This is a genomic window from Achromobacter veterisilvae (assembly GCF_037619525.1).
GTDB classification, from domain to species: domain Bacteria; phylum Pseudomonadota; class Gammaproteobacteria; order Burkholderiales; family Burkholderiaceae_B; genus Achromobacter; species Achromobacter veterisilvae.
The window spans coordinates 3,114,587-3,172,257 of the sequence record NZ_CP148753.1; the positions used below are offsets into that span (position 1 = coordinate 3,114,587).

A 57,671-nucleotide genomic window follows, 5' to 3' on the forward strand; every position below is an offset into this window, starting at 1 on the left:
CGCCCTTCGCGCCGCTGGCCAACCTGACCGGCATGCCCGCCATCTCCATTCCTTTCGGCATGTCGTCCGACGGTCTGCCCATCGGCATCCAGTTGATGGGCCCGCTGGGCAGCGAGGCCCTGCTGCTGGAACTGGCCGCGCAGGTCGAGGCGCTGCGGCCCTGGGCCCTGGTGGCGCCCATGGCCCGCTGAGGCTGGCGGCGCGCCGCCAGCCGGCGGCGCATCGGCGGATGGATTCAGGGAGTTGCCATGTCATCGTTCGCGACGCACACCGTATTCAACCAGGTCCCGCCCCTGGAAGACTATTCCCTGTACGAGACCGATCCGGCGCTGCGCGCCGCGGTCGACCGGGAAGGCGCGCGGGCCTGGGCGGGCGAACTGGCCGCGCACGGCGCCTGGCTGGGCCGCGCGCAGACGCTGGAAGCCGGCGCGCAGGTCAACCGCTGCCCGCCGCGGCTGCTCGGCTACGACCGCGGCGGCCACCGCATCGACCATATCGAATTCCATCCGTCCTGGAATCTGCTCATGGGCGGCATCATGGCGCGCGGCCTGCACAGCCGCGCCTGGGCGCAGCCCGAGCCGGGCGCGCAGGTGGCGCGCGCGGCGGCCTACGTGATGCAGGGCCAGGTCGAAGCCGGCACGCTGTGCCCCACGACCATGACCTTTGCCGCGGTGCCCCTGCTGCAGCGCGAGCCGGCGGGGGCCGTGGATTTCGGCGGGCAGTGGCTGGCGGCGCTGTATTCGCGCGAATTCGACGGCGCCGACGCGCCGCTGTCCGCCAAGCGCGGCGCCCTGATCGGCATGGGCCTGACCGAAAAGCAGGGCGGCTCGGACCTGCGCGCCGTGAGCACGCGGGCCGTGCCGCTGGGGGCGTCCGGCCGGGGCAATCCCTACAGCCTGGTGGGCCACAAATGGTTCCTGTCGGTGCCGCAGGCGGACGCGCACCTGGTGCTGGCGCAGACGGACGAAGGGCTTAGCTGCTTCTTCGTGCCGCGCTGGATACCGGACGGGCCGCGCAACGCCGTCCGCATCCGGCGGCTGAAGGACAAGCTCGGCAATTGCAGCAATGCAAGCGCCGAGGTCGAGTTCGAGGACGCCTGGGGCGTGCTGCTGGGCGAGCCGGGCCGGGGCCTGGCCGTGCTGCTGGAAATGGCCGCCACCACGCGGCTGGATTGCGTGCTGGGCAGCACCGCGCTGATGCGGCAGGCGCTGGTGCAGTCGGCCCATCACGCGCGGCACCGGCAGGCCTTCGGCAAGCCCCTGATCGAACAGCCGCTGATGCGCAATGTGCTGGCCGACCTGGCCCTGGAAAGCGAGGCCGCCATGGCGCTGGCGCTGCGGCTGGCGCGCGCGGTGGACGAGCGCGCCGACGCGCAGGCCCGCGCGCTCGTCCGCGTGGGCACGCCCGCCGCCAAGCTCTGGGTGTGCAAGCGCGCCATCGCCGCGGTGGCGGAGTGCATGGAGGTCTGGGGCGGCAACGGCTATGTGGAAGAGGGCCCGATGCCCAGGCTGTACCGCGAGACGCCGGTCAATTCCATCTGGGAAGGATCGGGCAACGTCATGGCGCTGGACGTGCTGCGCGCCTTGCAGCGCGAGCCCGAGGCCCTGCCCGCGCTGGAGCGCGAATTCGCCCCGGCGCGGGGCCGGAACCGCGACTTCGACGACGCGTTGGCGCGCTGGCGTGCGCTGCTGGCCGATACCGCGCAGGCCGAGTTCCAGGCGCGGCGCATCGCCGCCGGCCTGGCGCGGCTGTGGCAGGCCGCCTTGCTGATCCAGCATGCGCCGGACGCGGTCGGGCAGGCGTTCGCCGCCAGCCGTCTGCGCGCGGACGGCGGCATCCACGGCGAACTGGCCGCGGGGGCGGACACTCAGGCGATCCTGGCGCGCGCCTGGCCCGCCGCCGCATGCTAAATTTCCCGGCTCGACAACCCTTTCCGTTTCTTCCCGCCATGCTCTCCCAGCAAGAACTCAAGCAGCAAGCCGCCGACGCGGCCCTGGAATTCGTTGAACAGGTCGCCGGTCCGGACGTCGTCATCGGCGTGGGCACGGGCTCCACGGCCGATCTGTTCATCGACGGCCTGGCCCGTTTCAAGGGCCGAATCGGCGGCACGGTGGCCAGTTCGGAACGCAGCGCCGCCCGGCTCGCCGGCCACGGCCTGAAGGTGCTGGACCTGAACGACGTGTCCTCGATGCCCATCTATGTGGACGGCGCCGACGAGATCGACGCCAACCTGCACATGATCAAGGGCGGCGGCGGCGCGCTGACGCGCGAGAAGATCGTGGCCTCGGTGGCCGGGCGCTACATCTGCATCGCCGACGAATCCAAGCTGGTCCAGACCATGGGCAAATTCCCGCTGCCGATCGAAGTCATCCCGATGGCCCGCGAATCGGTGGCGCGCGCCATGGTGGCGCTGGGCGGCCAGCCCCGCCTGCGCGAGGGCTTCGTCACCGATAACGGCAACATCATCCTGGACGTTTCCGGCCTGTCCATCACCGACGCCCCGGGCCTCGAAGCCCGCTTGAACAACCTGCCGGGCGTGGTGACCTGCGGCCTGTTCGCGATGCCGGGCGCCGACGTGGCGCTGCTGGCCACGCAGAACGGCATCCGCCGCCTGGACCGCCGGGCCTGACCGTTCCCCGCGCGGCGCATTGCCTCGTGCCGCCCCGCCTTGCGGGCGGCGGGGGCGCGATTCATAATCCTGTCACACTTGGGTCATAACCTTGCGGGTTGTGCAGGCCCGTTTCGTAACACTCTTCAATTTCGGGGCGATGCCATGAGACCAACCACGCAGGGAGCCCGGATGTCGGAGCACACAAACAAACAGTTCGACGCGGATCTGGAAAGCGTCCGTTCGCAGTTCTTGCAGATGGGCGGCTTGGTGGAAGCCATGATCCAGGAGGCCATCGACGCATTGGCCAGCGGCGACCTGTCGCTGGTCGAGAAGGTCCGCGAGCGGGAAAAGGAAGTCAACCGCCACGAAGTCGAGATCGACGAGAGCATCAGCCGGATCCTGGCGCGGCACCAGCCCACCGCCATCGACCTGCGCATGCTGATGGCCGTGTCCAAGATGCTGACCGACATGGAGCGTTCCGGCGACGAGGCCGAGAAGGTCGCCACGGTCGCGCGCCGCATCCACGAAGCCGAATTGCGCCACATCCCGGTGATCGAACTGCGCCACATGGCCGCCAACGTGCGCACCATGCTGCACCAGGCGCTGGACGCCTTCGCCCGCCTCGACCCCATCCAGGCCGCCGCCGTCGTGCGCAGCGACAAGGAAGTGGACAAGGAATGGAAGGGCGCGCTGCGCCACCTCATCACCTACATGATCGAAGACCCGCGCACCATTTCGCGCGCCATCGACATGATCTTCATCGCGCGAGCGCTGGAGCGCATCGGCGACCACGCCAAGAACATGTCCGAACGCGTCATCTACATGGTCAAGGGCGCGGATGTGCGCCACACCGGCGTGAAGAACACCGAACGCCAGGCGCGCGGCGACGAAGACTCGGAAGAGCCGCAGCAGGATCAGTAGCTTCTTCGCGGTGGGTGTCAGACACGGGATCGTCGCCTGTGTCTGACACCCTGGGGAGATAATCTTCACACCGGGCGAGCGCGGCAAAGGGTGTCTGACACCCGGGCAGGCGGGCTTCAGCCTGGCGAGTTTCTCGTAGGGTGTCAGACACAGGATCGTCGCCAGTGTCTGACACCCTGGAGAGACAATCCTCGTTGCCAGTGTCTGACACCCTGGGGAGACAATCTTCACACTGGGCAAGCGCAGCAAAGGGTGTCTGACACCCCCGCAAGCCGCCACCATCAGCCCTCAGGCAACGTCACCCTAATCCCCAGCCTAGGATCCGGCACACCCGGCTTGCTTCCGTCGATGCGTCCGGCAAGCCTCCGTCCGAAGGCCGGCAGTCCCGGGGCGCCGAGTTCCAGGTCGTACCAGCCTTCGCAGCCCGCGTACTCGATGTCCAGCGCGCCGCCGGCCGGCACCTGCGCCGCGGCGCGCCAGCCGTCTCCCATGCGCGACGACAATTCCACGGGCTGCGGCGAAGCGCCGCGATTGAGCAGCCGCAGGCGCAATCCAGCGCCCGCCGGCGCCAGTTGCGCCTCGATCCGCCCGGCATCCCGGCCGTCGCCGCGGAACTGCCGGTGGAAGCCGTCGGGACCCAGCAGCCACAAGTCATAGGCGCCGCCATCGGCCAGGCGCCAGCCGTCGTCCAGGCGGCCGCCCGCGCCCACCGTGTAGCGGCGGGGCGCCCGTTCCAGCGCCAGCCGGTCGTAGACGTGCAGCACCGCGCCCGCCTCGCCTGGATTGCGCAGCGTCAGCCGGTAATGCCCGCCGTCCGCCGCCATCCCGCCTTCGGCCTCCAGCGCGTACGGCAGCGGGCAGGCGCGGCGCCCGCCTGGTTCCGGTTGCGGCCCGCTGTCCCCGGCGAAGTCGAAGGCCGAGGTCAGGTCTCCGGCCACCGCGCGGCGCCATGCGCTGATGTTGGGTTCGGCCACGCCGAAACGGGCCTCCAGGAAGCGGATCACGGAGGTGTGGTCGAACACCTGCGAGTTGACCCAGCCGCCGCGGCTCCAGGGCGAGATCGCCAGCATCGGCACGCGGGGGCCCAGCCCGAATCCGCGGCCGTGCAGGCCGGGCGGATCGTCCGGCGTGGAGGCGCTGGGACCGTGCCGCGCGTCGTGGTATTCGCCGTCCAGCTCGACGGTGGACAGGCCGCCCGACGACCCGTCGGCGGGACGGGCCGGCGGCGCGGGCGGCGGCACGTGGTCGAAGAAGCAGTCGTTTTCGTCGTAGGTGACGAAGAACACGCAGCGGCTCCAGGTCTCGGGGTTGCGCGTCAGGATGTCCAGCACGCGCTCGGTGTAGGCGCCGCCCTGGCGCGGCGACGAGACTTCCGGATGCTCGGAGTCGGCAGTGGGCGCGATGATCCACGACACTTGCGGCAGCGTGCCCCGGGCGACGTCGCGGGCCAGGTCGTCCAGGGTGCGCGTGGACAGGCCGCGATCGCGCAAGGGGGCGTCGGCGGCGCCGTCCGCGTGCTGCCGGCGGTACTGCCTGAAGCCGGCCAGCGGGTTGTCGTGATAGTTGTCCTCCATGTCCTGGTAGATGCGCCAGTCCACGCCCGCGTCCTGCAAGCGTTCGGGATAAGTGGTCCAGGCATAGCCTTCGCCGGCGGGCCCCAGGCGGTCGTGGGTGTTGACCAGAGCCGGGCCGCCCGCAAGCCCCGCCGGATCGTTCGTGCCGGTCCACAGGAACAGCCGGTTCGGATTGGTGCCGGCGTGCATCGAGCAGTGGTAGGCGTCGCACAGCGTGAAGGCGTCGGCCAGCGCGGTCTGGAACGGCACGTCCGCGCCGTCGTAGGCACCCATGCCCAGCCGGCTCTTGGCGGGCAGCCATTGGTCCATGCGGCCGTCGTTCCAGGCGCGCTGGGCGTCGTCCCAGGTATGCGGCGTGATGTAGCCCACCGGCGTGCCGCCGGGATATTCCGCCCGCAAGGCATAGGGACGGACCCGCGCCGCGCCGTCCTCCTGCGTCAGCACGTCGCCCGAGGCGGTGGGCGCAAGCAGCGGGTCGGCAAAGCCGCGCACGCCGGGCAGCGTGCCGAAATAATGGTCGAAGGAACGGTTTTCCTGCATCAGGATCACCACGTGGCGCACGTCCCGCAGCGTGCCGGTCTGGCGGTCGGGGGCGATTTCCAGCGCGCGGGCGATCGCAGGAAAGGCGGCGGGGGACGGTTCTGTTTTCATGGCGGCGCGATACCCATCGATAGGGGGATCTTAAGCCCGCGCGGCAGGGCGGGGCCGGAAGCGCGAAGCCCCTCGCGGGCGAGGGGCTTCGGAAGCGGAGGGCCCGCGGGAGGGCGCGGGCGCGGCCAGGTCAGGCCGAGGGCGGAACGTAGCCCTGGGCTTCGACGCTGCCGTCTTCGAACAGGAAGCGCTCCATCTGTTCTTTCAGGTACTTGCGCGCGCGGGCGTCGGCCAGGTTCAGGCGGTTTTCGTTGACCAGGCGAGTCTGGATGCCCTTCCATTCTTCCCAGGCTTCCTTGGAAATGCTCTGCCAGATCTTGGTGCCGAGTTCGCCGGGGTAGGGCGGAAAATCCAGCCCTTCGGCTTCACGCTTCAGTTTCACACAGTTGACGGTACGGGCCATGGTTCGCTGCCGGAAAAGATAAGTAAGCCCGTATTTTAGCGGGCTTGGCGTCCAGAGGGCGCCAAGCCCCTTCGGGTCCTGCGGTTGGGCGCCGGGGCCGGGACGGTTACAGCTTCTTGATGAAGACCAGGCTGTTGCGCGAACGGTTGTAGTTGTTCTGCTTTTCGCGGGGCAGGTCGGCGATGCCGCCCTGCACGAAGCCGCGCTTCATGAACCAGTGCGAGGTCCGGGTGGTCAGCACGAACAGCCGCTTGGCGCCCGCGGCGCGCGCGCGCGATTCCATGTGGCGCAGCAGGATCTCGCCTTCGCCCGACCCCTGCCATTCCGGATGCACGATCAGGCAGGCCATTTCCGCCATTTGCTCGCCCGGGAAGCTGTGCAGGGTGGCGCAGCCGTAGATCACGCCGTCGTGCTCCAGCACCGTGAAATTCTCCACGTCGCGCTCGACCACGCTGCGGGGGCGGGGCACCAGGGTGCCGTCGGCCTCCAGCGGTTCGATCAGGCTGAGGATCGCGCCCACGTCGTCGATCGTGGCCGGGCGCAGGTCGTCCAGCGTGTCCTCGACCACCATGGTGCCCACGCCGTCGTGGGTGAAGATCTCCAGCAGCACGCTGCCGTCCAGCGTGAAGGGCAGCAGGTGCGCGCGGGCCACGCCGCGCTTGACGGCCAGGGACGCGCAATGCAGGAAGGCGTGGGTGTCCTCGTCCAGCGTGCCGGCGGCCAGCAGGGCGTCGGCATCCACCCGGGCCAGTTCGGTGTCCAGCGTGCCGTCGTCGTTCATCACGCCCGGCGAACCGGACAGGAAGATCAGTTTTTCGGCGCGCAGCGCCACCGCGACGCTGGTGGCCAGGTCTTCCATGGCCAGGTTGAACGCGTCGCCGGTGGGCGAGAAGCCCAGCGGCGACAGCAGCACCACGGACGAGCCTTTTTCGATGGCGAATTTCAGCGCGTCGATATCGATCTTGCGCACCTGGCCGGTGTGCTTGTAGTCCACGCCGTCGATCACGCCGGCGGGGCGGGCGGTGACGAAGTTGCCGGAAATCACGCGGATGTGCGCATGCGACATGGGCGTGTTCGGCAGGCCCTGGCTGAAGGCGGCCTCGATATCCAGGCGGATCTCGCCGGCGGCTTCCTTGGCGCATTCCAGGGCGGCGGCGTCGGTGGGGGACAGGCCGCGGTCGAACTGCTGGGTAAAGCCCTTCAGGCGCAGTTGCTCATTGACCTGCGGGCGGGAGCCGTGCACCAGCACCAGGCGGATGCCCAGCGAGGACAGCAGCGAGAGGTCCTGCACCAGCGCATTCAGCGCGCCGGCCTGCACCAGTTCGCCGCCGAACGCCACCACGAACGTCTTGCCTCGGAAAGCATGCACATGGGGCGCCACGTCCCGAAACCATCGGACGAACTGGGCGGGTGCGAATTCTGGGGCTTCGAGGGCGGAGACGGTGTCTGGTTCCAGGTCGGGCATGATGGGCGGAAGGATTCCTGAGAGTCGGCAAAAACGCGGCGCCATGCCGCGTCAGAGCGCCGTCGCGCGGACGGCGTGGCGAAATTATATGACCGCCGGGGCCGGATTCCCCGGCGCGGCGCGCGCGGAAATTTATAATGTCGGCCTAACCGGACTATCGTACATGCCTGAATCCTCCAGCCCGCGGGCCTCCAAGGCCGCGGACGCGACGGCCCCGGCGGCCGCCGCCGCGCCGAATGCGCGCCGGGCGCCGCGCCCCGAGCGCCCCATTCCCGCGGTGACCTATCCCGAAGACCTGCCCGTCAGCGCAAGGCGCCAGGAGATCGCGCGCGCCATCGCCGGCCACCAGGTGGTGATCGTCAGCGGCGAAACCGGCTCGGGCAAGACCACGCAGTTGCCCAAGATCTGCCTGGAACTGGGCCGCGGCCGCCAGAAGATGATCGGCCACACCCAGCCGCGCCGCCTGGCGGCGACCTCGGTGGCCAAGCGCATCGCCGAGGAACTGGGCACGCCGATGGGCGAGGTGGTGGGCTACCAGGTGCGGTTCAACGACCGCACCGGCCCGAACGCGTCCATCAAACTGATGACCGACGGCATCCTGCTGGCCGAGTCGCAGCGCGACCCGCTCTTGCGCCGCTACGACACCATCATCATCGACGAGGCGCACGAACGCAGCCTGAACATCGATTTCCTGCTGGGCTACCTGAAGCAGCTTCTCCCGCGCCGCCCCGACCTGAAAATCATCATCACCTCGGCCACGATCGATGCCGAGCGCTTCGCCCGGCACTTCGCGGCGTCCGAGGACAAGCCCGCGCCCGTCATCGAGGTGTCCGGCCGCCTGTACCCCGTGGACGTCCGCTACCGGCCCGTGCGCGAGGAACCGGCCGACGGCGAGGCCGCCCCGGCCCCGGGCAAGCCCGGCCGCGATCGCGAGCGGATGTCGGGCGACGAGGAGCGCGACCTGATCGACGCCATCGTGGACGCCGTGGACGAATGCGCGCGGCATGGCCCGGGCGACGTGCTGGTGTTCCTGCCCGGCGAGCGCGAAATCCGCGAATCCGCCGAGGCGCTGCGCAAACGCCATCCGGCGGGCACCGAAGTGCTGCCGCTGTATGCGCGGCTGTCGCAGGCCGAGCAAGAGCAGATTTTCCATCCGCGCACCAACGCGCGGCGCATCGTGCTGGCCACCAACGTGGCGGAGACCTCGCTGACCGTGCCCGGCATCCGCTTCGTGGTCGACAGCGGGCTGGCGCGCATCAAGCGGTATTCCTGGCGCAACAAGGTCGAGCAACTGCGCATCGAGCCGATCAGCCGCGCCTCGGCCAACCAGCGCGCCGGCCGTTGCGGCCGGGTGGGGCCGGGCGTCTGCATCCGGCTCTACGACGAGCAGGATTTCAACAACCGGGCCGCGTTCACCGATCCGGAAGTGCTGCGCTCGTCGCTGGCGTCGGTCATCCTGCGGATGAAGTCGCTGAAGCTGGACGATATCGAGCAGTTCCCCTTCGTCGAGGCGCCGCCCGGGCGCGCCGTGGCCGACGGCTACCACCTGCTGCAGGAGCTGGGTGCGATCGAACTGGAGTCCGCGGCGGGCGACGACGCGGACGGCGCGCGCACCGGCGCCTCGTTCGCGCTGACCCGCACCGGCCATGAACTCGCCAAGCTGCCGGTGGACCCGCGCATCGGCCGGATGATCCTGGCCGCGCGCGAACACCAGTGCCTGGCCGAAATGCTGATCATCGCGTCGGCCCTGTCGGTGCAGGACGCGCGCGACCGTCCCATGCAGGAGCGCGAGGCGGCCGAGGCCGCGCACGCCAAGTTCGCCGACGACAAGTCCGAATTCATCTCTTTCCTGAAGCTGTGGCGGTGGTACGGCGAACAGGTCCAGCACAAGGCCTCGCAGCGCAAGCTGGTGGCCCTGCTGCGCCAGAACTTCCTGTCGCCCATCCGCCTGCGCGAATGGCACGACGTGCACACCCAACTGGCCGCCCTGGTGGGCGAACAGGGCTGGCGCGTGAACCAGGCGGAAGCCACGTACGAACAACTGCACCTGGCGCTGCTGTCGGGGCTGCTGGGCAACATCGGCTTCAAGAGCGACGAGGGCGGCCACTACCAGGGCGCCCGCGAAATCCGCTTCCACATCCATCCGGGTTCGCGGCTGGTGAAGAAGGCGGGGCGCTGGATCGTCGCGGCCGAACTGGTCGAGACCACGCGGCTGTACGCGCGCTGCGTGGCGCGCATCGACCCGGCGTGGCTGGAAAAAGTGGCCGCGCACCTGATCCGCAGGAACTGGTCCGATCCCCGCTGGGAAAAGAAGGCGGGCCAGGTCGTGGCCAATGAACGGGCCACGCTGTACGGGCTGGTCATCTACGCCGGCCGGCGCATCCACTACGGCCGCGTCAATCCGGCGCACGCGCGCGAACTCTTCATCCGCCAGGCCCTGGTGCCGGGCGAGATCGACACGCGCCTGGCCTTCGTGGCGCACAACCGCAAGCTGATCGCCGGCATCGAGAAGCTGGAGCACCAGGCCCGTCGTCCCGACATCCTGGTCGACGACGAACTGATCTACGCTTTCTACGACCGCCAGTTGCCCGCCGACATTTCGCAGACGGCCTCGCTGGAAAAGTGGGTGTCGGGGCTGGACAAGGCTGCGGCCGCCCAGCTCATGCTGACCCGCGACGAACTGATGCGGCATGAAGCCGCCGGCGTCACGACCGACGTGTTCCCCAAGAAGGTGGAATGGCAGGGCGTGTCCATGGCCCTGGACTACCACTTCGAGCCCGGCTCCCCGCGCGACGGCGTGACCCTGTCGGTGCCGCTGTTCGCCCTGAACCAGATCGATCCGGCGCGCTGCGAATGGCTGGTGCCGGGCATGCTCAAGGAAAAGGTGCATCTGCTCCTGAAGTCCCTGCCGCAGAAACTGCGCCGCCATTGCGTGCCGCTGCCGGATTACGCCGCCGGGTTCTACGAGCGCTGGTTCGACCGCCTGGGCGATCCGCAGCAGGGCCTGGTGGACGCCGTCATCGCCGATATGTGGAACCAGGTCCAGGTGCGCCCGGCCGTGGGGGATTTCAAGCTGGAAACCCTGCCGGCGCACTTGTTCATGAACTTCCGGGTGGTGGACGAGCACGGCCGCATGCTGGCCGCCGGCCGCAACCTGGCGCAACTGCGCGCCGAATTCGGCAAGCAGGCGCAGGCCACCTTCCAGCAACTGGCGGCCAGCGACACGCAGGTCGCCCAGGCGCTGGCGCACGAGAACCTGACTTCCTGGTCCTTCGGCCCGCTGCCGGAGATCATGGAGATCAAGCGGCGCGGGCAATCGGTCATCGGCTATCCGGCGCTGGTGGACCGCGGCGCGCATTGCGACCTGGACGTGTTCGACGATCCGGACGAGGCCCGCAAGCACCATCGCGCCGGCCTGCTCAGGCTGTTCCGGCTGGGGCTGCGCGAACAGGTGAAGTTCCTGGAAAAGAACCTGACGGACCTGACCCGGATCAGCATGCTGTACATGACGCTGGGCACGCAGGAAGAACTGCGCGACCAGATCATCGATTGCGCGCTGGGGCAGGCCTGCCTGGCCGATCCCTGGCCGGTGAACGAACAGCAGTTCGACGCCCGGCGCGCCGAGGGCAAGGGCCGGCTCGGCCTGCTGGCCCAGGAAGTGGCACGGCTGGCGGGGGCGGTGCTGACGGAGTACGCGGCGGTGCAGCGCAAGCTGCCCCAGGCCAAGCCGCACGCCACCGCCTACGCGGACCTGCAGGCGCAACTGGGCGCGCTGATGCCCAAGTGGTTCATCCGCGACACGCCCCACGCGCAGTTGGCGCATTTCCCGCGCTACCTGAAGGCGATCCAGGCGCGTATCGACAAGCTGCGCGCCGATCCGGCGCGCGACGCCAAACTGGTGGCCGAGATGGCGCCGCTCCTGACGCAGTACCAGCGGGCGAGATCGGCGCTGAAGGGGGCGCCCGATCCCCGCCTGGACGAATTCCGGTGGCTGCTGGAAGAGTTGCGGGTGGCGCTGTTCGCGCAGGAGCTGCGCACGCCGATGCCGGTTTCGGTGAAGCGGCTGATGAAGAGCTGGGAGTCGTTGAAGCGGTAGGGGGAGGGCGGAGGCTGTGAAGGGGCGGAGGCTGTGTCTGACACCCGTACGAGACGATCCAGGACTTGCGCGGGCGCCGCCCGGGTGTCTGACACCAACGAAAGCACAAACACCTTGGTGTCAGACACCCGGGAAGGTCTGCTTCAGCCGGACGGGCGTCTCGTACGGGTGTCAGACACTGGGCCCGAGGTGGCAGCTCCCGTACGCCCGTACGGGTGTCAGACACCGGGCGCACAATTCCTACAGCGCCAGGAACCCCAAGATGACCAGAACGATCAGCCCGTACTTGGTGGCCTTGTAGACCTTGCGGTTCCAGGCCTTGAAGGCCTTGCGCTTCTGGTCGATGACCCAGTGCGCGTGCGTCAGCTTGTTGATGGCCCCGGTCTGGTCGCCGCCGTCGTTGGGCGAACTTGCCGCCGACATGACGACCCGGCCGAACCAGCGGTTGAAGGCTTCGGCCCAGCGCCACTTCAGGGGGCGCTCCACGTCGCAGAACAGGATGATGCGGTTCTGCTCGGTGCGGTTGTAGGCCTCGTGGACGTAGGTCTCGTCGAACACCACGCTTTCGCCGTCGCGCCAGCTATAGGATTCGCCGTCGACGATGATGTGGCAGCGGTCGTCGTTGGGAGTGACCAGACCCAGGTGGTAGCGCAGGGACCCGGCGAACGGGTCGCGGTGCCGGTTGAGCTGGCCGCCCGGCGGCAGTTCGGCGAACATCGCGGCCTTGACCTTGGGCAGGGTCTTCAGGATGGCGACGGTCTTGGGGCAGAGTTCTTCGGCGGACGGGTGGCGCGCGTCATACCACTTCAGGTAGAAGCGCTTCCAGCCATACTTGAAGAACGAGTTGAAGCCGATGTCGTTGTGGGTGTCGGCGGCCTTGATGCGCCGCAGCTCGGCCATCTGCACGGCCTCTTCGCGGATCGTTTCCCAATGCTCGTCCAGCACCTTGAGTTCGGCGATCTCGCTCGTCGTCAGGTAGGGCGTGGGCGGCACGCGCGAGGCCAGCACCATGAAGGCGTTGACGGGGGCGAGCAGCACGGAGTGGTCCAGCAGTTGCCGGCCCAGCGGCAGCTTGACGCGGCCGCGGAAGTGCGCGAAGAGGATGGCGGCCAGCCAGATCCCGGGGATTAGCCATTTCATACGTAAATCTCGTGCAGCAATGGTGGGTCAGGTCCAGAGGCTATTGTTACACAGGCCGCGCGCGCGGGGCTCCCCGGATCGCCCGGGACCGTGGCTTTGACCGGTACAATTCTCCCTATGTCCGAAGCCGTAACAAACCCGTCCCCATTTGTTCATCTGCGCGTTCACTCCGAGTTCTCGGTCGTGGACGGCATCGTGCGCATTCCCGACCTCATCAAGCGCGTCGCCAAGCTGGGCCAGCCCGCCGTCGCGCTGACCGATCTGTCGAACCTGTTCGGCCTGATCAAGTTCTACAAGGGCGCGCGCGGCGCGGGCGTGAAGCCCATCGCGGGCTGCGACGTCTGGCTGTCCAACGACGAAGATCCCGCCAAGCCTTTCCGGCTGCTGCTGCTGGTGCGCAACCACAAGGGCTATCTCAACCTGTGCGAATTGCTCTCCAGGGCCTTCCTGACGAACCAGGGCAAGGGCCGCGCGGAGATCCGGCGCGAATGGCTGCAGGGGCAGGACGGCCTGATCGTCCTGTCGGGCGGCCGCGGGGGCGACGTGGGCCAGGCGCTGGACGCGGGCAACGCCGTGTCGGCGCTGGCGCTGGCGCGCCAATGGGAGCACCTGTTCCCAGGCAGCTACTACATCGAACTTCAGCGCGTCGGCATGGACGGCGACGAAGCCTATACCCAGGCCGCGATGCGCCTGGCGGGCGAAGCGGGCCTGCCGGTGGTGGCCACGCATCCGGTGCAGTTCCTGGACGAATTCGAATTCCAGGCGCACGAGGCCCGCGTCTGCATCGCCGAAGGCGAGATCCTGGCCAATCCGCGCCGCGTGCGCCGGTTCAGCAAAGAGCAATACCTGCTCAGCTCCGAGGAAATGGCCCGGCGCTTCGCCGACGTGCCTTCGGCACTGGCCAACACGGTGGAAATCGCCAAGCGCTGCAACCTGAGCCTGGTGCTGGGCAAGCCGCGCCTGCCCAACTTCCCCACGCCCGAGGGCGTGACGCTCGACGACTACCTCGTGCAGTTGTCGGAAGAGGGCCTGGAAAAGCGCATGCGCTTCCTGTTCCCCGACGAGGCCGAACGCGAGTCCAAGCGCGAGCAGTACTACGAACGCCTGCGCTGGGAATGCAAGACCATCATCCAGATGGGCTTCCCCGGCTACTTCCTGATCGTGCAGGACTTCATCAACTGGGGCAAGAACAACGGCGTGCCGGTGGGGCCGGGCCGGGGCTCGGGCGCGGGTTCGCTCGTGGCCTACGCGCTGGGCATCACCGACCTGGATCCGATCCGCTACGACTTGCTGTTCGAGCGCTTCCTGAATCCCGAGCGGGTCTCCATGCCCGACTTCGATATCGACTTCTGCCAGGACAACCGCGAACGGGTCATCGACTACGTCAAGGAAAAGTACGGCCGCGCCGCCGTGAGCCAGATCGCCACCTTCGGCACGCTCGGCGCCAAGGCCGTGGTGCGCGACGCGGGCCGCGTGCTGGACATGCCCTATATGTTCTGCGACGGCCTGTCCAAGCTGATCCCGTTCAACCCGATGGATCCCTGGACGCTGGAACGCACCCTGAAGGACGAACCCGCCTTCAAGGACCGCTACGAGCAGGAAGAAGAAGTGCGCGGGCTGGTCGACCTGGCGAAACCGCTGGAAGGCCTGACCCGCAACATCGGCATGCACGCCGGCGGCGTGCTGATCGCGCCCGGCAAGCTTACCGACTTCTGCCCGCTGTATTGCCAGCCGGGGCAGGAGAACAGCGCCGTCTCGCAGTTCGACAAGGACGACGTCGAGGCCGCCGGCCTGGTGAAGTTCGACTTCCTGGGCCTGCGCAACCTGACCATCCTGGATTGGGCCGTGCGCTACGTGCGCCAGTTCAACGAAGACAAGCGCGACTTCGACGTCATGGCGCTGGCGCTGGACGATCCGGCCGCCTACAAGATCCTGTGCGACGCCAACACGACCGCGGTGTTCCAGTTGGAATCGCGCGGCATGAAGGAACTGCTGAAAAAGCTGCGGCCCAACACCTTCGAAGACATCATCGCCATGCTGGCCCTGTACCGTCCGGGGCCGCTGGAATCCGGCATGGTGGACGACTTCGTCAACCGCAAGCACGGCCGCGCCGCGGTGGACTACTTCCACAACGACCTGGAAAGCACGCTCAAGAGCACCTACGGGGTCATCGTCTACCAGGAACAGGTGATGCTGATCTCGCAGATCATCGGAGGCTATTCGCTGGGCGGCGCCGACCTGCTGCGCCGCGCCATGGGCAAGAAAAAGCCCGAGGAAATGGCCAAGCACCGGGAACTGTTCGAACAGGGCGCCAAGGAAAAGGGCCACGATCCCGACCTGGCGGTCAAGCTGTTCGACCTGATGGAGAAGTTCGCGGGCTACGGCTTCAACAAGTCGCACTCGGCCGCGTACGCGCTGATCTCGTACCAGACGGCCTGGCTCAAGGCCTACCATCCGACGGAATTCCTTGCCGCGACCATGTCGTCGGACATGGACGATACGGACAAGGTCCAGATTTTCTGCCGCGACGCCCAGGACAACGGCGTCGAGGTGCTGCCGCCGGACGTCAACTTCTCGGCCTACCGGTTTGAACCGGTGGCCGACAAGCACACCGAAAAGGGCAGGCCGCCGCGCACCATGCGCTACGGCCTGGGGGCGGTCAAGGGCACGGGGCAGGGCGCGGTCGAAGACATCCTGCGCGCGCGCAAGGAAGGCGGCCCCTTCCTGAACCTGTTCGACTTCTGCCGCCGCGTCAGCAAGCAGGCGGTCAACCGCCGCACCATCGAGGCCCTGATCAAGGCCGGCGCGTTCGACACCATCGAACCCAACCGGGCGGCCATGCTGGCCTCGGTGCCCACCGCCATGGAGGCCGCCGAGCAGGCGGCCCGCAGCGCCAACCAGGCCTCGCTGTTCGGCGACGACAGCGGCGACGTGGTGGCCGGCGAACTGGCCAAGGTCGCGCCCTGGGACCTGCACAAGAAGCTGACCGAAGAAAAGTCCGCGCTGGGCTATTACTACAGCGGCCACCTGTTCGACGCCTGGCGCGACGAAGTGCGCCGCATCGTGCCGATGCAGCTCGCCCGCGTGGAGCCGCAGCGCGACCTGCAATGGATGTGCGGCGTGCTGGCCAGCGTGCGCGTCATGATGACGCGGCGGGGCAAGATGGTCTTCGCCGTGCTGGACGACGGCACCGCGCAGGTGGAAATCTCGGTCTTCAACGAACTCTACGAAAAGCACCGCAACCGCTTGCGCGAAGACCAGCTCGTCATCGTGCAGGGCAAGGTCAGCAATGACGATTATTCCGGCGGCATGCGCATCGTGGCCGAGCAGCTCTACGACTTGCAACTGGCCCGCGAGGCCCGCGCCAAGTCCCTGCGCGTCAAGCTCAACGGCAGCGCCGACGCGGCCCGCCTGCGGCAGATGCTGAATCCGTTCCGGGCCGAACCCGAGAACGGCATTCCCGGCGTGCCGGTCGATATCGTCTATACCAAGAATAATTTCCTGTGCACGGTCCGGCTGGGCGAGGAGTGGCGCGTCCGCATGGCCGATACGCTGCTGGCGAACCTGAACGAATGGACCAAGCCCGACGGGGTGGAGGTGACTTATTGATGCGTAGCCTGCGTATCGTTCACTCGGAAGCCGCCACCAGCTTCGGCGGCCAGGAAGGGCGGATCTTCAAGGAAATGACCGCCATGCGCGCGCGCGGCCATCACATGGAGGCCATCTGCCAGCCCAAGGCGCTGCTGGCGGAACGCCTGTCGGACGCCGGCTTCACCGTGCACACGCTGGAAATGGACGGCGTGGCGAACTACCTGAAAGGCGTCGCCACCATTCGCGGCATCCTGCGGGAAGGCCGTTTCGACGTCCTCAATACGCACAGCCGCCGCGACACGGTCATCGCGGCCGCCGCGGCCCGGCTGGCCGGGACGCCGCTGATCGTGCGCACCCGCCACCTGTCCAACAAGGTGGGCTCGCTGTGGTCCTACACCCGCCTGCCGCACCGCGTCACGACGGTGAGCGACCACGTGCGCCAGCACCTGATCGAACGCGGCGTGCCCGCCGCAAGCGTGGCGACGGTCTATTCGCCCATCGTGCTGCCCCCGCCGGTCGAGCGTTCCACCCTGCGCGAGGAACTCGGCCTGGCCGATGACGATATCGTCGTCGGCTGCGTGGCCGTCATGCGCGCCACCAAGGGGCACAAGGACCTGATCGACGCGATCGCGCCCTTGATGGCCAGCCGCCCCAAACTGCACCTGGTGTTCGTCGGGGGCGGTTCGCCGGTGTTCGAGCAGACGCAGGCCTATGTCGCCGAACTCGGGCTGCAGGACCGCATCCACCTGATGGGCATGCGGCGCGACGTGCCCAACCTGCTGGCGGGCTTCGACCTCTTCGCCCTGGCGACGCAGCAGGAGGCCTCCGGCACCGTCTACGTCGAGGCGCAGGCCAGCGGCCTGCCCGTCATCGGCACGGACGTCGGCGGCGTGTCCGAGATGTTCCGCGACGGCGAAACCGGCATCCTGGTGCCGCCCAAGGACGCCCGCGCCCTGGCCGGCGCCCTGGAGCGCCTGATCGACGACGCCGGCCTGCGCCGCCGCATGGGCGAGGCGGGCCGCAAGATGGTCTGGGAAGAGGGTGTGTTCTCGCCCGCCCGGCTGGCCGAGACCACCGAGGCCGTCTATGCCAAGTGGCTGGCGGAGCGCGCGGGATGAACGCGCCCAACGTCCCGGTGCTGATGTACCACCACGTCACGCCGGCCGGCGGCATGATCGCGGCGACGCCCGACGTCTTCGAATCGCAGATCGCGCGCCTGGCGCGCGCCGGCTACCAGTCGCTGTCGACCGCGCAATTCGCGGCGTACCTGGCGGGCGGCGCCGCGCCCGAACGGTCCGTGCTGATCACCTTCGACGACGGTTACCTGAACAACTGGGTGCATGCGCATCCGGTGCTGGCGCGCTACGGCATGCGCGCCGTCCTCTTCACCATCACGGGCTGGATCGGCGACGGGCCGGTCCGGCCGCATGCGGGCCAGGGCGGGCCCTTGCCCGCCACGCCGGACCACGACGCCTGCAAGCGGCTGGTGGCCGAGGGCAGGGCCGACGAGGCCATGCTGCGCTGGAGCGAGATCGAGGCCATGCGGGCCGCGGGCACCTTCGAATTCCATTCCCACACGCACACCCACACCCGCTGGGACAAGGTCTGCGGCGCGGACACGGACGCCAAGCGCGCGCATATCGCGCAGGAACTGCGAGACTCCCGGGACACGCTGGAACGCCGGCTGGGACAGGCGAGCGACCACCTCTGCTGGCCGCAGGGCTATTTCGACGCGGACTACGTGGCCGCGGCCCGCGAGGCCGGCTTCCGCCACCTGTACACTACCGACCCTTTCGGCCAGAACGCCCCCGGCGCGGATCCCGGGCACATCTACCGTTTCGCGGTGCGCAACCAGGCAGGCTCCTGGCTGAACCGGCGCATCTGGCTGTCGCGCGACCCCTTCTGGGGCCCGCGCTTCCATGCCTGGAAGGCCTGGAAAAAGCGTCTTAGGAATCGCGGATGAAGTTATCTGTCATCATCATCACCAAGAACGAGGCGGCCAATATCGCCGCGTGCCTCAAGTCGGTGGCGTTCGCCGACGAGTTCATCGTCGTCGATTCGGGCAGCACCGACGGCACCGTGGAACTGGCGCAAGCCCTGGGCGCGCGGGTGGAAGTCACGCCGGACTGGCCCGGCTTCGGGCCCCAGAAGAACCGCGCGCTGGACCTGGCGACGGGCGATTGGGTGCTGTCCATCGACGCCGACGAGCGCGTCACGCCGGAACTGGCCCAGGAAATCCAGGAGGCGCTGCGCGCCCCGCGGGCCGACGCCTACGAGATCGCGCGCCTGTCGAATTTCTGCGGCCGCGACATCCGCCACAGCGGCTGGTGGCCCGACTACGTGCTGCGCCTGTTCAAGCGGGGCACGGCGCGCTTCACGGACGCCGCCGTGCATGAGCGCGTGGTGCCGGCCAGCGGCCAGCCCCTGCGGATGCGCGGCTATTTCCTGCACTATCCGTACGACAACCTGGACGCCCTGATCAACAAGGTCAACCGCTACTCGTCGGACGCCGCCGCCATGATGTACGCCAAGGGCCGGCGCGCCTCGGTCTTCGGCGCGCTGGGCCACGGCTTCTGGACCTTCGTGCGGATCTACCTGATCCGGCGCGGCTTCCTCGACGGCAGGCACGGCCTGGTGCTGGCCGTCACCGCGGCGGCCGGCAGCTTCTTCCGCTATTCGAAGCTGATGTTCCTGGCCGACAAGAAAAAGTGAAGATCCTCTACACCAACTTCCATGGCCGCAACGGCGGCGGCCATGTGACCTATATCATCAACCTGGCCAAGGCGCTGGCGGGCAGCCACCAGATCACCGTCGCCACGCCCGAGGCCAGCCGGCTCTACCGCTACGCCAAGGCCATCCCCGGCGTGACGGCGGTTCCGATGCAGTATTCGTCCCGTCCCGCCGCGCTGCTGGGCGAGCGCGCGCAACTGCGGCGGCTGATCCGCCAGGGCGGCTACGATGTCATCCACTGCAACGGCTCGGCCGATCACAAGCAGGTCATGTTCGCCACGCTGGCCCTGCCGCGGCGTCCGCGTATCGTCTTCACCAAACACAACGACCACCCGGTGACCAGCCTGGGCAATTGGCTGCGCGCCCGCCTGGCCACCGACCACAGCATCGCGGTCAGCGATTACGTGCGCCGCCTGATGGAAAACTCGCCCTACCGGCGCCGTCCCATCACGACCATCCGCCACGGTATCGACACCAACTTCTTCGCGCCGCCGCCGCCCGAAAGCCTGGACAAGCTGCGCGACATCTTCTTCGGGCCGGATTGGCGCGGCAAGCTGCTGCTGGGCAGTTCCGGCGGCACCGACTACGACAAGGGCTGGCTGGACCTGGTCGCCGCCGTCGCGGCGCTGCCCGCCGCGGACAAGGCCCGCGTGCGGCTGCTGGTGGCCGGCGACCCGCCCTCCGAGGCCAAGCTGGCGCGCGTGCGCGAACTCGGCATGATCGACCAGGTGGTGTTTCCCGGCCTGCTCGACGACGTGCGGGCCGCCCTGGCCGCCTGCCACGCGGGCTTCGTGCTGTCGTACCGCGAGGCCCTGTCGTTCGCCTGCCGCGAGATCATGGGCCTGGGGCTGCCCGCCCTGGTCAGCGACGCGGGCGGCCTGCCCGAGAACGTCGCCGACGGCGTGGACGGCTGGATCGTGCCCGCGCGCGACGTGCCGGCCATGACCGCCAGGCTGCGCTTCATGCTCGACCACCCCGAAGCCGTGCGCGCCATGGGCGTCAAGGCCCGGGAAACCGCCGTGCGCGACTTCAACCTGGAACGTTTCGCCGCCGCGACACTGGACGTCTATCAGCTTACATTGCGCTGAGACCGGGCTCTATAATCCGTAGTTATGTCTATCCCCATACTCATGTACCACCAGATCGGCGAGCCCAATCCCAAGGGCACGCCGTATCGCGGACTGACGGTACACCCCGCCAGCTTCGCCCGGCAGATGCGCTGGATGCGCAGGCTGGGCTATCGCGGCCTGTCCATGCGGGACGTCATGCCCTACGTGCGCGGCGAACGGCAGGGCAAGGTGTTCGGCATCACGTTCGACGACGGCTACCGCAACGTGCATCGCAACGCGATGCCGGTGCTCAGCGAATTGGGCTTTACCGCCACCAACTATTTCGTGGCGCGCCAGTTCGACGGCGGCAATGTGTGGGACTTGCAGAAAGGCATCCCGTTCTCGGCGCTGATGACCGTGGACGAAATGCGGGAATGGGCGCAGGCCGGCAACGAGGTCGGCTCGCACACCCTGGACCACGTCCACCTGCCCGAAATGACGCCCGAGGAAGCGCGGCGCCAGATCGTCGAATCCAAGGACGAACTGGAACAGGCGCTGGGCGGGCCCGTCACCGCGTTCTGTTATCCCTATGGCGACCACGGCCCGGAACACCGGGCCATGGTGCGCGAGGCCGGTTACGACAACGCCACGCTGACCCAGCGCGGTCTGGCGGCGGCGTCCGACGACCCCTACGGGCTGCCCCGCGTGACGGTGGCGCGCTCCACCAACATCATCCGCTTCCTGCAGAAATGCCTGACCCGGTATGAAGACTCCCGCCGGCGCCGTTGAGCGGCGGCTCCGCATCGCGCTGCTGGTCGACCGCTTCGGCAATCGCTTCGGAGGCGCGGAAGCCTATGGCGTGGAGCTGATGCGCGTACTCGGCCAGCGCCATGACGTCTCCGTCGTGGCGCGCGACTTCGACAGCGACCTGCCGTTTCCCTTCCTGCCGGTGCGCTTCCCGGCCTGGCTGCCAAGCTGGATGCGGGTGCTGTATTTCGCCTGGCGCGCCGACCGGCTCACCCGCGGGCGCTACGACATCGTGCATTCGCACATGAACGGCTGGGCCGGCGAAATCCAGGTCATGCACGTCACGCCCGTGCGCTACAACCGTGTGACCCGCGCCAAGCCGATGCAGCGCCTGGCCGCCTGGCTCAGCCCGCGCCTGGCCACGTACCTGATCCTGGAAAAACTGCGCGTGCGCAACGCGCCCGCGCGCCGGGTGGTCGCCGTTTCCGGACTGATCATGGATCAGCTCCACCGCAGCTACGGTCCGCGGCTGCCGGTGGACATCATCGCGCCGGGGGTCAAGCTGCCCACGGCCGCGCAACGGGACGGACGCGACGAGACCCGCGCGCGGCTGGGATGGGACGCCGGCACCGTCGGCTGTCTGCTGGTCGCGCGCAATCCCCTGCGCAAGGGCCTGCCGGCCCTGCTCGACGCCCTGGGCAAGCTGCCGCCGCAATACAAGCTGCTGGTCGTGGGCGCGGACGAGCCCACCCGGGAACGCGTGCGCGCGGCCGGCGCCATCGCCAGCCGCGTCACCCTGATCGACCCCACGCCCGACGTCGCCCGCTATTTCAGCGCGGCCGACATCTACGCGCATCCCACGCTGAACGACAGCTACGGCATGGCGCCGCTGGAAGCCATGTCGCACGGGCTGCCGGTGGTGGTCAGCTCGCCCGTCTACTGCGGCTTCGCGCAGTACCTGTCGGCGGGCAAGGACGCGCTGATCCTGCAAGATCCGCGCGACGGCGCCCAACTGGCGCAAGCGCTGGAACGGCTGGGCTCCGAACCCGGACTGCGCGCGGCGCTGGCCGAGCGCGGCCTGGCGATCGCCCGCGATCAAAGCTGGGAGACCGTGGCCGCACGCTACGAAGCGCTATACGAAAAAGTGCTGCTGGAGCGCCGCTGACCAAGGCGGAGCCAAGAGCCCGACGCACGTGTCCGACACAGGGAGAAAGGCCCGCCGCACGTGTCTGACACCCGTACGAACAGCCCGTCAAGCTGCGCCGCACGTGTCTGACACCCGTACGACCTGCCCGTCAAGCTGAAGCCACTCTTCCCGGGTGTCTGACACAGGAAGCGTTTCTTGCCGTCGACGCAAGTGTCTGACACCCCTACGACCTGCCCGTCAAGCTGAAGCCATTCTTCCCGGGTGTCTGACACAGGAAGCGTTTCTCACCGTGAGAAACGACTCAGCCAGCAAGAAATTCACCCCCCCGGCGCCGTCGCCCGCTCCAGCGCCGCCAGCCACCGGATCGCGTATTCCCGGTCCTCTCCGCACATTTCCGCCTGCGCCTGCAAGCCGCCGCAGAAATCCGGGCGCGAAGGCTGGCCGAATACCGCGCAGCGCATGTCCGGCAGCAACTGGACGCAGGGCACGCCGGCCGGCTTGCCCGCGGGCATGCCGGGGATCGGCCGGGAGATCGACGGCGCGATGCAACAGGCGCCGCAGCCGGCTCGACAGGCCAGCGCCGCGGAACTCATACCCATCCGCGCAGCCAGTAGACGAAGAGGCCGGCGTACTCCTTGATGATGGAGCGGCTGGCGTCGAAGGTGCGCTGGTCGGGCAGCCACAGTTGCAGCGAACCGTCGGTGGGCGGCACGATCTGCGGCGGAGCGGGGGCGGCGATGGCCTGCACGCCCTGCTTGGAAAACGCCGCCATCGCGCGCGGCATGTGCAGGGCGGACGTCACCAGCAGGACCTTGCCGATGCCGCGGGACTTGAGCTGGTCCTCGGTCAGGGCGGCGTTTTCGTAGGTGGTGCGGCTGGCGTTCTCCAGGATGAGCGCCGTTTCGGGCACGCCTTGCTGGCGGATGGCGTGCGCCATTCCGCGGGCTTCGCTGATGTCGCCTTCCAGCGCGCCGCCGGACAGCACCACCTTGGGCGCGCGTCCGGCCAGATAAAGCTGGGCCGCCGTGTCCACGCGCACCACCGCGGTGTCCTTGTCGTAGGGCTGGAACCAGTTGGCGCGGCCGTTGGCGGTGTTGCCGCCCAGCACCACGATGGCGTCGGCCGTCGGGGATTCCGAGGGCGGCAGGTGCGGATAGCGGGATTCCAGCGCCCCGCCCAGCCAGAGCGACGTGGCCGGCAGCGACCAGGCCAGCGCCCACAGCAAGCCGGCCGCGATGAGGGCGCCGCCGGTCTTGCGGAGCCGGAACAGGCCCAGCACCAGTCCGACGACGACCAGGGTCAGGCACAGGTTGTAGGGGATGATCAGATTCGCGAGATAGGTGGAAAAGGGCATTTCAAATCCTGATTACTGCGTCTCGTCCAGCAGGATCCTGGCCTGCTGCGCGACGTCCTCGACCGACGGCCAGGCATTCTCGGCGCCGATGCACACTGCCCGAGGCGACCACGGCCCGGTCCGTTCGGGGCGGGTGACGCCGAACAGGGTGAGTTCCCTGGCGGCGGCCGCGGCGGCGACGTGCGACACGCCGGAATCGTTACAAACCACCAGCGCCGCCCTGGCCGTGAGCGCCGCGAAGGCGCCCAGCGACAGAGGCGGCAGCAGGAGCGCCGTCGGCGCGTTGCGCCGGGCCTCGTCGGTCTCGGCCGGAGGGGGGCACATTACCACGGTATGGCCGTCGGCCTGGAGGGCGCGGGTAAGTGTATCGAATCCTGGCCAGACCTTGATCCTGCCCTTGTGCAGGCCGGTGGCCGTCGGAGCGATCAGGACGAAGCGCCGGCCGGCCAGCCCGGCCGCTTCCAGCGCGTGGGCGGCCGCGTCGCGGTGGGCCGCGGTCAGGGGCAGGTCCAGGGTCGGGCCCGGTTCGGCGGGGCCGCTGGGCAGGCCCCAGCGCTTCAGGGCCTCGCGGGTCAGGTAATGCCAGGACTGGACCGCGTGCAGGGAGTCGCCGGGCTTGGAGACCGGCCAGCGCAGCAGGAAGCTGCGGCCGTCGTCGCGATAGCCGGCCGAGGGCAGGCCCGCCAGCCGGAATACCAGCGCGCTGGACAGGGAGTCCGGCAGCAGCAGGCCCCGCGCCCCGCGGCCCTGGGGCCCCAGGCCGCGCCGGTGGGCGCTGACGGCGGCCCGGTCGGGGCCGACCTTGCCCCGCATCGGAATGAAATCCTGCTTGGCCACGCCGTCGAGCAGGTCGCGGGCCCAGGGGCGGGCGCAGATCACCAGGGGCAGCCCGCTGGCGTGCAGGGCACGCAGGCTGGGCAGGCTCATGCAGACATCGCCCACCCAATTGGGCAACCGGACGTACAGACAACTGATATCGGACATGGATGGGCGCTGGGCGCGTTAGGGCTAAGGTCGGTCCGGGCGGCGCGTCGGCGCGCAGCCGGTACAATTCTCGCCACAATTGTATAAAAGCGAGTGATCCCTTTGAATTCTGCCGCACGCCATGCGCCCGCGGGTTCCCAACCCGTCAAAGCCGAACTCTGGAGGCGGATCTACAGCCGCGTGGGCTCTTACTGGAAGGGTTTGCTGCTGGCCATCCTGCTGATGGCGGGGGCGGCGGCCACGCAACCCGTCCTGGCCGTCATTATGAAGCCTTTGCTGGACGGCGGCTTCTCGGGCGCCAAACCCTACTATGTGTGGGCGCTGCCGCTGGCGGTGGTGGGCCTGATCCTGCTGCGCGGAATCTGCAACTTCTTCAGCGATTACCTGCTGGCCTGGGTCGCCAACAATGTGCTGCTGGGCATGCGCCGCGACATGTTCGAGCGCCTGCTGGGCCTGCCGGACGCCGATTTCAAGCAGGGCGACACCGGCCGCCTGCTCAACCGCTTCACCATCGACGCGGGCAACGTCACCGGCTACGCCACCGACGTCATTACGGTGCTGGTGCGCGAAACCCTGGTCGTCATCGCCCTGATCTGCGTGCTGCTGTACATGTCCTGGGTGCTGACGCTGATCATCCTGATCATGCTGCCGGTCTCGGTGCTGATCTCCCGCTTCTTCATCAAGCGCCTGCGCCGCATCAACCGCGAAACCGTCAACATGAACGCCGAGCTGACCCGCGTGGTCGGCGAGGGCATCGACGGCCAGCGCGTGATCAAGCTGTTCGACGGCTATGAGGTCGAGCGCGGCCGCTTCGATTTCGTCAGCCGGCGCCTGCGCCGGTTCGCCATGCGCACCGCCACGGCCGACGCCGCCCTGACGCCGCTGACCCAGGTGTGCATCTCGGTCTCGGTCGGCGCCGTCATCGCGGTGGCGCTCAGCCAGGCCAACAGCGGCGCGCTCACCGTGGGCAGCTTCGCCTCGTTCATGGCCGCGCTGGCCCAGATCTTCGACCCCATCAAGCGCCTGACCAACGTCGCCGCGCGCATGCAGAAGATGCTGGTGTCGGCGGAAAGCGTGTTCACCCTGATCGACCAGGTTCCCGAGTGCGATACCGGCACCAGGGAACTGCCCGAACCCGTGCGCGGCAAGGTCGAGTTCCGCAATGTGTCGCATCGCTTCCCGGACGCCGACCGCGACACCGTCAACGACGTGTCGTTCGTCGTCGAGCCCGGCCAGACCGTGGCCCTGGTGGGGCGGTCCGGCAGCGGCAAGACCACCCTGGTCAATATGCTGCCGCGCTTCGTGCTGGCCGACAGCGGGCAGATCCTGGTGGACAACGTGCCCGTCGAGGACCTGACGCTGCGCAGCCTGCGTTCGCACCTGTCGCTGGTCAGCCAGGACGTGGTGCTGTTCGACGACACCATCGCCGCCAACGTCGGCTATGGCGCCCTGGGCAAGTCCAGCGAACAGAAGGTGCGCGACGCCCTGGCGGCCGCCAACCTGCTGGAGTTCGTCGACGGATTGCCGCAGGGCATGAACACGCCGGTGGGCGAGAACGCCGCGCGCCTGTCGGGCGGCCAGCGCCAGCGCCTGGCGATCGCCCGCGCGCTCATCAAGAACGCGCCCATCCTGATCCTGGACGAAGCCACCTCCGCGCTGGACAACGAATCCGAGCGCCAGGTCCAGGCCTCGCTGGAACGCCTGATGAAGGGCCGCACCACGCTGGTCATCGCCCATCGCCTGTCCACGGTGCAGAACGCCGACCGCATCATCGTGCTGGACGCCGGCAGGATCGTCGAACAGGGCGCCCACGCCGAGCTGCTGGCCGCCAACGGCCTGTACGCCTCGCTCTACAAGATGCAGTTCCGCGAGGACTGACCGGGTTCCCCCCGCGCGTCCGGCGGCGGCCGGACGCGTTTTCCTCCTGTCGCATTTCCGGATTGCCAATCCGGCGGATTGCCGGAAAATGGATCCCGGCCGGTCCGCAGGCATCGGGGCGGGCCTTGCACCCTGGAGCGCCCCATGTCCCTGCCTTCCGATGGCACCCAGCTAGTCAACGTCGTCGTCCTGCTGGGAGCCGCCGTCGTCGCGGTCCCGCTCTTCAAGCGCCTCGGCCTGGGGTCCGTCCTGGGCTACCTGGCCGCCGGGCTGGCCATCGGGCCGTTCGGCATGGGATTTTTTTCCGATCCGAAGTCCATCCTGCACGTCGCCGAACTGGGCGTGGTGATGTTTCTTTTCATCATCGGCCTGGAAATGCAGCCGTCCCGGCTGTGGAAACTGCGCGGCGAGATCTTCGGCCTGGGCGTGGCCCAGGTGGCCGCCTGCGGCGCGCTTCTCACGGGAGTCGGCCTGCTGGCCGGGCTGTCCGGGCCGGCCGCCTTCATGGCGGCGATGGGGTTCGTGCTGTCGTCCACCGCGATCGTCATGCAGATATTGACCGAACGGGGCGAGACCGCCAGCGCGCAAGGGCAGCGCATCGTGTCCATCCTCCTGCTGGAAGACCTGGCCATCGTGCCGCTGCTTGCCCTGGCCAGCCTGCTGGCGCCGACGGGCGGCGCCGAGCACGGGGATCCGTGGCTGCAGGCGGCCATCGCGCTGGGGTGCATCCTGGCCCTGCTGGCCGCGGGCCGCTGGCTGCTCAATCCTCTGTTCCGCCTGCTGGCCGCCGCGCATGCCCGCGAGGTCATGACGGCGGCCGCGCTGCTGGTGGTGCTGGGCGCGGCGCTGCTGATGGAACTGGGCGGCCTGTCCATGGCCATGGGCGCGTTCCTGGCGGGCGTCCTGCTGTCCGAATCCACTTTCCGCCATCAGCTCGAGGCCGAAGTCGAACCCTTCCGCGGCATTCTCCTCGGCCTGTTCTTCCTGGGCGTGGGCATGTCCCTGGACCTGTCGGCGGTCGCCCGCGAATGGCCGCTGATCCTGGCGGCCGTCGTCGTCTTCATGCTGGTGAAGTCGGTGGGCGTCTATGCGGTGGCGCGGGCCTTGCGCGCCACGCACGCCGAGGCCACCACCCGGGCCGCGCTGCTGGCGCAGGGCGGCGAGTTCGCCTTCGTGCTGTACGGGGCGGCGGCCGCGGCCGGCATTTTCGACGCGCATACCGGCGCCGTGCTGACCGCGGTCGTGATCATTTCGATGGCGTTCACGCCCCTGTGCGTGCTGGCGCTGCGCTGGCTGCTGCCCAGGCCGGCGCCTTCCATGGACGGCGTGGACGTGGCCAGGGACCTGGACGGCTGTGTGTTGATCGTGGGATTCGGCCGCTTCGGCCAGATCGTGACCCAGGCGATGCTGGCCCGGGACCTGAAAGTCTCCATCCTGGACGTCGACACCGACGCGATCCGGGCGGCGGCCAAATGGGGCGTCAAGGTCTATTACGGCGACGGCACCCGTGTCGACATGCTGCGCACCGCCGGCGCGGAGAATGCCTGCGTCATCCTGATCTGCATCGACAATCCGCAGGCGGTCAACCACATCGTCAAGCTGGTGAAGGCCGAATTTCCCCTAGTCCGGGTGGCGGTGCGCGCCTATGACCGCATTCATTCGCTGGCGCTGGCCAAAGAGGGGGTGGACTACCAGGTCCGCGAAACCCTGGAATCGGCGCTGGCGTTCGGCGAAGCCGCGCTGCGCGTGATAGGCGTGCCGGCGGACGAGGCCGCCGAGGTGGCGCAGGACGTGCGCAAGCGCGATACCGACCGTTTCGACCTGGAGGTGGCGGGCGGATTGTTCGCCGGCCGCTCGCTGCTGTACGGCAACATGAGCGGCCCCGCGGACGGCAAAAACGACAAACCCGACCGCGAGGCCGGCGAAACGGCGCCCAGCCCGTCGGCATGAACCAATATTTCCATTTGTTCGCATTACGTTACGCATCATTTCACGCGCAAGCGCCAGTGACTGAGGTAGATTAGTTCGCACAGACTCTTCGTCCATGAAGAGCTTTTGCCAGGGGGCTGCCATGCTGCAATCGGATCGGATTTCCACGACGCCTCATGCTGTTGGTGTAGAACTGGCCCGGCGGCAGGCCTTGGTCCTGCGCTGCGGGTTTTCGGCGGGCTCCATGCGCCAGTTGCTCTCGCAGACCGGCGGGGCGGGGCCGGCATGGTCGATCCGCGCGCACCGCGAGACCGACCGCGCCCGCGGCGCCAAGGCCTTTCCCTTCCGCATCGCCGCGGCCGCGGCGTCCTGAACGGCGGCCCGGACGCGGGCGCGTCCGCCGGCCGGGCCTCGGCCGCCTAGCGGCCGACCATGACCGCCTGCATGCGGGTTTGCGCCTGCTGCACGTTTTTCGCTTGCGCGTTCAGGTCCTGCAGCAGTCCGTTCAGTTCGGCTTGCACGGCCGGGTCCTGCACCTTGACGATCGGACCGGACAGATCGATCTGGGCGGCGTGCGCGGCAACGTAGTCGGCAATCTTCAGGCTGGCGTCGAACGTCGCGTTCAGTTGCGGCAGCGTGTCGCGGAACGTGTCGGCCGGCAGGCTGACGGTTTTTTCATAGGCCTTGTCGTACACGGCCTTCAGGTCTTCAGGCTGCTTGAGCTGCGCGCGGGCGGCGTCGGCCTTGGCTTGCTGCGCCTGCAGCGCCGCGCCCATCTCGTTCAGCGATGCCTGCACCGCCTTGAAATCGTCGCGACGCGCCACGACGTCGTTCAGCGAGCGCACCGCGCCCTTCTGCATGATGCCCGACAGCGGCTTCACGGAAGCGTCCATGCCGGCGTTGAAGTCGGTGATCACCGCATAGTGCGCCGTGTAGTCGCCGAAGGACTGCTTTTCCTCGTCCGTCAGCTTCGGCACGCGCACGCCGGGCTTGTCCACGATGCGGGTCTGCAGGAACTGCGTGAACGCGGCACGCTGTTCGGGCTCCTTGTCGCCGCACGCGGCCAACATGAACGGCAGCGCCGCGGCCAGCACCAGGAACGGACGGAATAGGGACTTCATTGCATTGACCTCCGAAAGCAAAAGAAAGGGCGCCATGCGGGGCATGGCCCGCAAAGCGCCCGCAGCTTATCGGCTCGTCCTTCCCGTCGCCATCGGTTTCAAACTTCATTGCAAACGAATCGTTAAGACACACAATTCATACACAATGAGGTGAAATTCCGCCGGCTACCTGCTATGGCCGGCGTCCGTCCGCACTGAAGAAGCCTAGACCAGGATGATGTCGTACTGCTCCTGCGAATAGCGGCTTTCCACTTCCAGGGACACGCGCTTGCCCACGAAATCGCCCAGCATCGCCAGGTGCTGGCTTTCTTCTTCGAGGAACAGGTCGACCACTTCCTGCGAGGCCAGGATGCGGAATTCCTTGGGGTTGAATTGCCGGGCTTCGCGCAGGATCTCGCGCAGGATCTCGTAGCAGACGGTGCGCGGCGTGCGCACGTTGCCGCGCGCCTCGCACATCGGGCAGGGTTCGCAAAGCTGGTGCGCCAGGGAATCGCGCGTGCGCTTGCGGGTCATCTCCACCAGTCCCAGTTGCGTAAAGCCATTGACCGTCATGCGGGTGCGGTCGCGCGATAGCGCCTTCTTCAGTTCGGCCAGCACGGTTTCGCGGTGTTCCTGATCCTCCATGTCGATGAAGTCCAGGATGACGATGCCGCCCAGGTTGCGCAGGCGCAACTGGCGGGCGATCGCCTGCGCCGCTTCCAGGTTGGTCTTGAAGATGGTGTCGTCGAAGTTGCGCCCGCCCACGAAACCGCCGGTGTTGACGTCGACGGTGGTCAGCGCCTCGGTCTGGTCGATGATGAGGTAGCCGCCCGACTTCAGGTCCACCCGGCGGGACAGGGCGCGCGAAATCTCGTCGTCCACGTTGGCCGTGTCGAACAGCGGCCGCTCGCCGCTGTAGTGCTGGATGCGGTCCACGACCGAGGGCGTATAGATGCGCGCCCATTCGAGCATGGCGGCGCTCGTCGTGCGGGAGTCGACCAGGATGGCGCCGGTGCCGGGGCCCACCATGTCGCGCAGCACGCGCTGCGCCAGCGTCAGGTCCTGGTGGAGCAGGGCGGGGGCGGGCTGGGTGCGGGCGGCCGCCTGCACGCTGGTCCAGAGCTTGCGCAGGTACTCCACGTCCGCCGTCAGTTCTTCGTCGTTGGCGCCTTCCGCCTGGGTGCGGACGATGAAGCCGCCTTTTTCTTCGGCGGGCATCAAGGCCTGCAGCCGCTCGCGCAACTGGATGCGCTCCGACTCGGTGTCGATCTTCTGCGAAATGCCGATATGCGGGTCATGGGGCAGATAGACCAGCATCCGTCCGGCCATGCTGATCTGGGTCGACAGGCGGGCGCCCTTGGTGCCCAGGGGATCCTTGACCACCTGGACCATGAGGGTCTGTCCCTCGAAGAGGAGCTTCTCGATCGGCGTGGGCGTCAGGCCCTGGCTTCTTTCGCCCCGGTTCTCGCGCAGGTCCGCGATGTGGATGAAGGCCGCCCGCTCCAGCCCGATGTCGATGAACGCGCTCTGCATTCCGGGCAGCACGCGGACCACCCGTCCCAGATAGATATTGCCGACGTGGCCCCGCTGGATGCTGCGCTCCACGTGCAGCTCCTGTACCGACCCCTGTTCCACCAGCGCGACTCGGGTTTCGAAGGGGGTGACGTTGATCAGGATATCTTCGCTCAGGGCGATGGCTGGGGGCATAGCGTGCTCGTCTCCATATTAGGTGCGGCGTACAAGCCGAATAGTAAACGTACCCTTTCCCCAGGCAAGCCGGGCGGCGGCGATGGCGCGAAAACTTGTGCTATAGTCTCGCTCCTTCGCGGTTCGGGCAGTTTTTCGAAGCGCGGGGCCAAGCAAGCATCATTGCATGGATAGCGCGAATCAGACAGAAGTCAGTTGCGCCGTTCGAAACAATATGCTATAGTCTTGGGCTTGGCTGATGAAGCGAAACAAGGGTTTACCCTTACGAATCATTAGCCACCTGAAGTGACCGACCCCTGGTTTCAGGGCGATGGCAAGGCTGGAGGTTCAGCGGCGCCGCGGGTTGCAAGATAGGATGCAAATTAGGCAAAAGCCGGTTGCATAATCTGCAAAAGTCGTGTTATAGTTTCGGGCTTGGCAGTTGCCGAAAATTCAGGGTTTACCCTGATGTTTCGATAGCTGCTAAAGAGGACAGGGTCTTGAAGAGGCCGCAGCAGGAAAGCGTAGCGAACCCCGCGAAGTTGACTTGACAAGCGATAAAAACTTCTTCATAATCTCGTTTCTCTGCTGCTGACACAGCGAACGACGCGAAAGCGCCGGGCCAGTCGGCAGGCAGTAAAGAATTTAGCAGTACCGCTCTTTAACAATTAAACAACCGATAAGTGTGGGCGCTTGATGCGGGTGCGGTGATGGGTTGAGTTGGGTTTTTAAACCCGCCTCGGCTTTATCACAAGCACAATGAAATCAAGTGCTCACTAGAAGTGAAGTACCTTAGATGTCAAGTCTAAGCACATACCTCACTTCCTTTGAGTAGCGACGTATGACTCGACCCTTTCGGGGGTTAAGAAATACGAACAAATACAGAGATTAAACTGAAGAGTTTGATCCTGGCTCAGATTGAACGCTAGCGGGATGCCTTACACATGCAAGTCGAACGGCAGCACGGACTTCGGTCTGGTGGCGAGTGGCGAACGGGTGAGTAATGTATCGGAACGTGCCCAGTAGCGGGGGATAACTACGCGAAAGCGTGGCTAATACCGCATACGCCCTACGGGGGAAAGCAGGGGATCGCAAGACCTTGCACTATTGGAGCGGCCGATATCGGATTAGCTAGTTGGTGGGGTAACGGCTCACCAAGGCGACGATCCGTAGCTGGTTTGAGAGGACGACCAGCCACACTGGGACTGAGACACGGCCCAGACTCCTACGGGAGGCAGCAGTGGGGAATTTTGGACAATGGGGGAAACCCTGATCCAGCCATCCCGCGTGTGCGATGAAGGCCTTCGGGTTGTAAAGCACTTTTGGCAGGAAAGAAACGTCGCGGGCTAATACCCCGCGGAACTGACGGTACCTGCAGAATAAGCACCGGCTAACTACGTGCCAGCAGCCGCGGTAATACGTAGGGTGCAAGCGTTAATCGGAATTACTGGGCGTAAAGCGTGCGCAGGCGGTTCGGAAAGAAAGATGTGAAATCCCAGAGCTTAACTTTGGAACTGCATTTTTAACTACCGGGCTAGAGTGTGTCAGAGGGAGGTGGAATTCCGCGTGTAGCAGTGAAATGCGTAGATATGCGGAGGAACACCGATGGCGAAGGCAGCCTCCTGGGATAACACTGACGCTCATGCACGAAAGCGTGGGGAGCAAACAGGATTAGATACCCTGGTAGTCCACGCCCTAAACGATGTCAACTAGCTGTTGGGGCCTTCGGGCCTTGGTAGCGCAGCTAACGCGTGAAGTTGACCGCCTGGGGAGTACGGTCGCAAGATTAAAACTCAAAGGAATTGACGGGGACCCGCACAAGCGGTGGATGATGTGGATTAATTCGATGCAACGCGAAAAACCTTACCTACCCTTGACATGTCTGGAATCCCGAAGAGATTTGGGAGTGCTCGCAAGAGAACCGGAACACAGGTGCTGCATGGCTGTCGTCAGCTCGTGTCGTGAGATGTTGGGTTAAGTCCCGCAACGAGCGCAACCCTTGTCATTAGTTGCTACGAAAGGGCACTCTAATGAGACTGCCGGTGACAAACCGGAGGAAGGTGGGGATGACGTCAAGTCCTCATGGCCCTTATGGGTAGGGCTTCACACGTCATACAATGGTCGGGACAGAGGGTCGCCAACTCGCGAGGGGGAGCCAATCCCAGAAACCCGATCGTAGTCCGGATCGCAGTCTGCAACTCGACTGCGTGAAGTCGGAATCGCTAGTAATCGCGGATCAGCATGTCGCGGTGAATACGTTCCCGGGTCTTGTACACACCGCCCGTCACACCATGGGAGTGGGTTTTACCAGAAGTAGTTAGCCTAACCGTAAGGAGGGCGATTACCACGGTAGGATTCATGACTGGGGTGAAGTCGTAACAAGGTAGCCGTATCGGAAGGTGCGGCTGGATCACCTCCTTTCAGAGCTCAAGTGCTCGTGTTAAGCGTCCACTCTTATCGGTTGTTTGATATATAGCTGGGATCGGTTGTGGGCTTGGGTAGAGGGACTCCTCCCTGCGCCCATGACTCCTGAGTGCTGATCCGAGAAGGTTTTGGGTCTGTAGCTCAGTCGGTTAGAGCACCGTCTTGATAAGGCGGGGGTCGTTGGTTCGAATCCAACCAGACCCACCAGGTATTCTGCGCCAAGCAGGGTATGGGGGTGTAGCTCAGCTGGGAGAGCGCCTGCTTTGCAAGCAGGATGTCATCGGTTCGATCCCGTTCACCTCCACCAAGTCTCAACTTGGTGGTGCCGTAGAGGCCAACTCATAACGTCGCGATTCAAGTTTGAATCCTCGGCTTTATGAGTTGGGTTTTACCCAACAGCTATATTCGTTCTTTAACAATCTGGAAGAAGCACAACGAAATGTACTTATCAAGTACTCGGCGCAAGTCGAAGAAGATGAGTACGGGTTGTGATTGCATTAATTTTGTTCCAAGTTCTCAAGACTGGGGTGAAAGCCTCAGACTGCTTTGAAACTTATGAACGGCACAAACGCTAATACTCAGGTCCTATAGCCTACAGCGTTATAGGATCAAGCGACTAAGTGCATATGGTGGATGCCTTGGCGATCACAGGCGATGAAGGACGTAGTAGCCTGCGAAAAGCTGCGGGGAGCTGGCAAACAAGCTTTGATCCGCAGATATCCGAATGGGGAAACCCACCGCAGCAATGCGGTATCCCTGACTGAATACATAGGTCAGTGGAAGCGAACCGGGTGAACTGAAACATCTCAGTAGCTCGAGGAAAAGAAATCAACCGAGATTCCGAAAGTAGTGGCGAGCGAAATCGGAAGAGCCTTTACGTTTTAGCATGCAAGATAGTCGAACGGGATGGAAAGCCCGGCCGTAGCAGGTGATAGCCCTGTAGATGAAATCTTGTGTGTGGAACTAAGCGTAAGACAAGTAGGGCGGGACACGTGAAATCCTGTTTGAAGATGGGGGGACCATCCTCCAAGGCTAAATACTCGTGATCGACCGATAGTGAACCAGTACCGTGAGGGAAAGGCGAAAAGAACCCCGGAAGGGGAGTGAAATAGATCCTGAAACCGTATGCATACAAACAGTAGGAGCCTCCTTGTGGGGTGACTGCGTACCTTTTGTATAATGGGTCAGCGACTTACATTCAGTGGCAAGGTTAACCGAATAGGGAAGCCGTAGCGAAAGCGAGTCCGAATAGGGCGATTTTAGTCGCTGGGTGTAGACCCGAAACCAGATGATCTATCCATGGCCAGGTTGAAGGCACGGTAACACGTGCTGGAGGACCGAACCCACTAATGTTGAAAAATTAGGGGATGAGCTGTGGATAGGGGTGAAAGGCTAAACAAATCTGGAAATAGCTGGTTCTCTCCGAAAACTATTTAGGTAGTGCCTCAAGTATTACTGCGGGGGGTAGAGCACTGTTATAGCTAGGGGGTCATGGCGACTTACCAAACTATGGCAAACTCCGAATACCCGCAAGTACAGCTTGGGAGACAGAGCACCGGGTGCTAACGTCCGGACTCAAGAGGGAAACAACCCAGACCGCCAGCTAAGGTCCCGAATTATCGCTAAGTGGGAAACGAAGTGGGAAGGCATAGACAGTCAGGAGGTTGGCTTAGAAGCAGCCATCCTTTAAAGAAAGCGTAATAGCTCACTGATCGAGTCGTCCTGCGCGGAAGATGTAACGGGGCTAAGCGATAAACCGAAGCTGCGGGTGTGCACTTTGTGCACGCGGTAGGAGAGCGTTCTGTAAGCCTGCGAAGGTGGCTTGTAAAGGCTGCTGGAGGTATCAGAAGTGCGAATGCTGACATGAGTAGCGATAAAGGGGGTGAAAAGCCCCCTCGCCGTAAGTCCAAGGTTTCCTGCGCAACGTTCATCGGCGCAGGGTGAGTCGGCCCCTAAGGCGAGGCAGAGATGCGTAGCTGATGGGAAGCTGGTTAATATTCCAGCACCGTCGTACAGTGCGATGGGGGGACGGATTGCGGAAGATCATCAGGGTGTTGGATGTCCCTGTTGCTGCATCGAAGATGGCGCTTAGGCAAATCCGGGCGCGTAAATCAAGGGTGTGGCACGAGCGAGCATGGCTTGCGAAGTGATTGGAAGTGGTTCCAAGAAAAGCCTCTAAGCTTCAGCTGTACGAGACCGTACCGCAAACCGACACAGGTGGACGGGATGAATATTCCAAGGCGCTTGAGAGAACTCAGGAGAAGGAACTCGGCAAATTGATACCGTAACTTCGGGAGAAGGTATACCCCGGTAGTGTGATGCGCCTGCGCGCTGAGCATGATGGGGTCGCAGAGAATCGGTGGCTGCGACTGTTTATTAAAAACACAGCACTCTGCAAAGACGAAAGTCGACGTATAGGGTGTGACGCCTGCCCGGTGCCGGAAGGTTAAGTGATGGGGTGCAAGCTCTTGATCGAAGCCCCGGTAAACGGCGGCCGTAACTATAACGGTCCTAAGGTAGCGAAATTCCTTGTCGGGTAAGTTCCGACCTGCACGAATGGCGTAACGATGGCCACACTGTCTCCTCCTGAGACTCAGCGAAGTTGAAGTGTTTGTGATGATGCAATCTACCCGCGGCTAGACGGAAAGACCCCATGAACCTTTACTGTAGCTTTGCATTGATCTGTGAACCGGCCTGTGTAGGATAGGTGGGAGGCTTTGAAGCGTGGTCGCTAGATCGCGTGGAGCCAACCTTGAAATACCACCCTGGTTTGTTTGCGGTTCTAACCTTGGTCCGTTATCCGGATCGGGGACAGTGCATGGTGGGCAGTTTGACTGGGGCGGTCTCCTCCCAAAGTGTAACGGAGGAGTTCGAAGGTACGCTAGGTACGGTCGGAAATCGTGCTGATAGTGCAATGGCATAAGCGTGCTTGACTGTGAGACTGACAAGTCGAACAGGTGCGAAAGCAGGACATAGTGATCCGGTGGTTCTGAATGGAAGGGCCATCGCTCAACGGATAAAAGGTACTCTGGGGATAACAGGCTGATACCGCCCAAGAGTTCATATCGACGGCGGTGTTTGGCACCTCGATGTCGGCTCATCTCATCCTGGGGCTGTAGCCGGTCCCAAGGGTATGGCTGTTCGCCATTTAAAGAGGTACGTGAGCTGGGTTTAAAACGTCGTGAGACAGTTTGGTCCCTATCTGCCGTGGGCGTTGGATACTTGACGGAGCCTGCTCCTAGTACGAGAGGACCGGAGTGGACGTACCTCTGGTGTACCGGTTGTCATGCCAATGGCATTGCCGGGTAGCTAAGTACGGAAGAGATAACCGCTGAAGGCATCTAAGCGGGAAACTCGTCTGAAGATAAGGTATCCCGGGGACTTGATCCCCCTGAAGGGTCGTTCGAGACCAGGACGTTGATAGGTCGGGTGTGGAAGCGCAGTAATGCGTTAAGCTAACCGATACTAATTGCCCGTGAGGCTTGATCCTATAACACTGATGGTTATTGACCTGGTGATGTAGCGTTCCAAGTGTCGTTCAAACCAAAATCTGGCTGCACCGTCGGCAGCCAGCCAACATCAATTACACCCCCCCGTGCGTGACCATCGAGTTCGACTCTGGTCACCGCGCGTTGTGTTTCTTCCCAGATTGGAGCGGTTGCGCTTATGCGCGGCAGCTCAACCAGTTACGCCTGACGACCATAGCGAGTTGGTCCCACTCCTTCCCATCCCGAACAGGACAGTGAAACGACTTTGCGCCGATGATAGTGGACGGACGTCTGTGAAAGTAGGTCATCGTCAGGCTTTTATTGCGCAAAACCCCACAGGTTATACCTGTGGGGTTTTGTCTTTGGGGCGCCGCAATGCCTGCCGCGCCCGCCCGGACGCACAAACAAAAGTAAGTAGAGCGCGCGGCGCTGATGCAAATACAACGTCTGCATCTTGCCCGGAGCATGTCTGCTCTCTACAATAAGCAATAATTATCATTTTCATTATGTTCGATGCCTCCGAAGACGCATGTCCAAGTCGAGACGTTTTATGCGCACCACCATGGGTGGCTGCACGGCTGGCTGCGTCGGCAATTGGGGAATTCGTGCGAGGCCGCCGACCTCGCGCACGACGTGTTCGTCAGATTATTGTGCCGGCCGACGGTGATCGAGCCGCGTGAGCCGCGTGCCTATCTGAGCGCCATCGCACGCGGCCTGCTGATGGATCACTGGCGCCGCCGAGAACTCGAGCGCGCCTGGCTTGAAGTGTTGGCGCGCACACCCGAAGAACTGGCGCCGTCGCCCGAGAGCCGGATGTTGGTGCTGGAAGCGCTTATCAAGATCGATCAAATGCTGGATGCCCTGAAGCCCAGGGTGCGCCAGGCTTTTTTGTGGGCACAGCTTGATGGCATGCGCTGCCCGCAGATTGCCGAACGTCTTGGTGTTTCCCTGGCTACCGCCGAGCGTTATGTGGCGGCGGGGCTGCGCCAATGCTACGCCCACCGGTTCGGTGACGCGTGAGCGAGGCCGCGATTCCCGCCTCGGTTGTCGATGAGGCCATCGCGTGGTCGGTGAAACTGAACTTCGGCTCGGCCGATTCCGATACCTATGCAGCCTTCGAGCGCTGGCGCCGCGCAGCGCCCGCGCATGAGCGGGCGTGGACGCGCATGCAGACGCTGAACGCCGACTTCACCGCCATGCCGCGGGGGGTGGCGCTGGACACGCTTACTACCGTGGGAACGACCCGCGATACGAGGCAGCTACGGCGTCGGGCGATGCTCAAGGGCCTGTTGTTGGCAGGCGGACTGACGGGCACGGGCTGGGCGATGCGTGAGCACACGCCCTGGCAACGTGTCCTGGCGGATGCCAGCACTGGCGTGGGCGAGCTTGATCGCCTGACGCTGGCTGACGGCACATTGCTGGTGTTGAACACGGATAGCGCGGTGGGCATACGGATGGAGGGCGGCGAACGAATGCTGGTCCTCTATCGCGGCGAGATCTCGATCGAGACTGGCGCCGATGCCGCTTCGCCCGTCAAACGACCGTTTCTGGTCCGCACACCGTTTGGCACGGTCCAGGCGCTGGGCACGCGCTTCGTCATGCGCCTGGATGACGATTGCGCCCGGGTCAGCGTGCAGCAGGATGCGGTCGCGCTGCGGACCAATGACGACGTGGCCCCGGTGATTGCCGAAGCGGGCCAGGCGGGGCGGCTGGACAGCCGCGGCGTCCGCCTGGTGAGCGAACCCGCCATCACTGCCGATGCCTGGCTGGATGGCGCCATCGAGGGCAAGAATATGCGGTTGGCCGACCTGCTGACCGAATTGGCGCGCTATCGCCACGGCCGCATCAGTTGCGCGCCAGAGGTCGCCAATCTGGCGGTTTCGGGCACCTACCATGTGAAAGACACCGACCGAGCCCTGGAATTCCTGGCGCAGACGCTGCCGATACGGCTGCGCTATTGGACACGTTATTGGGTCGCGGTGGGGCCCGCCTGAGGCCTTCCCGGCCTTGCTTTCCGAATGCCAGGATTTTTTTTGAATAAAAAGTGAGGGGATTTGCGTTTTCGACCGGCCTATAGGGAAAGACCCCTTTCAACTTGGCCTATCAAGATCACGCAATGACCCTCGCTCGTACTTCCAGGACAGCGCGCCAGACGCCCGTTCCTACCGTGTTGTCCTCCATTCTTGCCGGCGTGCTGTGCAGCGCCGCGCTTGCCGGGATCGCCCCGGCCGTTCAGGCGCAGGCTACGGTGGCCGTGCAGGAAGGGGAATCCACTTTCGCGATAGCAGCCGGTCCACTGGACCAGGCACTCAACCAGTTCGCGCGCGCGGCCGGCGTGAATGTGTCGTTCGACGCCGGGCAGGTGAGCGGGCTGCAAAGCGCGGGCCTGAACGGACGCTGGAGCGTCCCGCGCGGCTTGAACGCATTGCTTGCCGGCACCGGATTCGAGGGGGGCAGGCTTTCCAGCGGCGGCTATGCCGTGCGGCGCCTGCCCAGCGGTGGCGCGACCATGCTCGAACCCGTCACGGTGACGGGGCAGGAATACCGCCTCATGACCGAGGGCTCCGGATCCTACACGACGTCGGCGGTGACGATCGGCAAGGGCGAACAGCAGCTCCGCGACATTCCGCAGTCAGTCAGCGTGGTGACCCGCCAGCGCCTGGACGAGCAGAACCTGACGTCGGTGTATGACGCGCTGGAAAACACCACTGGCGTGACCTTGCAGCAAAGCCCGCAAGGCGGCAAATACATCTATTCGCGCGGTTTCGACAACAGCGTGATCCAGTACGACGGCGTGCCGCTGGAACGCAATATGTATGGCCGCGCCAGCAACTACTCCGGTGGGACCGCCTTTTATGACCGGGTCGAGGTGCTGCGGGGTGCGGCGGGATTGCTGCAAGGTTCGGGGTCGCCCGGCGGTGCAGTGAACCTGGTGCGCAAGCGGCCTTTGCAAGAAGATCGCTTCACGGTCGAGACCAAGGCTGGCAGTTGGGACCGCTACGGCGTGCAGCTCGACGGAAGCGGCCGGTTGAACGAAGACGGCAGCCTGCGTGGCCGGGCCCTTATCGATCGCCAGGACAATCACTCATTCGTGGATCGGGTGCAGATGAAGAGCACCACCTTCTACGGCACGATCGAATACGACTTCTCGCCGCGCACCCAGGTGAACCTGGGGTACAGCTACGAAGATCTGCGGGGGAGTCCGTCGATCTCGGGCCTGCCGCGTTATAGCAACGGCGAAGAGGTGGGCTTCAAGCGGTCCACCAGCTTTGGCGCGAACTGGAATCGTCAGGAAACCTCGAACCAGGGTTTCTACGCCGACTTCACGCATGCGTTCAATGACGACTGGCGTTTCAAGATGACCGGCGCCTACGTGCAGGAAAACCAATATCTGAAGTACACCGCCTCAAGCCGCGCGATAAATCCTGTGACGCAGCTCGGGGCTGTCAACGCGGCGAGAACGGTGGCCGATATCGATACCTCGGGCGTGGATGCGAACCTCACCGGCAAGTTCCGGGCCTTTGGCCGCACGCACGAAGTGGTGGTGGGCGCCAACTACGGCCACAGCAAGATCGACACCTCCTACGCCTACCTGGTCAACTACGCGACTTTCAACGCCTTCAACTTCAACCCGGACCTGCCCGAGCCGTCCACGGCTGCCCTGCGCGCGAGCGTCGACGAAGCGCGCATTGGCTCGAACCGTGAGTTGGGTTTCTACGGTACGACACGGCTGCAACTGGCCGATCCCTTGAAGCTCGTGTTGGGGGGGAGGTTCAGCCGCTCCAACCGGATCTGGACGACCGACACCACCAGCGCCGGTGTGCTCGTCAACGGCCAGACAACGCAGGCCAACACGCACTTCACCCCCTATGCGGGCGTCATCCTGGACTTGTCGCCGCAATGGACCACATATGTGAGCTACACCGACATCTTCCAGGCGCAAATGGAGGTGAATGCAGCGGGACAGGCGCTCAAACCGATCGTCGGTGAGAGCTACGAGCTGGGCTTGAAAGGCGAGTTGCTGGATGGCCGCGTCAATACGGCGTTCGCGATCTTTCGCATCGACCAGAACAACCGCGCTCAAGTCGACTTCAACTCCAGCCCGACCTGCGCTGCCGACTATTACTGCTACACCGATGCGGGCAAGGTGCGTAGCCAAGGGTTTGACGCCGAGATCAGCGGCGAACTCATGCGCGGCTGGAACCTCTATGCCGGCTATACCTTCAACACGACCAAGTACCTCAAAGACCAGAGCAGCGAAGGCCAGGCATTCGCGTGGTACACCCCCAAGCACATTTTCCGGCTCTGGACCACGTATCAGTTGCCGGGCGACCTGAGCGCCTTCACGGTGGGCGGCGGCGTGAATGTGCAAAGCGGCCAGTCGCGTCAAATCGGAGCCACGACCGTGCAGGCGAGCGGACGTGCAGTGTGGAGCGCCTATACGAAGTACCAGTTCAACCGCAATTGGGCGGCCGTGCTCAACGTCAACAATATCTTCAACAAGACCTACTACAGCGCGGTGGGTAATCTGGTCAACGGCATCCAATACGGTGATCCCCGTAATGTCATGCTGACGCTGAGAGGCACGTTCTGACGATGAAGGCCGGCCTGCGCCAGCGCATGAGCTGGCTGCATACCTGGTGCGGACTGGTGTGTGGTTGGCTGCTGTGCCTGATTTTCCTGGCGGGCAGCATCAGCGTGTTTCGCGCGCCGATCTCGCGCTGGATGGCGGCCGAACCCGCCTTGACTGGAACGCCAGCCGCGCTGCCGCAGGAAGCTGTGTTGGCCGCGGCCTCTCGTTTCCTGGCCGGGCAGGAGGCCGATGCGCGTTTCTGGCGCATCGAACTGCCCGCCGAGCCAGTGCAGGCGATGCGCCTATTCTGGCGGACTGCGAAGGGCGTTGCGCACGAGGCCGCGATGGACCCGCGCGACGGCGCCTTGCTGCCCCAGCCGTGGGGGCGAAAAAGCGAAGGCGGACGCCATTTCATGACGCTGCATTACACCCTTCATGCGGGCAATTTCGGGTTCTGGCTGGTGGGTTGGCTGACGGTCGGCATGCTGGTGGCGCTGCTGTCGGGCATCGTGGTGCACAAGCGCATCTTCAAGGATTTCTTCACCTTCAGGCCGGGGCGTGGCCAGCGCGCCTGGCTCGATGGCCACAATGCTTCGGCCGTGCTCACGCTGCCGTTTCAGCTAATGATCGCCTACACCGGGCTGGCCATCTTTTACACCAGCTACATGCCGGGGCCTTTGCGCGCCGTGTATGGCGAGCAGGGCCTGGCCGGCTGGCAAGCCGCGCTCGCTGAAGGGGCAGCTCAGGCTGAGGCCCCCGTATTGCCGGCGCGCCCGCCGCTGGATGAACGCCTGCCCGCGCGACAGCAACTGGGCGTGCTCCTGCGCGCGGCGCAGGATGCATTGGGAGGGGCTGCGCGCATGATCATGGTGGAGCGCCCCGGGCAAGCCCGCGAACGCATCAGCGTGTATGGCCGGCCAGATGCCGACGTGACGCTCCGCCAGATCAACAGCGCTGTCGGCCGCGCCGTGTTCGATGGCGCCAGCGGCGCTTTTTCGTCCCTGCATCTGGCGGCCGGCCGGCCATCCGCCGATGCGGCGCATGATCTGATGAAACATCTGCATGTGGCCTCTTATGGCGGTTGGACCATCAAGTGGCTGTATTTCGTCCTCGGCCTCGCGGGCGCGCTGATGATGGCGACGGGGACGGTGCTCTTTACGATAAAGCGGCGCAACAAGGGGGAGAGCGAGTTTGGCGCCGGCACGCCGACGTTCTACCGCATTGCCGAAGCGCTCAATGTGGCGGCGATCGCCGGAGCCTGTCTGGCCTGTATTTGCTACTTCCATGCCAACCGTATGATCCCGGCCAGCCTGCCGAACCGCGACGCTTGGGAAATCAGCGCCTTCTTTCTGGCCTGGCTCTCGAGTCTGGCGCATGCCTGCGTGAGACTCGTTCAGCGCGCGTGGGTTGAGCAGTTCGCCTGCGTCGCCCTGCTGTGCCTCTTGTTGCCCGTCGTGAACGTATGGACCACAGGGGGGCACGCGCTGGCTTATGCGCACGCCGGCGATTGGCAGGCCGCCTTGGTGGAGTCGACGATCGTGGCGTTCGGCGGTCTGTTCGCTTTGCTGGCTTGGCGTTTGCGCGCGGGCGGCTGGGCCGGGCCCCGGGCGGGACGCGTGGCCGCCGCCCCGAGCGGCTATCGCTGGCGTGTGCTGGGACGCGTGCTATGCGCGGTGGTGGGCGGCTATGCCCTGGCGACCTTGGGCGCCATCGTGCTGGCCCGACTGCTTGCACTCGGCGGTCTTGCCAGCTCGGCTACCGGCGTGGCCATCGCCAGCTTGCTGAGCTTTCTTATCTACGCCGTGGCCGCCCTGTGGGTGTTCGCGGCGCCTGGCGCATGGCGCCGGCTGCTGATGTCCGCCGCCGCACTGGCGGTGCTGGGCTGGGTGCTGGCATGATGAGCGGGCGACGGTTCATACGCGTTGTCGATTCAACAGCAAGGAGTACTTGAATGCACATTCACCGTATTGCAGCGTTTACGAGCGAGGGCCTCGGGGGAAATCCGGCGGGGGTCGTGCTGGCCGATCGACTACCGCCAGCCGAGGAAATGCAACGGGTGGCTGCCCAAGTCGGCTATTCGGAAACGGTGTTCTCTTGTCCAAACGGCGATGGTTCGTGGCTCACACGATATTATTCGCCCGAAGCGGAAGTCGCCTTCTGTGGACATGCAACGATCGCGCTGGGCGCCGTGCTTGGGCAGGCGTTCGGCCCGGCGACGTATCCGCTGACATTGGCCAACAACCGAATCGAAGTCGCCGCCGAGAAGCGGGACGGCGAGTGGATGAGTGTGCTTCGCTCGCCGCCGACACGCAGCGCAATCGCCAAGCCCGAGCTATTGTCTGAAGCCCTGGAAATCTTTCGATATTCGGCGAACGAACTTGATCCCACGCTTGCGCCTTGCGTCGCCCATGGGGGACTCGACCACCTGGTTGTTCCGCTCCATTCGCGCGCCGCGCTGGCGCGTATGGACTACGACCTCGATGAAGGGCGCCGCTTCATGCGGACGCATGCCATCGGCACGGTTGCGTTCGTGTTCAGTGAAAGCGACAGGCGCTTCCAGGCACGCAACGCGTTTGCGATTGGCGGTGTGTTGGAAGATCCGGCGACTGGCGCGGCGGCCGCGGCTTTCGCCGGCATGCTCCGCGACCTGGGCCGAGTGAAAGAGGGCGAAATCGTCATCATGCAGGGGGTGGACATGGGCCAGCCGTGCAGGATTGAAGTGGCGTTCACGGCAGAGCTGGGGGCGCCGGTGAATGTGCGCGGCAAGGCGTCCGTAATCGGTTAGGCCGGATATTTACAAACAAAACCCCTCGCGGCGTTGCTGCCGGGAGGGGTTTTGCTTTCATCATGAGCGCGCTGGCCCGCCCGCCTACTGCGGCAGATACTGCTGGCGGTCGATTCCGTGGCGCTGGAGCTTGTCGTAGAACGTCTTGCGCGGGATGCCGAGGGTTTCGAGCGTCGCCTTGATGTCGCCCTGGTGCGCCTCGAGGGCCTCGCGGATGAGCTGGGCTTCGAAGCGTTCCATCCGTTCCGGCAGGCTTTGGGCGGCCGCGGCGGCCGCCGCCTCGGGCGCCGGCGCATTCAGCACGCCCAGGACCACGCGCTCGGCGAAGTGCGCCAGTTCGCGCACGTTGCCGGGCCAATCGTGCGTCATCACATGCTGCTTGATGGAGGCCGGCATTTCAGGAATGTCGCGCTGAAAGCGGCGCGAAGCGTGGCCGAGATAGTGGGCGAACAAGAGCGGAATGTCTTCGCGGCGCTCGCGCAGGGGCGGAATCCGGATGGTGACGACATTGAGCCGATAGAACAGGTCTTCCCGGAACTTGGCGCGTATGGCGGGGCTGCCCAGGTCTTCCTTGGTCGCGGCGACCACGCGCAGATCCAGATTGCGCACGTCGTTGCTGCCCAGGGGCGTGATCTGGCGCGACTCGAGCACGCGCAGCAGTTTCACCTGCACCGCCAGCGGCATGCTTTCGATCTCGTCCAGGAACAGGGTGCCGCCGCTGGCATGCTCGATGCGCCCGATGCGCTTTTTCTGCGCACCGGTGAACGCGCCGGCTTCGTGCCCGAACAGTTCGCTTTCGATGACGCTTTCGGGCAGGGCGCCGCAATTGATCGCGACCAGCGGGCGGTCCCGGCGGCGGCTCAGGCGGTGCAGCGCGGTGGCCACGACTTCCTTGCCCGTCCCGGTCTCGCCTTCGACCAGCACGTCCACGTCGGCGTCCGCGATATGGCGCAGCGTCTGCTTGATGCGCTGCATGGCGGGCGTGGTGCCGATGAACGGGACTTCGTCCGCCTCGACGGCGAACGCGGCTTCGCGCAGGCGGCGGTTTTCCAGCACCAGATGGCGCTTTTCCGCCGCGTGCGCGATCGCCGTGATCAGCCTGTCGGCGGCGTAGGGCTTGGCCAGGAAATCGTAGGCGCCGTCGCGCATGCACTGCACCGCGGTCGCGATGTCGCCATGCCCGGTGATGAAGATGACGGGGATGTCGGGATCGATATCGCGCACCCGCCGGAAGAGCTGCAGGCCGTCCATGTCGGGCATGCGGATGTCGCTCACGACCACGCCGTCGAATTCGCGGGTCAGCGCGGGCAGCGCGGAACGGGCGCTGGCATGGGCGTCCACGGAAATGCCGTGCAGCTTGAGCGTCTGCGCATTGGCGCGCCGCAGTTCCTCATCGTCGTCGATGAACACGGCGTGCGGCCGGAATGGCTGGCGAAGGCTGTCGTCGGCCGCGGCCGGCGCGGAAAGAGGGCGTTCAGGGGTTGGGGCCATGGGGGAGGTTCGAAGCGAAGTCCCGGCCGGACGCTTTGCGCAAGGTCAGGATGAAGAGGGCGCCGCCGTCCGGCGCAGGCGGGGCGGTGGAATCGGCCGGGCGGGCCGCGCTCAGTTCGCCGCCGAATTCGGCGGCGAGGTCGCGGCTGATGACCAGGCCCAGGCCCAGTCCTTCCGGCTTGGTCGTATGGAAAGGGGTGAACAGCCGGGCCCGTGCCTGCGCCGACAGGCCCGGGCCGTTGTCGCCGACCTGGACTTGCACGGTGGCGCCGAGATCCTGGTGCGCCACGACGATGCGTCCGTCCGGCCGGCCTTCCAGGGCTTCCAGCGCGTTCTGCAGAAGATTCACCAGCACCTGCTCCAGCCGGACGCGGTCCGCCTGCACCAGATAGTCCTGGTCCGCGGGTGGGCGCTGCAAGGCGACGCCCTGGCGCCGGGCGCGCGGGCCTATCAGCAGCAGGGCGCCTTCCAGGCAGTCCCTCAGGCTGGTGGGGCCGACCGAGGAACCGGCCTTGCGGGAGAAGGCGCGCAATTCGCCGGTGATGTGGCCGATGCGCTCCGTCAAGGCCGCGATGGTGCCCAGGTTCTCCTGCGCGGAGCCGTCGTCGTGACGGCGCAGGAATTCGGCGGCGTTGTCGGCGTAGGCGCGTATGGCGGCCACCGGCTGGTTGATTTCGTGGGCGACGCCGGCCGCGACCTGGCCCAACAGGGCGAGCTTGCTGGCCTGGACCAATTCCTCCTGCATCGTGTGGAGGCGGGCGGCGGTGCGCTGGCGTTCGTCCATTTCGTCGACCAACTGTTCGTTCACCCTGAGCAATTGGGACGTGCGTTCGTCGACCAGCGCGGTCAACTGATCGTGGATGGCGGCCTGCTGGTGCGCGCGTTCGCGCTGGCGGTGGCGGCGCAGCAGGACGATGCCGACGATGGCGGCCAGCGCGCCCTGCGCCAACAGGGCGCCCAACTGCGCGTTCGCCGTCGCCTGGCCGATGGCCGACTGCACGGGCGACAGTAGGTGCAGCGTCCAGCCGGGCGATTCGACGATGGGCAGCGTGGTGTGCAACAGGGGAGCGGCCGCGGGAATCTGGGGCAGCGCGGCGTCGGAACGGACCAGTTGCCCGGTGCTGACCGGTAGCAGCGGCGGCCGCAGGGGCAGGGGCTGGAACGGGGCGTCGCCGAACTGCAGGCTGGTGCGCAGCGACTGGGCCAGGGCGGGCGGCAGCGGCGCCAATACGCCGAAGCGCCAGCCCGCGATGCTGCCCAGCAGCACCACGCCGTGTTCGTCGGTGACGAAAATGGGCGCGTTGGACTGGCGCCAGTCCGCTTCCAGCTCGCGGAAGTCCACTTTCAGCACGACCACGCCCAGCATCGCGCCGGCGGCGTCGTCGACCCGCCGCGACAGGTACAGCCCGGCCTCGTGGCTGACGGTGCCCAAGGCGAAGTGTTCGGCCGAGCCGTGGGCGACCGATCCCTGAAAATAGGGGCGGAACTGGTAGTCCACGCCCACGAAGGTGGCGGGTTCCCGCCAGTTGCTGGCGGCGATCGCAAGGCCCTTCCTGTCCAGTACGTAGATCGCGGAAGCGCCGACGCCGCGGCTGAGCGTGTCGAGCTTTTCGTCCAGCGACGCGATCAGGCCGGGGGTAGGGGTTTGCAGCGCGGCGCGCACGTCGACGTCGCGGGTGAGGACGAAGGGCAGCGCCCTGAACTTGTCGAGGTTGTTGCGCAGCAGGGCCGCGTTGACCTGGGCTGTGCCGCGCGCCTGCGCCGCCGCGTTCTTCAGCGCGCCGTCGCGGGCCCACAGGGTGGCGGCATGCAGGACGCCGAACACGATGCCGACGCCCAGCAGGATTCCCGCCGCCCGCCAGGGCCAGGCGAGCCTGCGCCGCCCGCGGCCTGGCTGGGCCGAGGGCGCCTGGACGGAGGGTGTCCGGGGAGGGGGAGAAGCAGGGTTGGACATGAGGTGTGCGGGTTTTCGCACATTCTATATCTTTTCTGTGTGGAATTTCGCCACTAAAGAGCGGGCCGATGCCGTGGGAAAAACAAGAATCCTTTTTTTATCAATGGCTTGTAGGTATGCCGCGGGGCCGGATCGGCCTGGCACGGCGCTTGCATAAGGATGGGCAAGCCTCGCGGTCCCTCCGCGCGGTGACATGGGCCTGCGGCAATCGAGCGCGGCCATAAAACAGATAACGCCCCGTCGCCCGCCGCGCAGAGCCGCCCGGAGCAAGGGGCCCAGGTGGGGACAAATCCCAATGATCGACGTGGATCAAGTCGCGCCCGCGCGCAAACTCAAATTCCATCAAATCCTTTATGTGCAGGTGATCTTCGCCATTGTGGTGGGAGTGGCCCTGGGCGCGCTGAAGCCGGAACTCGGCCAGCAGATGCAGCCGCTGGGCGATGCTTTCATCAAGCTGGTGAAGATGATCATCGCCCCGGTGATCTTCCTGACCGTGGCCACCGGCATCGCCGCCATGAGCGACCTCAAGAAGGTCGGCCGGGTGGCGGGCAAGGCCATGCTGTACTTCCTGATCTTCTCGACGCTTGCGCTGATCGTGGGCATGATCGTCAGCCATATCGTCCAGCCCGGCGCGGGCATGCACATCGACCCCAGCACCCTGGACCAGAAGGCGGTGTCGGGCTACGTGGCCAAGGCGCACGACTCCACCATTACCGGCTTCCTGATGAACGTGATCCCCACGACCATCTTCAGTCCGTTCGTGGGCGGCGACATCCTCCAGGTGCTGTTCGTGGCCGTGCTGTTCGGCATTTCGCTCGCCATGGTGGGCGAACGCGGCAAGCCGATACTGACCTTCATGACGGCGCTGGCCCAGCCGATCTTCAAGCTCGTCGCCATCCTGATGAAGGCCGCGCCCATCGGCGCCTTCGGGGCCATGGCGTTCACCATCGGCAAGTACGGCATCAAGTCGGTCGTCAACCTGGCCATGCTGGTGGGCACGTTCTACGCGACTTCGGTGCTGTTCGTGGTCGTCGTGCTGGGAATGGTCGCGCGCTACAACGGCTTTTCGATCCTGAAGCTGGTTCGCTACATCCGCGAAGAACTGCTGCTGGTGCTGGGCACTAGCTCTTCAGAGGCCGCGCTGCCCACCCTGATGCAGAAGATGGAACGCGCCGGCTGCTCGAAGTCGGTGGTGGGCCTGGTGGTGCCCACCGGCTACTCGTTCAACCTGGACGGCACCAACATCTACATGACGATGGCCGCGCTGTTCATTGCCCAGGCCTGCGACATTCCGCTGTCGCTGGGCGACCAGATCCTGCTGCTGCTGGTCGCGATGCTGAGCTCCAAGGGCGCGGCGGGCGTGACGGGCGCGGGTTTCATCACCCTGGCCGCCACCTTGTCGGTGGTGCCCTCGGTGCCGGTGGCCGGCATGGCGCTGATCCTGGGAGTCGACCGTTTCATGTCCGAGTGCCGAGCCCTGACCAACCTGGTCGGCAACGCGACCGCCGCGGTCGTGGTCGCGCGCTGGGAAGGCGAATTGGACAAGGAGCAATTGCACGCCGCGCTGGAAGGCGGAGCCCAGGCGCCCGCCGCCGAGCCACAGGTCGTGCTGAGCGAACCGCTGCGGCAAGGCTGAGCGGATCCCGCATAAGAAAAACGAAAAACGCGGCCCGGCCGCGTTTTTTTTTGCCCGTGGCGGGGGGCGCTCAGGGCGTCCGGATTCCCGCCGCGCGCAACAGGTTCGCGGTTTCGAACACGGGCAGGCCCATTACGCCTGTATAACTGCCGGCGATATGCGAGATGAAGGCGCCCGCCAGGCCCTGGATACCGTAGGCGCCGGCCTTGCCGTAGGGTTCGCCGCTGTCGCAGTAGCGGCAGATTTCGTCGTCCGCCAGCTCCCGCATGCGGACTTCGGTGATGGACACGGCCTCCAGCAGCCGGTCGCCGGCCCATACGGCGACGGCGGTGCGCACTTCGTGCGCCGAGCCGGACAGCGCGCGCAGGATCCGGAAGGCGTCGTCCCGGTCGGCGGGCTTGCCCAGGACCTGGCCGGCCAGGATGACGGTGGTGTCGGCGGCCAGCAGGGGCAGGCGCGGCAAGCCGCGGTCGCGCATCCAGTCGCGGCCGCGCAGCGCCTTGTCGCGCGCGGTGCGCTGGACGTAGTCGGCGGCGCTCTCGCCCGGATGCTGGGGTTCGTCCTCGCCCGGCGGGGCGGGCACGAGCAGCACTTCGTGGGCCAGACCCATCTGCGTCAGCAGTTCGCGCCGCCGGGGGCTGGCCGAAGCGAGGTACAGGCGCGCGGGAGGGGAAGCGGGGGCGGCGGTGTCGGTCATGCGTCGGTGGAAGGGGCGCCTGCCCGGCTGGCCAGGTGCGGCCGGTCAGGTGCGGCCGGCTTAGGCGCGGTGGTAGGGATGGTTGGTCATGATGGCCCAGGCGCGGTAGAGCTGTTCGGCCAGCACCACGCGGACCATGGGATGCGGCAGGGTCAGCGAAGACAGCCGCAACTGGCCGCTGCAGGACGCTTTCAGATCGGCGTCCAGGCCGTCCGGGCCGCCGACGAGAAAGGCCACGTCCTGGCCGCCCGCCCGCCATTGTTCGAGCTTTTGCGACAGGGCCATGGTGGTGAGATCGCGGCCGCGCTCGTCCAGCGCCAGGCGCAGGGCGCTGGCGGGCAGGGCGGCTTCGATCCGCCTGGCTTCCGCCGCCATCATCTGCGCGGGCGTCTTGCCGGTGGTGCGGGGCTCGGGCTTGATCTCGCGCAGTTCCAGCGCGCAATCGGCCGGCAGGCGCTTGGCGTAGTCGTCCCAGGCGGTCTGCACCCAATCCGGCATCCGCGTGCCCACGGCCACGACGATGAGCTTCACGGCGTGCTCAGTAACCGGTGCCGTCGTAGGCGCCGTCGCTGGCGATCGGCGCGGGCCGGGTGGATTCCGGCAGGAGCTTCACGCGCACCGGCTTGTCGCCCCAGATCTCTTCCAGGTTGTAGTACTGGCGGATGGCGGGCTGCATGATGTGCACGACCACGTCGCCCAGGTCGACGACGACCCATTCGCCCGTGTCTTCGCCTTCGATGGTGATGCCGGAAAGATCGAGCGCGCGTCCGCGGTCGGCCACGCTGGCGGCCAGCGCCCGGGTCTGGCGGTTGGAGGTGGCGCTTGCAATCACGACGCGATCGAACAGGCTGGTCAGATGCGTGGTGTTGAAAACCTTGATGTCTTGCGCCTTGACGTCTTCGAGGGCGTCGATGACGGCGCGTTGGAGTTTTTGTATATCCATAGCTGCAAATATAACCCGCGCACGGTCAGCAGGAGGCTGGCTCCGGGGCGCTTTCGGCGCCGGGCGGGTAGGGTTTATCGGTAAAGATGGTGCGCCGCAATATACGCCGCGACGGGAGCGGCGAGCAGGCCTTCGGTGGATTCGCCCCGCGCCAGGCGCTGGCGGATCTGGGAGGCCGATACCGGCATGGGGGCAAAAGGCAGTTCCTGAAGCTCGCGGCCCAGGACGCGCAGGTGTTCGGCAAGCGCCGGCGGCGCGCTCAGCGCCGTGCCGGGGCGGGTGGCGACGGCCAGGTCGACCAGGCGGGCGATGTCCTGCCAGTCGCGCCAGGTGCAGAAATTCGCCAGTTGGTCGGCGCCCAGCAGCCAGACATAGTGTGCATCGCGGGGCAGGGCGCGTAGCGTGTCGATCGTGTAGGTGGCGCCGCCGCGCTCGATTTCGACCGGATTGACGGCAAGGCCGGGGTGGCCCGCGACCGCCAGTCGCAGCATGTCGAGGCGCTGTCCGGCCGTGGCGCGCAGCGCCGCGCGCTGCCAGGGGTTGGCCGCCGGGATGAGCTGTACTTCGGCCAGGCCCAGCGCCCGCAGCGCGGTTTGCGCGAGCGCGACGTGCGCGACGTGGACGGGGTCGAAACTGCCGCCCAGGAGCCCGATGCGTTTCAAACCCAGTCCCGCGGTTTCAGGTAGGCGGCCAGTTCCGCCTCGGGCGTGCCGGCTTCCGGATGCCAGTCGTAGCGCCATTGCGCCAGCGGCGGCATGGACAGCAGGATCGATTCGGTGCGTCCGCCGGACTGCAGGCCGAAGAGCGTGCCGCGGTCGAAGACCAGGTTGAATTCGACGTAGCGGCCGCGGCGATAGGCCTGGAAATCGCGTTCGCGTTCCGTGTAGGGCATGCCGCGGCGGCGTTCCACGATGGGTAGGTAGCCGGCGAGGAAGGCATCGCCGACCGAACGGGTCAGGGCGAACGAGGCGTCGAAGCCCGGGGCGTTGAGGTCGTCGAAGAAAATGCCGCCGATGCCGCGCGTTTCACCGCGGTGCTTCAGGAAGAAATACTCGTCGCACCAGCGCTTGTAGCGCGGGTAGTATTCCGCCCCGTGGCCGGCCAGCGCGTCCCGGCACACGGTATGGAAGTGGCGGGCGTCTTCCTCGAACGGATAATAGGGGGTCAGGTCGATGCCGCCGCCGAACCAGAAGATGTCGGCTTCGTCATGGCCGGGGCGGGCGGCGGCGAGGAACATGCGCACGTTCATGTGCGTGGTGGGCACGTAGGGATTGCGCGGGTGCAGCACCATGGAGACGCCCATCGCTTCCCAAGGGCGGCCGGCAAGCTCCGGCCGGTGCGCGCTGGCCGAGGGCGGCAGCTTGGACCCCTGCACGTGGCTGAACAGCACGCCCGCCCGTTCGAACAGATTGCCGCCCTCCAGCAGCCGCGACAGGCCGCCGCCGCCTTCGGGGCGCACCCATTCATCGGCGCGGAAGGCCGCGCCTTCCGCGTCTTCCAGGGCGCCGACGATGCGGGCCTGCAAGCCGGTGAGGTAATCCCTGACTGCGGAGACGGGCAAGGCGGTCATGGGCGGTTCCGGTCAGGCGTTGGACTTGGGTTTCTGCTGCGAGGGCTTGAGCGCGCGCCAGCCGATGTCGCTGCGGTACTGGCGGCCGTCGAAGTGGATGCCGTCGATCGCTTCGTACACGCGGTCGCGGGCCATCTTGACCGAGTCGCCCAGCGCCGTGACGCACAGCACGCGGCCGCCGGTGGTCTTGGTTTCGTCGCCGTCGATCCGGGTGGCGGCGTGGAACACCATGCAGTCCTCGGCGTCGGCGGGCAGGCCGCGGATGGCGTCGCCGGTGCGGGGCGTGTTCGGATAGTTGTGCGCGGCCAGCACGGCGCCCAGCGCGGTGCGGCGGTCCCAGACGATGTCGGCCTGGTCGAGCGTGCCGTCGACGGCGTGTTCCAGGGCGTCGAGCAGGTCGCTCTTGACCCGCATCATGATGGGCTGCGTTTCCGGATCGCCCATGCGGCAGTTGAATTCCAGGGTCTTGATCTCGCGATCGGGGTCGTCGCCGGGGGCGATCATCAGGCCGGCGTACAGGAAGCCGGTGTAGGGGATGCCGTCGCGCGCCATGCCCTGCACGGTCGGCAGGATGATTTCGCGCATGATGCGGTGGTGCAGTTCCGGGGTGACGATGGGCGCGGGCGAATAGGCGCCCATGCCGCCGGTGTTGGGGCCCTGGTCGCCGTCCTGGAGGCGCTTGTGGTCCTGGCTGGTGGCCAGGGCCAGCACGTTGCGGCCGTCGCACATGACGATGAAGCTGGCTTCCTCGCCCACCAGGCATTCCTCGATGACGACGCGCGCGCCGGCCTCGCCCATGGAACCGTCGCCCAGCATGGCGTCCACCGCCGCGTGGGCCTCTTCCAGCGTCGCGGCGACCACGACGCCCTTGCCCGCGGCCAGGCCGTCGGCCTTGATCACGATGGGGGCGCCTTCCTGGTCGATATAGGCATGCGCCTTGGCCGGGTCGGTGAAGGTTTCGTAGCGCGCGGTCGGGATGCTGTGCCGGACCATGAAGGCCTTGGCGTAGTCCTTGGAGCTTTCCAGTTGGGCGGCGGCCTTGGTCGGGCCGAAGATCTTCAGGCCGCGGGCGCGGAACACGTCCACGACGCCGGCGGCCAGGGGCGCTTCGGGGCCGACGACGGTCAGGGCCACGCCTTCGCGCTGCACGAAATCGGCGAGTTCCTCGGCATTGGTGAGCGGGATGTTCTCCATCTGCTCGGCCCGTTGCGTGCCGCCGTTGCCCGGAGCGACGTACACCTTGTGTACGCGCGGAGAGCGGGCCAGCCGCCAGGCGAGGGCATGTTCGCGGCCGCCCGAGCCAATTACCAGGAGTTTCATGTTGGGTGATTCTGAAGGAGGAGTTACTGCGCTTCGTCGAAAATGACGGTCGTATAGACTTCCTGCACGTCGTCCAGGCCTTCCAGGGCGTCGAGCAGCTTCTGCATCTTGATGGCGTCTTCGCCGGCCAGTTCGGTTTCGTTCAGGGCCTTCATGACGATGCCGTCGACTTCGGCCTTCAGGCCGGCGTCGTCGAAGGCGCGGCGCACGGCGGCGTAGTCGGCCGGCGCGCAGACGACTTCGATCACGCCTTCCTCGTCGGTCGCCACGTCTTCGGCGCCGGCCTCGAGGGCGGCTTCCATGACCTTGTCTTCCGAGGTGCCGGGCGCGAACACGAACTGGCCGCAGTGCTTGAACATGAAGGCGACCGAGCCTTCCTGGCCCAGGTTGCCGCCGTTCTTGGCGAAGGCGTGGCGGACTTCGGCGACGGTGCGGGTGCGGTTGTCGGTCATGCAATCGACGATCACGGCCGCGCCGCCGATCCCGTAGCCTTCGTAGCGGACTTCTTCGTAGGCGACGCCGTCCGCGCCGCCCGCGCCGCGCTGGATGGCGCGCTGGATGTTGTCCTTGGGCATGTTGGCGTCGGTGGCCTTGTCCCAGGCCATGCGCAGACGCGGATTGCTGTCCGGGTCGGGGCCCCCGGCGCGCGCCGCCACGGTGATTTCACGAATGATCTTGGTCCAGAGCTTTCCGCGCTTGGCGTCTTGGCGCCCTTTGCGGTGCTGAATATTGGCCCATTTGCTGTGTCCGGCCATGGCTTCCCAGGGATAAATTGTCTGCAAAACGGGCATTTTACCGTGCCGGCGGGCCCTGCGCCCGGGCGAGGGCCGCTTGTGTCCTTCTCGCCACGCGCACAATCGGGGCGGCAGGCTCTACACTTGGGCATCCATCTGATTCCCCGGCCTGGAGAGCTGCACATGCCCGACCCCATCGTCATCGCCAAGAATGCACAGACCGAATTGGCCTTGCTGCCTGCCCTGGCCAACCGGCACGGGTGCATCACCGGGGCCACGGGCACGGGCAAGACGGTCACGCTGCAGGTCCTGGCCGAGTCCTTCTCCCGCATCGGCACGCCGGTGTTCATGGCCGACGTCAAGGGCGACCTGACCGGCATTTCCCAGGCGGGGACGGCCAGCCCCAAGCTGCTGGAGCGCCTGCAGAACCTGGGCCTGAGCGAGCCGGCCTGGGCCGCCAGCCCCGTGACGCTATGGGACGTGTTCGGCGAACAAGGCATGCCGGTCCGGGCCACCGTGTCCGACATGGGGCCCTTGCTGCTCTCCCGCATCCTGGAACTGAACGACACCCAGGAAGGGGTGCTGACCCTGGTGTTCAAGGTGGCGGACGACGAAGGGCAACTGCTGCTGGACCTGAAGGACCTGCGCGCCATGCTCCAGAACGTCGCGGACCGCGCGGCGGAACTGAAGACCCGCTACGGCAACGTGTCGTCGGCCAGCATCGGCGCCATTCAGCGGGGCCTGCTGGCCCTGGAATCGCAGGGGGCGGAGAAATTCTTCGGCGAGCCCATGCTGGACGTGGCCGACCTGATGCGCACGGACGCGCAGGGCCGGGGCATGGTCAACATCCTGGCCGCCGACAAGCTGATGCAGGCGCCGCGCCTGTACGCCATTTTCCTGCTCTGGCTGCTGGCGGACCTGTACGAGAAACTGCCCGAGGTGGGCGATATGGACCAGCCCAAGCTGGTGTTCTTCTTCGATGAAGCCCACCTGCTGTTCAATGACGCGCCCGCCGCGCTGCTGAACAAGATCGAGCAGGTGGTGCGCCTGGTCCGGTCCAAGGGCGTGGGCGTCTATTTCGTCACCCAGAACCCGCTGGACATTCCGGACACGGTGCTGGGGCAGCTCGGCAACCGGGTCCAGCACGCCCTGCGCGCCTTTACGCCGCGCGACCAGAAGGCCGTGAAGACGGCGGCCCAGACCATGCGGCCCAACCCGGGCCTGGACATCGAGGCGGCCATCACCGAACTGGGCGTGGGCGAGGCCCTGGTATCGCTGCTGGACGCCAAGGGCCGGCCCATGCCGACCGAACGCGCCTATATCGTGCCGCCGGCAAGCCGGATCGGCCCCGCGACGGACGCCGAGCGGCAGTCGCTGCGCCAGGGCAGTTTGCTGGCCGCCAAATACGAAAAGTCCATCGACCGGGAGTCGGCCTACGAGGTGCTGGCCGGACGCGCGGCGAAGCCGGCGGGAACGGCGAAGGACGAACCCGGGCAAACCGCGGGCCAGCCGCCGGCCGCCGATGTCGGCGGGGGCCTGATGGGCGGCCTGAACGAGGTCCTGTTCGGATCCACCGGGCCGCGCGGCGGCAAGCGCGACGGCATCGTGCAGACCATGGCCAAGAGCACGCTGCGCTCCGTCGCGCGTGAATTGACCCGCGGCATATTGGGGTCGCTGCTGGGATCCAAGGGCCGCCGTTGAGCCCACACAAGAGGCTGTTGCCGCTTGAAACAGCTTCTTTGTAACTTCAAGCTTCAATAACCTGTCCGTTTGTCATTTTGGGGTGTCGCGCCGGGCCAATTTGTGCCTATGATTCCCGGCTGTGTATCCCCAGCAAAACCAGAGGAAACCGCGGTGTCAAAGAAACATAAGATTGCAGTAATTCCCGGGGACGGGATCGGCAAGGAGGTCGTCCCCGAGGGGTTGAAGGTGCTGGACGCGGTTGCGACGCGGTTCGGCATCGATTTCCAGTGGGACCACTTCGACTGGAGCTGCGACTATTACGCCAAGCACGGCAAGATGATGCCGGACGACTGGCAGGCGCAGATCGGCCAGCACGAAGCCATTTTCTTCGGCTCGATCGGCTGGCCCGCCACGGTGCCCGACCACGAGGCGCTGTGGGGATCGCTGTTCAAGTTCCGCCGCGAATTCGATCAATACATCAACCTGCGCCCCGTGCGCCTGATGCCTGGCGTGCCGTCGCCGCTGAAGGACCGCAAGCCCGGCGAGATCGACTTCTTCATCGTGCGCGAGAACACCGAAGGCGAATACTCCAACAGCGGCGGCCGCCTGTTCGCGGGCACCGAGCGCGAGGTGGTCATCCAGGAGAGCGTGTTTACCCGCATCGGCGCCGACCGCGTCCTCAAATTCGCATTCGAATTGGCGCAAAAGCGCGGCAAGCACCTGACCGCGGCCACCAAGTCCAACGGTATTTCCATTTCGATGCCGTGGTGGGACGAGCGCGTGGCCGACATGGCGGGGAACTATCCCGACGTGCGCTGGGACAAATACCACATCGATATCCTGTGCGCGCATTTCGTGCAGCATCCCGATTGGTTCGACGTGGTGGTGGCTTCCAACCTGTTCGGCGACATCCTCTCCGATCTGGGGCCGGCCTGCACCGGGACGATCGGGATCGCGCCTTCCGCGAACCTGAACCCGGAACGCAAGTTCCCGTCTTTGTTCGAACCGGTGCATGGGTCCGCGCCGGATATCTATGGCAAGGGCATCGCCAATCCGATCGGACAGATCTGGAGCGGCGCTTTGATGCTCGATTTCCTGGGCTATCCCGATGCGTCGGCCGCCGTCGTGCAAGCTATTGAGACGGTATTGGCAGAAGGACCGCGCACGCGGGATATGCAGGGCAACGCCTCTACCGCCGATGTCGGCAGCGCGATTGCGTCGCTGATCTCGGCGGGCTAAGGCATTCGCGAATAAGGCCTATCAGGCTAGTAGATGGAAGATTCAGCTTTTTCCTCCCCCGGCGCCCAGGTGGGCGAC

42 protein-coding genes, 2 tRNA genes and 3 rRNA genes (2 of these 47 running past the window's edge) are annotated in these 57,671 nt (G+C 65.9%); 29 read left to right on the top strand and 18 right to left on the bottom strand.

All coding sequences use genetic code 11. From position 1 onward, the window contains the following. The 4 genes from WHX56_RS14555 to phoU form a co-directional block, all read left to right on the top strand. Positions 1-191, top strand: partial view of an amidase gene (locus tag WHX56_RS14555; RefSeq protein WP_338881634.1) — the 3' portion only. The gene continues 1,339 nt to the left of window position 1, outside the view; only the last 191 of its 1,530 coding nucleotides appear in the window; its start codon lies off the left edge, out of view; the stop codon is at positions 189-191. A gap of 57 nt (positions 192-248) precedes the next feature. Beyond that, positions 249-1,910 (top strand): isovaleryl-CoA dehydrogenase, encoded by a 1,662-nt coding sequence (locus WHX56_RS14560; RefSeq protein ID WP_338881636.1) that lies wholly within the window; start codon positions 249-251, stop codon positions 1,908-1,910. 38 nt (positions 1,911-1,948) lie between these two features. Next, positions 1,949-2,629 (top strand): ribose-5-phosphate isomerase RpiA, encoded by a 681-nt coding sequence (gene rpiA / locus WHX56_RS14565; protein WP_129245743.1) that lies wholly within the window; start codon positions 1,949-1,951, stop codon positions 2,627-2,629. Between the two features lie 171 nt (positions 2,630-2,800). After that, positions 2,801-3,532 carry a phosphate signaling complex protein PhoU gene (gene phoU / locus WHX56_RS14570; RefSeq protein ID WP_165360326.1) on the top strand — a complete coding sequence of 244 codons (732 nt, stop codon included), beginning with the start codon at positions 2,801-2,803 and terminating at the stop codon, positions 3,530-3,532. Positions 3,533-3,813: 281 nt separating this feature from the next. On the opposite strand, the gene WHX56_RS14575 is transcribed toward phoU, so the two are convergent. The 3 genes from WHX56_RS14575 to argA form a co-directional block, all read right to left on the bottom strand. Further along, positions 3,814-5,757, bottom strand: a complete 1,944-nt coding sequence (locus WHX56_RS14575; RefSeq protein ID WP_338881637.1) for a phosphocholine-specific phospholipase C — start codon at positions 5,755-5,757, stop codon at positions 3,814-3,816. A gap of 130 nt (positions 5,758-5,887) precedes the next feature. Then, complete coding sequence (locus WHX56_RS14580; RefSeq protein WP_129245738.1) at positions 5,888-6,160, bottom strand: oxidative damage protection protein; 273 nt, start codon at positions 6,158-6,160, stop codon at positions 5,888-5,890. A 106-nt stretch (positions 6,161-6,266) separates the two neighbouring features. After that, a complete protein-coding gene (gene argA, locus WHX56_RS14585) occupies positions 6,267-7,625 on the bottom strand; it encodes an amino-acid N-acetyltransferase (RefSeq protein ID WP_338881639.1) in 1,359 nt (452 codons plus the stop codon). A 163-nt stretch (positions 7,626-7,788) separates the two neighbouring features. On the opposite strand from argA, the gene hrpA reads away from it, so the two are divergent. Then, positions 7,789-11,721: an ATP-dependent RNA helicase HrpA gene (hrpA, locus tag WHX56_RS14590; RefSeq protein WP_338881640.1), complete on the top strand. Its 3,933-nt coding sequence runs from the start codon at positions 7,789-7,791 to the stop codon at positions 11,719-11,721. Between the two features lie 240 nt (positions 11,722-11,961). Here hrpA and lpxO read toward each other — a convergent pair whose 3' ends face one another. Beyond that, positions 11,962-12,861, bottom strand: coding sequence for a lipid A hydroxylase LpxO (gene lpxO / locus WHX56_RS14595; RefSeq protein WP_129245733.1), 900 nt, complete (start codon positions 12,859-12,861; stop codon positions 11,962-11,964). Between the two features lie 117 nt (positions 12,862-12,978). On the opposite strand from lpxO, the gene dnaE reads away from it, so the two are divergent. From dnaE to WHX56_RS14630, 7 genes are read left to right on the top strand one after another with little or no spacing between them, the layout of a single operon-like run. Further along, on the top strand, positions 12,979-16,470 hold the full coding sequence (dnaE, locus tag WHX56_RS14600) for a DNA polymerase III subunit alpha (RefSeq protein WP_338881641.1): 3,492 nt from the start codon (positions 12,979-12,981) through the stop codon (positions 16,468-16,470). Next, the gene (locus tag WHX56_RS14605; protein WP_287751638.1) at positions 16,470-17,570 is read left to right on the top strand and encodes a glycosyltransferase family 4 protein; all 1,101 of its coding nucleotides are present in this window, start codon (positions 16,470-16,472) and stop codon (positions 17,568-17,570) included. Before dnaE ends, WHX56_RS14605 begins: the two co-directional genes overlap by 1 nt. Next, the gene (locus WHX56_RS14610) at positions 17,567-18,415 is read left to right on the top strand and encodes a polysaccharide deacetylase family protein (RefSeq protein WP_338881642.1); all 849 of its coding nucleotides are present in this window, start codon (positions 17,567-17,569) and stop codon (positions 18,413-18,415) included. Before WHX56_RS14605 ends, WHX56_RS14610 begins: the two co-directional genes overlap by 4 nt. Next, positions 18,412-19,164, top strand: coding sequence for a glycosyltransferase family 2 protein (locus tag WHX56_RS14615; RefSeq protein ID WP_129245724.1), 753 nt, complete (start codon positions 18,412-18,414; stop codon positions 19,162-19,164). The genes WHX56_RS14610 and WHX56_RS14615 overlap by 4 nt, the downstream gene beginning before the upstream one ends. Next, complete coding sequence (locus WHX56_RS14620) at positions 19,161-20,270, top strand: glycosyltransferase (RefSeq protein WP_129245722.1); 1,110 nt, start codon at positions 19,161-19,163, stop codon at positions 20,268-20,270. Before WHX56_RS14615 ends, WHX56_RS14620 begins: the two co-directional genes overlap by 4 nt. Before the next feature lie 24 nt (positions 20,271-20,294). Further along, positions 20,295-21,020, top strand: a complete 726-nt coding sequence (locus WHX56_RS14625; protein ID WP_338881644.1) for a polysaccharide deacetylase family protein — start codon at positions 20,295-20,297, stop codon at positions 21,018-21,020. After that, on the top strand, positions 20,995-22,143 hold the full coding sequence (locus tag WHX56_RS14630; RefSeq protein WP_287751627.1) for a glycosyltransferase family 4 protein: 1,149 nt from the start codon (positions 20,995-20,997) through the stop codon (positions 22,141-22,143). The genes WHX56_RS14625 and WHX56_RS14630 overlap by 26 nt, the downstream gene beginning before the upstream one ends. Before the next feature lie 299 nt (positions 22,144-22,442). Here WHX56_RS14630 and WHX56_RS14635 read toward each other — a convergent pair whose 3' ends face one another. From WHX56_RS14635 to WHX56_RS14645, 3 genes are read right to left on the bottom strand one after another with little or no spacing between them, the layout of a single operon-like run. Continuing rightward, a complete protein-coding gene (locus tag WHX56_RS14635; RefSeq protein ID WP_338881646.1) occupies positions 22,443-22,718 on the bottom strand; it encodes a YkgJ family cysteine cluster protein in 276 nt (91 codons plus the stop codon). Continuing rightward, the gene (locus tag WHX56_RS14640; protein ID WP_129245713.1) at positions 22,715-23,479 is read right to left on the bottom strand and encodes a YdcF family protein; all 765 of its coding nucleotides are present in this window, start codon (positions 23,477-23,479) and stop codon (positions 22,715-22,717) included. Before WHX56_RS14640 ends, WHX56_RS14635 begins: the two co-directional genes overlap by 4 nt. Before the next feature lie 12 nt (positions 23,480-23,491). Then, positions 23,492-24,463 carry a glycosyltransferase family 9 protein gene (locus WHX56_RS14645; protein WP_287751623.1) on the bottom strand — a complete coding sequence of 324 codons (972 nt, stop codon included), beginning with the start codon at positions 24,461-24,463 and terminating at the stop codon, positions 23,492-23,494. Positions 24,464-24,565: 102 nt separating this feature from the next. On the opposite strand from WHX56_RS14645, the gene msbA reads away from it, so the two are divergent. From msbA to WHX56_RS14660, 3 genes are all read left to right on the top strand, one after another. Next, positions 24,566-26,341, top strand: coding sequence for a lipid A export permease/ATP-binding protein MsbA (gene msbA, locus WHX56_RS14650; protein ID WP_129245709.1), 1,776 nt, complete (start codon positions 24,566-24,568; stop codon positions 26,339-26,341). Between the two features lie 144 nt (positions 26,342-26,485). Then, positions 26,486-28,291 (top strand): monovalent cation:proton antiporter-2 (CPA2) family protein, encoded by a 1,806-nt coding sequence (locus WHX56_RS14655; protein WP_338881649.1) that lies wholly within the window; start codon positions 26,486-26,488, stop codon positions 28,289-28,291. Positions 28,292-28,412: 121 nt separating this feature from the next. After that, positions 28,413-28,643: a hypothetical protein gene (locus tag WHX56_RS14660; RefSeq protein ID WP_129245705.1), complete on the top strand. Its 231-nt coding sequence runs from the start codon at positions 28,413-28,415 to the stop codon at positions 28,641-28,643. Positions 28,644-28,689: 46 nt separating this feature from the next. Here WHX56_RS14660 and WHX56_RS14665 read toward each other — a convergent pair whose 3' ends face one another. Together WHX56_RS14665 and rng are read right to left on the bottom strand one after the other, a co-directional pair. Beyond that, positions 28,690-29,391: a DUF3053 domain-containing protein gene (locus tag WHX56_RS14665; protein WP_129245703.1), complete on the bottom strand. Its 702-nt coding sequence runs from the start codon at positions 29,389-29,391 to the stop codon at positions 28,690-28,692. A 204-nt stretch (positions 29,392-29,595) separates the two neighbouring features. Continuing rightward, positions 29,596-31,059: a ribonuclease G gene (gene rng / locus WHX56_RS14670; RefSeq protein WP_129245776.1), complete on the bottom strand. Its 1,464-nt coding sequence runs from the start codon at positions 31,057-31,059 to the stop codon at positions 29,596-29,598. An 887-nt stretch (positions 31,060-31,946) separates the two neighbouring features. Between rng and WHX56_RS14675 the strand changes: the two genes are divergently transcribed. The 10 genes from WHX56_RS14675 (at position 31,947) to WHX56_RS14720 (ending at position 44,326) form a co-directional block, all read left to right on the top strand. Next, positions 31,947-33,477: ribosomal RNA gene (locus WHX56_RS14675) — 16S ribosomal RNA — on the top strand. A 133-nt stretch (positions 33,478-33,610) separates the two neighbouring features. Next, positions 33,611-33,687 (top strand) — tRNA-Ile (locus WHX56_RS14680). Between the two features lie 24 nt (positions 33,688-33,711). Next, positions 33,712-33,787, top strand: a tRNA-Ala gene (locus WHX56_RS14685). A 299-nt stretch (positions 33,788-34,086) separates the two neighbouring features. Next, positions 34,087-36,970: ribosomal RNA gene (locus WHX56_RS14690) — 23S ribosomal RNA — on the top strand. Positions 36,971-37,171: 201 nt separating this feature from the next. Continuing rightward, positions 37,172-37,284, top strand: a 5S ribosomal RNA gene (gene rrf / locus WHX56_RS14695). The 16S, 23S and 5S rRNA genes sit together here with 2 tRNA genes alongside, the layout of an rRNA operon. Before the next feature lie 197 nt (positions 37,285-37,481). Further along, positions 37,482-37,988, top strand: coding sequence for a sigma-70 family RNA polymerase sigma factor (locus WHX56_RS14700; RefSeq protein WP_129240634.1), 507 nt, complete (start codon positions 37,482-37,484; stop codon positions 37,986-37,988). Beyond that, complete coding sequence (locus WHX56_RS14705; RefSeq protein WP_338881652.1) at positions 37,985-38,962, top strand: FecR domain-containing protein; 978 nt, start codon at positions 37,985-37,987, stop codon at positions 38,960-38,962. Before WHX56_RS14700 ends, WHX56_RS14705 begins: the two co-directional genes overlap by 4 nt. Before the next feature lie 122 nt (positions 38,963-39,084). Beyond that, positions 39,085-41,562 carry a TonB-dependent siderophore receptor gene (locus WHX56_RS14710; protein ID WP_338881654.1) on the top strand — a complete coding sequence of 826 codons (2,478 nt, stop codon included), beginning with the start codon at positions 39,085-39,087 and terminating at the stop codon, positions 41,560-41,562. A 2-nt stretch (positions 41,563-41,564) separates the two neighbouring features. Beyond that, entirely contained in the window at positions 41,565-43,439 is a 1,875-nt protein-coding gene (locus WHX56_RS14715) for a PepSY-associated TM helix domain-containing protein (RefSeq protein ID WP_338881655.1), read from the top strand. A gap of 53 nt (positions 43,440-43,492) precedes the next feature. Next, positions 43,493-44,326: a PhzF family phenazine biosynthesis protein gene (locus tag WHX56_RS14720; RefSeq protein WP_338881657.1), complete on the top strand. Its 834-nt coding sequence runs from the start codon at positions 43,493-43,495 to the stop codon at positions 44,324-44,326. Positions 44,327-44,410: 84 nt separating this feature from the next. Here WHX56_RS14720 and WHX56_RS14725 read toward each other — a convergent pair whose 3' ends face one another. Next, entirely contained in the window at positions 44,411-45,817 is a 1,407-nt protein-coding gene (locus WHX56_RS14725; RefSeq protein WP_338881658.1) for a sigma-54 dependent transcriptional regulator, read from the bottom strand. Beyond that, complete coding sequence (locus WHX56_RS14730; RefSeq protein ID WP_338881659.1) at positions 45,801-47,771, bottom strand: sensor histidine kinase; 1,971 nt, start codon at positions 47,769-47,771, stop codon at positions 45,801-45,803. Before WHX56_RS14730 ends, WHX56_RS14725 begins: the two co-directional genes overlap by 17 nt. A gap of 295 nt (positions 47,772-48,066) precedes the next feature. Here WHX56_RS14730 and WHX56_RS14735 point away from each other — a divergent pair, with 295 nt between their 5' ends. Beyond that, positions 48,067-49,407, top strand: coding sequence for a dicarboxylate/amino acid:cation symporter (locus tag WHX56_RS14735; protein WP_338881660.1), 1,341 nt, complete (start codon positions 48,067-48,069; stop codon positions 49,405-49,407). Between the two features lie 70 nt (positions 49,408-49,477). Here WHX56_RS14735 and WHX56_RS14740 read toward each other — a convergent pair whose 3' ends face one another. The 7 genes from WHX56_RS14740 to WHX56_RS14770 form a co-directional block, all read right to left on the bottom strand. Further along, positions 49,478-50,104 carry a Maf family protein gene (locus WHX56_RS14740; protein WP_338881661.1) on the bottom strand — a complete coding sequence of 209 codons (627 nt, stop codon included), beginning with the start codon at positions 50,102-50,104 and terminating at the stop codon, positions 49,478-49,480. Positions 50,105-50,164: 60 nt separating this feature from the next. After that, positions 50,165-50,635 carry a 23S rRNA (pseudouridine(1915)-N(3))-methyltransferase RlmH gene (gene rlmH / locus WHX56_RS14745; protein ID WP_129240622.1) on the bottom strand — a complete coding sequence of 157 codons (471 nt, stop codon included), beginning with the start codon at positions 50,633-50,635 and terminating at the stop codon, positions 50,165-50,167. Positions 50,636-50,642: 7 nt separating this feature from the next. After that, complete coding sequence (gene rsfS, locus WHX56_RS14750; protein WP_129240621.1) at positions 50,643-51,047, bottom strand: ribosome silencing factor; 405 nt, start codon at positions 51,045-51,047, stop codon at positions 50,643-50,645. Between the two features lie 74 nt (positions 51,048-51,121). Further along, the gene (gene nadD / locus WHX56_RS14755; RefSeq protein WP_338881662.1) at positions 51,122-51,709 is read right to left on the bottom strand and encodes a nicotinate (nicotinamide) nucleotide adenylyltransferase; all 588 of its coding nucleotides are present in this window, start codon (positions 51,707-51,709) and stop codon (positions 51,122-51,124) included. Further along, complete coding sequence (gene hemF / locus WHX56_RS14760) at positions 51,706-52,617, bottom strand: oxygen-dependent coproporphyrinogen oxidase (RefSeq protein ID WP_129240619.1); 912 nt, start codon at positions 52,615-52,617, stop codon at positions 51,706-51,708. Before hemF ends, nadD begins: the two co-directional genes overlap by 4 nt. Before the next feature lie 12 nt (positions 52,618-52,629). After that, positions 52,630-53,937 carry a phosphoribosylamine--glycine ligase gene (gene purD, locus WHX56_RS14765; protein WP_129240618.1) on the bottom strand — a complete coding sequence of 436 codons (1,308 nt, stop codon included), beginning with the start codon at positions 53,935-53,937 and terminating at the stop codon, positions 52,630-52,632. Positions 53,938-53,960: 23 nt separating this feature from the next. Continuing rightward, positions 53,961-54,692, bottom strand: a complete 732-nt coding sequence (locus tag WHX56_RS14770) for a YebC/PmpR family DNA-binding transcriptional regulator (RefSeq protein ID WP_129240649.1) — start codon at positions 54,690-54,692, stop codon at positions 53,961-53,963. A gap of 162 nt (positions 54,693-54,854) precedes the next feature. Between WHX56_RS14770 and WHX56_RS14775 the strand changes: the two genes are divergently transcribed. From WHX56_RS14775 to WHX56_RS14785, 3 genes are all read left to right on the top strand, one after another. After that, the gene (locus tag WHX56_RS14775) at positions 54,855-56,372 is read left to right on the top strand and encodes a helicase HerA-like C-terminal domain-containing protein (RefSeq protein WP_129240617.1); all 1,518 of its coding nucleotides are present in this window, start codon (positions 54,855-54,857) and stop codon (positions 56,370-56,372) included. Positions 56,373-56,525: 153 nt separating this feature from the next. Continuing rightward, positions 56,526-57,593, top strand: coding sequence for a tartrate dehydrogenase (locus WHX56_RS14780; protein ID WP_338881663.1), 1,068 nt, complete (start codon positions 56,526-56,528; stop codon positions 57,591-57,593). Between the two features lie 33 nt (positions 57,594-57,626). Further along, a protein-coding gene (locus WHX56_RS14785) for a hypothetical protein (RefSeq protein ID WP_287752196.1) crosses the window boundary here: on the top strand, positions 57,627-57,671 show its beginning. It continues 915 nt past the right edge of the window; 45 of the gene's 960 nt are visible here — the first part of the coding sequence; it begins with the start codon at positions 57,627-57,629; its stop codon lies beyond the right edge, outside the window.

What these genes read in the sequence shown, in the direction of transcription:
- WHX56_RS14560 (WP_338881636.1), top strand. Translation starts at nt 249, where the DNA reads ATGTCATCGTTCGCGACGCACACCGTATTCAACCAGGTCCCGCCCCTG.
- rpiA (WP_129245743.1), top strand. Translation starts at nt 1,949, where the DNA reads ATGCTCTCCCAGCAAGAACTCAAGCAGCAAGCCGCCGACGCGGCCCTG.
- phoU (WP_165360326.1), top strand. Translation starts at nt 2,801, where the DNA reads ATGTCGGAGCACACAAACAAACAGTTCGACGCGGATCTGGAAAGCGTC.
- WHX56_RS14575 (WP_338881637.1), bottom strand. Translation starts at nt 5,757, where the DNA reads ATGAAAACAGAACCGTCCCCCGCCGCCTTTCCTGCGATCGCCCGCGCG.
- WHX56_RS14580 (WP_129245738.1), bottom strand. Translation starts at nt 6,160, where the DNA reads ATGGCCCGTACCGTCAACTGTGTGAAACTGAAGCGTGAAGCCGAAGGG.
- argA (WP_338881639.1), bottom strand. Translation starts at nt 7,625, where the DNA reads ATGCCCGACCTGGAACCAGACACCGTCTCCGCCCTCGAAGCCCCAGAA.
- hrpA (WP_338881640.1), top strand. Translation starts at nt 7,789, where the DNA reads ATGCCTGAATCCTCCAGCCCGCGGGCCTCCAAGGCCGCGGACGCGACG.
- lpxO (WP_129245733.1), bottom strand. Translation starts at nt 12,861, where the DNA reads ATGAAATGGCTAATCCCCGGGATCTGGCTGGCCGCCATCCTCTTCGCG.
- dnaE (WP_338881641.1), top strand. Translation starts at nt 12,979, where the DNA reads ATGTCCGAAGCCGTAACAAACCCGTCCCCATTTGTTCATCTGCGCGTT.
- WHX56_RS14605 (WP_287751638.1), top strand. Translation starts at nt 16,470, where the DNA reads ATGCGTAGCCTGCGTATCGTTCACTCGGAAGCCGCCACCAGCTTCGGC.
- WHX56_RS14610 (WP_338881642.1), top strand. Translation starts at nt 17,567, where the DNA reads ATGAACGCGCCCAACGTCCCGGTGCTGATGTACCACCACGTCACGCCG.
- WHX56_RS14615 (WP_129245724.1), top strand. Translation starts at nt 18,412, where the DNA reads ATGAAGTTATCTGTCATCATCATCACCAAGAACGAGGCGGCCAATATC.
- WHX56_RS14625 (WP_338881644.1), top strand. Translation starts at nt 20,295, where the DNA reads ATGTCTATCCCCATACTCATGTACCACCAGATCGGCGAGCCCAATCCC.
- WHX56_RS14630 (WP_287751627.1), top strand. Translation starts at nt 20,995, where the DNA reads ATGAAGACTCCCGCCGGCGCCGTTGAGCGGCGGCTCCGCATCGCGCTG.
- WHX56_RS14635 (WP_338881646.1), bottom strand. Translation starts at nt 22,718, where the DNA reads ATGAGTTCCGCGGCGCTGGCCTGTCGAGCCGGCTGCGGCGCCTGTTGC.
- WHX56_RS14640 (WP_129245713.1), bottom strand. Translation starts at nt 23,479, where the DNA reads ATGCCCTTTTCCACCTATCTCGCGAATCTGATCATCCCCTACAACCTG.
- WHX56_RS14645 (WP_287751623.1), bottom strand. Translation starts at nt 24,463, where the DNA reads ATGTCCGATATCAGTTGTCTGTACGTCCGGTTGCCCAATTGGGTGGGC.
- WHX56_RS14655 (WP_338881649.1), top strand. Translation starts at nt 26,486, where the DNA reads ATGTCCCTGCCTTCCGATGGCACCCAGCTAGTCAACGTCGTCGTCCTG.
- WHX56_RS14660 (WP_129245705.1), top strand. Translation starts at nt 28,413, where the DNA reads ATGCTGCAATCGGATCGGATTTCCACGACGCCTCATGCTGTTGGTGTA.
- WHX56_RS14665 (WP_129245703.1), bottom strand. Translation starts at nt 29,391, where the DNA reads ATGAAGTCCCTATTCCGTCCGTTCCTGGTGCTGGCCGCGGCGCTGCCG.
- WHX56_RS14700 (WP_129240634.1), top strand. Translation starts at nt 37,482, where the DNA reads ATGCCTCCGAAGACGCATGTCCAAGTCGAGACGTTTTATGCGCACCAC.
- WHX56_RS14710 (WP_338881654.1), top strand. Translation starts at nt 39,085, where the DNA reads ATGACCCTCGCTCGTACTTCCAGGACAGCGCGCCAGACGCCCGTTCCT.
- WHX56_RS14715 (WP_338881655.1), top strand. Translation starts at nt 41,565, where the DNA reads ATGAAGGCCGGCCTGCGCCAGCGCATGAGCTGGCTGCATACCTGGTGC.
- WHX56_RS14720 (WP_338881657.1), top strand. Translation starts at nt 43,493, where the DNA reads ATGCACATTCACCGTATTGCAGCGTTTACGAGCGAGGGCCTCGGGGGA.
- WHX56_RS14725 (WP_338881658.1), bottom strand. Translation starts at nt 45,817, where the DNA reads ATGGCCCCAACCCCTGAACGCCCTCTTTCCGCGCCGGCCGCGGCCGAC.
- WHX56_RS14730 (WP_338881659.1), bottom strand. Translation starts at nt 47,771, where the DNA reads ATGTCCAACCCTGCTTCTCCCCCTCCCCGGACACCCTCCGTCCAGGCG.
- WHX56_RS14735 (WP_338881660.1), top strand. Translation starts at nt 48,067, where the DNA reads ATGATCGACGTGGATCAAGTCGCGCCCGCGCGCAAACTCAAATTCCAT.
- WHX56_RS14740 (WP_338881661.1), bottom strand. Translation starts at nt 50,104, where the DNA reads ATGACCGACACCGCCGCCCCCGCTTCCCCTCCCGCGCGCCTGTACCTC.
- rsfS (WP_129240621.1), bottom strand. Translation starts at nt 51,047, where the DNA reads ATGGATATACAAAAACTCCAACGCGCCGTCATCGACGCCCTCGAAGAC.
- hemF (WP_129240619.1), bottom strand. Translation starts at nt 52,617, where the DNA reads ATGACCGCCTTGCCCGTCTCCGCAGTCAGGGATTACCTCACCGGCTTG.
- purD (WP_129240618.1), bottom strand. Translation starts at nt 53,937, where the DNA reads ATGAAACTCCTGGTAATTGGCTCGGGCGGCCGCGAACATGCCCTCGCC.
- WHX56_RS14770 (WP_129240649.1), bottom strand. Translation starts at nt 54,692, where the DNA reads ATGGCCGGACACAGCAAATGGGCCAATATTCAGCACCGCAAAGGGCGC.
- WHX56_RS14775 (WP_129240617.1), top strand. Translation starts at nt 54,855, where the DNA reads ATGCCCGACCCCATCGTCATCGCCAAGAATGCACAGACCGAATTGGCC.